Annotated in this window: 56 protein-coding genes, 1 other RNA gene and 1 pseudogene (2 of these 58 only partly in view); 34 read left to right on the forward strand and 24 right to left on the reverse strand. The window is 38.5% G+C overall.

What is annotated here, in order from left to right; translation table 11 throughout:
• From recF to JK629_RS15005, 3 genes are all read left to right on the forward strand, one after another.
• On the forward strand, positions 1–29 hold the 3' portion of the coding sequence (gene recF, locus JK629_RS14995; protein ID WP_202336409.1) for a DNA replication/repair protein RecF. Its footprint begins 1,057 nt before the window's first position; the window shows 29 of its 1,086 coding nt (coding positions 1,058–1,086); its start codon lies beyond the left edge, outside the window; its stop codon occupies positions 27–29.
• 79 nt (positions 30–108) lie between these two features.
• Positions 109–546, forward strand: coding sequence for a lipocalin-like domain-containing protein (locus JK629_RS15000; RefSeq protein WP_202336410.1), 438 nt, complete (start codon positions 109–111; stop codon positions 544–546).
• A 17-nt stretch (positions 547–563) separates the two neighbouring features.
• Positions 564–860, forward strand: a complete 297-nt coding sequence (locus JK629_RS15005; protein ID WP_202336411.1) for a DUF721 domain-containing protein — start codon at positions 564–566, stop codon at positions 858–860.
• Positions 861–934: 74 nt separating this feature from the next.
• Here the strand turns inward: JK629_RS15005 and JK629_RS15010 are convergent, their stop codons facing one another.
• Positions 935–1,354, reverse strand: coding sequence for a nucleoside-diphosphate kinase (locus JK629_RS15010; RefSeq protein WP_202336412.1), 420 nt, complete (start codon positions 1,352–1,354; stop codon positions 935–937).
• Positions 1,355–1,502: 148 nt separating this feature from the next.
• On the opposite strand from JK629_RS15010, the gene JK629_RS15015 reads away from it, so the two are divergent.
• From JK629_RS15015 to JK629_RS15025, 3 genes are read left to right on the forward strand one after another with little or no spacing between them, the layout of a single operon-like run.
• Positions 1,503–2,528, forward strand: a complete 1,026-nt coding sequence (locus JK629_RS15015; protein WP_202336413.1) for a DHH family phosphoesterase — start codon at positions 1,503–1,505, stop codon at positions 2,526–2,528.
• The gene (gldI, locus tag JK629_RS15020; RefSeq protein WP_202336414.1) at positions 2,518–3,072 is read left to right on the forward strand and encodes a gliding motility-associated peptidyl-prolyl isomerase GldI; all 555 of its coding nucleotides are present in this window, start codon (positions 2,518–2,520) and stop codon (positions 3,070–3,072) included. Before JK629_RS15015 ends, gldI begins: the two co-directional genes overlap by 11 nt.
• A 9-nt stretch (positions 3,073–3,081) precedes the next feature.
• Positions 3,082–4,188 carry a peptidylprolyl isomerase gene (locus tag JK629_RS15025; RefSeq protein WP_202336415.1) on the forward strand — a complete coding sequence of 369 codons (1,107 nt, stop codon included), beginning with the start codon at positions 3,082–3,084 and terminating at the stop codon, positions 4,186–4,188.
• Positions 4,189–4,300: 112 nt separating this feature from the next.
• On the opposite strand, the gene JK629_RS15030 is transcribed toward JK629_RS15025, so the two are convergent.
• On the reverse strand, positions 4,301–5,752 hold the full coding sequence (locus JK629_RS15030; RefSeq protein ID WP_202338076.1) for an aminoacyl-histidine dipeptidase: 1,452 nt from the start codon (positions 5,750–5,752) through the stop codon (positions 4,301–4,303).
• Between the two features lie 89 nt (positions 5,753–5,841).
• Between JK629_RS15030 and JK629_RS15035 the strand changes: the two genes are divergently transcribed.
• On the forward strand, positions 5,842–6,909 hold the full coding sequence (locus JK629_RS15035; RefSeq protein ID WP_202336416.1) for a DUF3810 domain-containing protein: 1,068 nt from the start codon (positions 5,842–5,844) through the stop codon (positions 6,907–6,909).
• Between the two features lie 27 nt (positions 6,910–6,936).
• On the opposite strand, the gene JK629_RS15040 is transcribed toward JK629_RS15035, so the two are convergent.
• The 3 genes from JK629_RS15040 to JK629_RS15050 all read right to left on the reverse strand — a co-directional run bounded on the left by JK629_RS15040 (position 6,937) and on the right by JK629_RS15050 (position 12,953).
• A complete protein-coding gene (locus tag JK629_RS15040; RefSeq protein ID WP_202336417.1) occupies positions 6,937–7,788 on the reverse strand; it encodes a DUF6503 family protein in 852 nt (283 codons plus the stop codon).
• Positions 7,789–7,898: 110 nt separating this feature from the next.
• Positions 7,899–10,805, reverse strand: a complete 2,907-nt coding sequence (locus JK629_RS15045) for a T9SS type A sorting domain-containing protein (RefSeq protein ID WP_202336418.1) — start codon at positions 10,803–10,805, stop codon at positions 7,899–7,901.
• A 102-nt stretch (positions 10,806–10,907) separates the two neighbouring features.
• Positions 10,908–12,953 (reverse strand): T9SS type A sorting domain-containing protein, encoded by a 2,046-nt coding sequence (locus JK629_RS15050; RefSeq protein WP_202336419.1) that lies wholly within the window; start codon positions 12,951–12,953, stop codon positions 10,908–10,910.
• A 119-nt stretch (positions 12,954–13,072) separates the two neighbouring features.
• Between JK629_RS15050 and JK629_RS15055 the strand changes: the two genes are divergently transcribed.
• The 8 genes from JK629_RS15055 (at position 13,073) to pheT (ending at position 24,051) form a co-directional block, all read left to right on the forward strand.
• Positions 13,073–13,756, forward strand: coding sequence for a carboxypeptidase-like regulatory domain-containing protein (locus tag JK629_RS15055; protein WP_202336420.1), 684 nt, complete (start codon positions 13,073–13,075; stop codon positions 13,754–13,756).
• A complete protein-coding gene (locus tag JK629_RS15060; protein ID WP_202336421.1) occupies positions 13,740–14,375 on the forward strand; it encodes a hypothetical protein in 636 nt (211 codons plus the stop codon). The genes JK629_RS15055 and JK629_RS15060 overlap by 17 nt, the downstream gene beginning before the upstream one ends.
• A gap of 14 nt (positions 14,376–14,389) precedes the next feature.
• Positions 14,390–15,193, forward strand: coding sequence for a TrmH family RNA methyltransferase (locus tag JK629_RS15065; protein ID WP_202336422.1), 804 nt, complete (start codon positions 14,390–14,392; stop codon positions 15,191–15,193).
• Between the two features lie 47 nt (positions 15,194–15,240).
• The gene (locus JK629_RS15070) at positions 15,241–16,473 is read left to right on the forward strand and encodes a M48 family metallopeptidase (protein WP_202336423.1); all 1,233 of its coding nucleotides are present in this window, start codon (positions 15,241–15,243) and stop codon (positions 16,471–16,473) included.
• 61 nt (positions 16,474–16,534) lie between these two features.
• Entirely contained in the window at positions 16,535–18,970 is a 2,436-nt protein-coding gene (locus JK629_RS15075) for a T9SS type A sorting domain-containing protein (protein WP_202336424.1), read from the forward strand.
• 11 nt (positions 18,971–18,981) lie between these two features.
• Complete coding sequence (locus JK629_RS15080; protein ID WP_202336425.1) at positions 18,982–20,352, forward strand: T9SS type A sorting domain-containing protein; 1,371 nt, start codon at positions 18,982–18,984, stop codon at positions 20,350–20,352.
• A 35-nt stretch (positions 20,353–20,387) separates the two neighbouring features.
• A complete protein-coding gene (locus tag JK629_RS15085) occupies positions 20,388–21,554 on the forward strand; it encodes an MFS transporter (RefSeq protein WP_202336426.1) in 1,167 nt (388 codons plus the stop codon).
• Positions 21,555–21,624: 70 nt separating this feature from the next.
• The gene (pheT, locus tag JK629_RS15090) at positions 21,625–24,051 is read left to right on the forward strand and encodes a phenylalanine--tRNA ligase subunit beta (protein ID WP_202336427.1); all 2,427 of its coding nucleotides are present in this window, start codon (positions 21,625–21,627) and stop codon (positions 24,049–24,051) included.
• Positions 24,052–24,128: 77 nt separating this feature from the next.
• Here the strand turns inward: pheT and JK629_RS15095 are convergent, their stop codons facing one another.
• A complete protein-coding gene (locus JK629_RS15095; RefSeq protein WP_202336428.1) occupies positions 24,129–24,707 on the reverse strand; it encodes a fasciclin domain-containing protein in 579 nt (192 codons plus the stop codon).
• Between the two features lie 97 nt (positions 24,708–24,804).
• Complete coding sequence (locus JK629_RS15100) at positions 24,805–25,383, reverse strand: fasciclin domain-containing protein (RefSeq protein WP_202336429.1); 579 nt, start codon at positions 25,381–25,383, stop codon at positions 24,805–24,807.
• A 157-nt stretch (positions 25,384–25,540) separates the two neighbouring features.
• Between JK629_RS15100 and JK629_RS15105 the strand changes: the two genes are divergently transcribed.
• The 3 genes from JK629_RS15105 to JK629_RS15115 all read left to right on the forward strand — a co-directional run bounded on the left by JK629_RS15105 (position 25,541) and on the right by JK629_RS15115 (position 26,802).
• Positions 25,541–26,257: a hypothetical protein gene (locus tag JK629_RS15105; RefSeq protein WP_202336430.1), complete on the forward strand. Its 717-nt coding sequence runs from the start codon at positions 25,541–25,543 to the stop codon at positions 26,255–26,257.
• A gap of 64 nt (positions 26,258–26,321) precedes the next feature.
• Positions 26,322–26,564, forward strand: a complete 243-nt coding sequence (locus JK629_RS15110) for a putative signal transducing protein (protein WP_202336431.1) — start codon at positions 26,322–26,324, stop codon at positions 26,562–26,564.
• Between the two features lie 4 nt (positions 26,565–26,568).
• Entirely contained in the window at positions 26,569–26,802 is a 234-nt protein-coding gene (locus tag JK629_RS15115) for a DUF2007 domain-containing protein (protein ID WP_202336432.1), read from the forward strand.
• A 16-nt stretch (positions 26,803–26,818) separates the two neighbouring features.
• On the opposite strand, the gene JK629_RS15120 is transcribed toward JK629_RS15115, so the two are convergent.
• The gene (locus tag JK629_RS15120) at positions 26,819–28,444 is read right to left on the reverse strand and encodes an ABC-F family ATP-binding cassette domain-containing protein (RefSeq protein WP_202336433.1); all 1,626 of its coding nucleotides are present in this window, start codon (positions 28,442–28,444) and stop codon (positions 26,819–26,821) included.
• A 143-nt stretch (positions 28,445–28,587) separates the two neighbouring features.
• On the opposite strand from JK629_RS15120, the gene JK629_RS15125 reads away from it, so the two are divergent.
• The gene (locus JK629_RS15125; protein WP_202336434.1) at positions 28,588–29,976 is read left to right on the forward strand and encodes a TlpA family protein disulfide reductase; all 1,389 of its coding nucleotides are present in this window, start codon (positions 28,588–28,590) and stop codon (positions 29,974–29,976) included.
• A 68-nt stretch (positions 29,977–30,044) separates the two neighbouring features.
• Here JK629_RS15125 and fsa read toward each other — a convergent pair whose 3' ends face one another.
• The 3 genes from fsa to ffs all read right to left on the reverse strand — a co-directional run bounded on the left by fsa (position 30,045) and on the right by ffs (position 31,764).
• Positions 30,045–30,698 carry a fructose-6-phosphate aldolase gene (gene fsa, locus JK629_RS15130; protein ID WP_202336435.1) on the reverse strand — a complete coding sequence of 218 codons (654 nt, stop codon included), beginning with the start codon at positions 30,696–30,698 and terminating at the stop codon, positions 30,045–30,047.
• A gap of 66 nt (positions 30,699–30,764) precedes the next feature.
• The gene (locus JK629_RS15135) at positions 30,765–31,571 is read right to left on the reverse strand and encodes an SDR family oxidoreductase (protein ID WP_202336436.1); all 807 of its coding nucleotides are present in this window, start codon (positions 31,569–31,571) and stop codon (positions 30,765–30,767) included.
• A 94-nt stretch (positions 31,572–31,665) separates the two neighbouring features.
• An RNA gene (gene ffs, locus JK629_RS15140) (signal recognition particle sRNA small type) lies at positions 31,666–31,764 on the reverse strand.
• An 87-nt stretch (positions 31,765–31,851) separates the two neighbouring features.
• Between ffs and JK629_RS15145 the strand changes: the two genes are divergently transcribed.
• From JK629_RS15145 to JK629_RS15155, 3 genes are all read left to right on the forward strand, one after another.
• Positions 31,852–32,898: a glutaminyl-peptide cyclotransferase gene (locus tag JK629_RS15145; RefSeq protein WP_202336437.1), complete on the forward strand. Its 1,047-nt coding sequence runs from the start codon at positions 31,852–31,854 to the stop codon at positions 32,896–32,898.
• A 111-nt stretch (positions 32,899–33,009) separates the two neighbouring features.
• Complete coding sequence (locus tag JK629_RS15635; RefSeq protein ID WP_317193648.1) at positions 33,010–34,095, forward strand: carboxypeptidase-like regulatory domain-containing protein; 1,086 nt, start codon at positions 33,010–33,012, stop codon at positions 34,093–34,095.
• Between the two features lie 113 nt (positions 34,096–34,208).
• On the forward strand, positions 34,209–35,750 hold the full coding sequence (locus JK629_RS15155) for a hypothetical protein (protein ID WP_202336438.1): 1,542 nt from the start codon (positions 34,209–34,211) through the stop codon (positions 35,748–35,750).
• A 50-nt stretch (positions 35,751–35,800) separates the two neighbouring features.
• Here the strand turns inward: JK629_RS15155 and JK629_RS15160 are convergent.
• The 4 genes and pseudogenes from JK629_RS15160 to glyA form a co-directional block, all read right to left on the reverse strand.
• Positions 35,801–36,091: pseudogene (locus tag JK629_RS15160) on the reverse strand (lipocalin-like domain-containing protein); the annotation flags it as partial.
• Between the two features lie 94 nt (positions 36,092–36,185).
• Positions 36,186–36,665 (reverse strand): nucleoside deaminase, encoded by a 480-nt coding sequence (locus JK629_RS15165; RefSeq protein WP_202336440.1) that lies wholly within the window; start codon positions 36,663–36,665, stop codon positions 36,186–36,188.
• 6 nt (positions 36,666–36,671) lie between these two features.
• Positions 36,672–37,166 carry a GNAT family N-acetyltransferase gene (locus tag JK629_RS15170; RefSeq protein WP_225626060.1) on the reverse strand — a complete coding sequence of 165 codons (495 nt, stop codon included), beginning with the start codon at positions 37,164–37,166 and terminating at the stop codon, positions 36,672–36,674.
• 4 nt (positions 37,167–37,170) lie between these two features.
• Positions 37,171–38,445, reverse strand: coding sequence for a serine hydroxymethyltransferase (glyA, locus tag JK629_RS15175; RefSeq protein ID WP_202336441.1), 1,275 nt, complete (start codon positions 38,443–38,445; stop codon positions 37,171–37,173).
• Positions 38,446–38,642: 197 nt separating this feature from the next.
• Here glyA and fahA point away from each other — a divergent pair, with 197 nt between their 5' ends.
• Positions 38,643–39,923, forward strand: a complete 1,281-nt coding sequence (gene fahA / locus JK629_RS15180) for a fumarylacetoacetase (protein WP_202336442.1) — start codon at positions 38,643–38,645, stop codon at positions 39,921–39,923.
• A gap of 51 nt (positions 39,924–39,974) precedes the next feature.
• The gene (locus JK629_RS15185; RefSeq protein WP_202336443.1) at positions 39,975–41,156 is read left to right on the forward strand and encodes a hypothetical protein; all 1,182 of its coding nucleotides are present in this window, start codon (positions 39,975–39,977) and stop codon (positions 41,154–41,156) included.
• Positions 41,157–41,159: 3 nt separating this feature from the next.
• Here the strand turns inward: JK629_RS15185 and ytxJ are convergent, their stop codons facing one another.
• Positions 41,160–41,552, reverse strand: coding sequence for a bacillithiol system redox-active protein YtxJ (gene ytxJ, locus JK629_RS15190; RefSeq protein ID WP_202336444.1), 393 nt, complete (start codon positions 41,550–41,552; stop codon positions 41,160–41,162).
• 191 nt (positions 41,553–41,743) lie between these two features.
• Between ytxJ and clpB the strand changes: the two genes are divergently transcribed.
• Positions 41,744–44,350, forward strand: a complete 2,607-nt coding sequence (gene clpB, locus JK629_RS15195) for an ATP-dependent chaperone ClpB (RefSeq protein ID WP_202336445.1) — start codon at positions 41,744–41,746, stop codon at positions 44,348–44,350.
• A gap of 128 nt (positions 44,351–44,478) precedes the next feature.
• On the opposite strand, the gene JK629_RS15200 is transcribed toward clpB, so the two are convergent.
• The 7 genes from JK629_RS15200 to JK629_RS15230 form a co-directional block, all read right to left on the reverse strand.
• A complete protein-coding gene (locus tag JK629_RS15200; RefSeq protein ID WP_202336446.1) occupies positions 44,479–44,937 on the reverse strand; it encodes an SRPBCC domain-containing protein in 459 nt (152 codons plus the stop codon).
• A 157-nt stretch (positions 44,938–45,094) separates the two neighbouring features.
• Positions 45,095–45,724, reverse strand: a complete 630-nt coding sequence (locus tag JK629_RS15205) for a T9SS type A sorting domain-containing protein (RefSeq protein ID WP_202336447.1) — start codon at positions 45,722–45,724, stop codon at positions 45,095–45,097.
• 164 nt (positions 45,725–45,888) lie between these two features.
• The gene (locus tag JK629_RS15210; RefSeq protein ID WP_202336448.1) at positions 45,889–46,470 is read right to left on the reverse strand and encodes a super-infection exclusion protein B; all 582 of its coding nucleotides are present in this window, start codon (positions 46,468–46,470) and stop codon (positions 45,889–45,891) included.
• Between the two features lie 33 nt (positions 46,471–46,503).
• Positions 46,504–47,055: a hypothetical protein gene (locus tag JK629_RS15215; protein WP_202336449.1), complete on the reverse strand. Its 552-nt coding sequence runs from the start codon at positions 47,053–47,055 to the stop codon at positions 46,504–46,506.
• Between the two features lie 171 nt (positions 47,056–47,226).
• On the reverse strand, positions 47,227–47,574 hold the full coding sequence (locus JK629_RS15220; protein WP_202336450.1) for a hypothetical protein: 348 nt from the start codon (positions 47,572–47,574) through the stop codon (positions 47,227–47,229).
• Positions 47,575–47,822: 248 nt separating this feature from the next.
• Positions 47,823–48,314 (reverse strand): hypothetical protein, encoded by a 492-nt coding sequence (locus JK629_RS15225; protein ID WP_202336451.1) that lies wholly within the window; start codon positions 48,312–48,314, stop codon positions 47,823–47,825.
• A gap of 209 nt (positions 48,315–48,523) precedes the next feature.
• Positions 48,524–48,709: a CsbD family protein gene (locus JK629_RS15230; RefSeq protein ID WP_202336452.1), complete on the reverse strand. Its 186-nt coding sequence runs from the start codon at positions 48,707–48,709 to the stop codon at positions 48,524–48,526.
• A gap of 156 nt (positions 48,710–48,865) precedes the next feature.
• Between JK629_RS15230 and JK629_RS15235 the strand changes: the two genes are divergently transcribed.
• From JK629_RS15235 to JK629_RS15260, 6 genes are all read left to right on the forward strand, one after another.
• Positions 48,866–49,408: a SixA phosphatase family protein gene (locus JK629_RS15235; RefSeq protein ID WP_202336453.1), complete on the forward strand. Its 543-nt coding sequence runs from the start codon at positions 48,866–48,868 to the stop codon at positions 49,406–49,408.
• Between the two features lie 207 nt (positions 49,409–49,615).
• Positions 49,616–50,080: an SsrA-binding protein SmpB gene (gene smpB / locus JK629_RS15240; RefSeq protein WP_202336454.1), complete on the forward strand. Its 465-nt coding sequence runs from the start codon at positions 49,616–49,618 to the stop codon at positions 50,078–50,080.
• A 77-nt stretch (positions 50,081–50,157) separates the two neighbouring features.
• Positions 50,158–52,638: a DUF5686 and carboxypeptidase regulatory-like domain-containing protein gene (locus JK629_RS15245; protein WP_202336455.1), complete on the forward strand. Its 2,481-nt coding sequence runs from the start codon at positions 50,158–50,160 to the stop codon at positions 52,636–52,638.
• Positions 52,639–52,706: 68 nt separating this feature from the next.
• The gene (locus tag JK629_RS15250; RefSeq protein WP_202336456.1) at positions 52,707–53,417 is read left to right on the forward strand and encodes a dienelactone hydrolase family protein; all 711 of its coding nucleotides are present in this window, start codon (positions 52,707–52,709) and stop codon (positions 53,415–53,417) included.
• A gap of 3 nt (positions 53,418–53,420) precedes the next feature.
• Positions 53,421–53,906 (forward strand): hypothetical protein, encoded by a 486-nt coding sequence (locus tag JK629_RS15255; protein WP_202336457.1) that lies wholly within the window; start codon positions 53,421–53,423, stop codon positions 53,904–53,906.
• Between the two features lie 3 nt (positions 53,907–53,909).
• Complete coding sequence (locus tag JK629_RS15260; protein WP_202336458.1) at positions 53,910–54,425, forward strand: GNAT family N-acetyltransferase; 516 nt, start codon at positions 53,910–53,912, stop codon at positions 54,423–54,425.
• Here JK629_RS15260 and JK629_RS15265 read toward each other — a convergent pair.
• The gene (locus JK629_RS15265; RefSeq protein WP_202336459.1) at positions 54,422–55,063 is read right to left on the reverse strand and encodes a protein-L-isoaspartate(D-aspartate) O-methyltransferase; all 642 of its coding nucleotides are present in this window, start codon (positions 55,061–55,063) and stop codon (positions 54,422–54,424) included. The two genes, JK629_RS15260 and JK629_RS15265, sit on opposite strands and share 4 nt — an antisense overlap.
• Before the next feature lie 152 nt (positions 55,064–55,215).
• On the opposite strand from JK629_RS15265, the gene JK629_RS15270 reads away from it, so the two are divergent.
• The 3 genes in view from JK629_RS15270 to JK629_RS15280 are tightly spaced (at most 46 nt apart) and all read left to right on the forward strand, a layout consistent with a single transcriptional unit that may run on beyond the window.
• Positions 55,216–56,184 carry a Gfo/Idh/MocA family protein gene (locus tag JK629_RS15270; RefSeq protein WP_202336460.1) on the forward strand — a complete coding sequence of 323 codons (969 nt, stop codon included), beginning with the start codon at positions 55,216–55,218 and terminating at the stop codon, positions 56,182–56,184.
• Positions 56,185–56,204: 20 nt separating this feature from the next.
• Positions 56,205–57,095, forward strand: a complete 891-nt coding sequence (locus JK629_RS15275) for a 3-hydroxybutyryl-CoA dehydrogenase (protein WP_202336461.1) — start codon at positions 56,205–56,207, stop codon at positions 57,093–57,095.
• Positions 57,096–57,141: 46 nt separating this feature from the next.
• Positions 57,142–57,671 carry the start of a DUF1015 domain-containing protein gene (locus tag JK629_RS15280; protein WP_202336462.1) on the forward strand. Its footprint extends 709 nt past the window's final position, so the window shows 530 of its 1,239 coding nt (coding positions 1–530); its start codon is at positions 57,142–57,144; its stop codon lies off the right edge, out of view.

A 57,671-nucleotide genomic window follows, 5' to 3' on the forward strand; every position in this document is an offset into this window, starting at 1 on the left:
CTTATAAAATGTTTCCGTTGTCCCCCTAACTCTGTGTCCTCTGCGCCTTTGCGGTAAAGTAGCACCGCAAAGGCGCAGAGAGCGCAAAGAACTCAAAAACCAAAACCCATGAATTCAAAAATTATAATTATTGTAGTTTCGCTTATCGCCCTTTCCTGCGAAAAACCCAATCCCGAGGCACAAAAACAAAACCTAAGCGGCTATTGGGAAATAAAAACGGTGGAAATGCCCGATGGTGAAAAAAAGAAATTTGATGTAAATACTGTTTTAGATTATATTGAAGTGAAAGGCGACAGCGGGTTACGCACTAAAGTTTCGCCAAAAATTGACGGTACCTTTGAAACCAATGGCATTTCGGAAGATTTCACTTTAAAAATTGAGGAAGACAGTTTGCGGATGTATTACAAAACCCCTTTTGACGAATGGAAAGAAACTGTAATTGAAGCAAAAGATAGCACGTTAAAAGTGAAAAACAGGGACAATAAAATTTACACCTATTCAAAATTCAAAAAGTTTGATTTTGAAAAACCGACAACTGACAACTGAAATCCCCCAACAGAGAAATGGCAAAAAGACACGCAGAAAACATATCAATTGGAGATGCTTTAAAAGAATTTATTGGCGCAAACCGCTTGGAAAAAGGTTTGGACAAAGTGAATGCCAAAGAAGCTTGGGATGTGGTAATGGGCGCCGCAATATCAAAATATACAACAGATATTAAATTGGACTGCGATACTTTATATGTTCAGCTTTCATCTTCCGTTTTGCGAGAGGAATTAAGTTATGGGAAAGAAAAAATCATTAAACTTTTAAATGAGGAATTGGGCAAGGAATTGATTGCTAAATTGATTCTACGCTAAAAACCTTAATTCACAAAAAACAAAAACGCCTCCCAAAATGGAAGACGTTTTCTGTTAAAATATGTTGTAAATGCTTAAAACATTTCGCGACCTGCAAAATGGAAAGCACCTTCAATAGCTGCGTTTTCATCGCTATCACTTCCGTGAACGGCGTTTTCACCAATAGAAGCTGCGTATAATTTACGGATGGTACCTTCGGCAGCATCGGCTGGGTTGGTTGCACCAATTAAAGTGCGGAAATCCTCCACCGCATTTTCTTTTTCAAGAATAGCCGCAACGATTGGACCGCGGGTCATATATTCTACCAATTCGCCGTAAAATGGGCGCTCACTGTGCACCGCGTAAAATTCTTTTGCGTCTGCAGTAGTCATTTGGGTAAGTTTCATCGCTACGATTCTAAAACCTGAAGCGTTAATTTTTTCAAGAATGGCGCCTATGTGTCCTTTTTCGACCGCATCTGGCTTTAACATTGTAAATGTTCTGTCTGTTCTCATTGTGTTTTTAAAATTTCGGCAAAAATAACCATTTGAAAATGAAAAGCAACTATTTACGGAATGTTTAATGATTTCTTAAGATTTCCACAGAAATATCTTCGCATAAGCCTTTCTTTCATAATTTGTATTTATTGTATCTTCGCCAACTATGAATAAAGACACTACTGAAGCAGTTAGAAAACTCTTGACTTCCCCACAAAAAGTTGTAATTGTGGGACATAAAAACCCTGATGGGGATGCGGTTGGCTCGTGTTTGGGACTTTCCTTTTTTCTGAAAAGTTTGGGCCACAGCACAACGGTAATAATGCCGAACGATTTTCCAGATTTTTTAAAATGGCTGCCAGGTTGTGATGAAATCATTATTTATGAAAAAGAAGTTCAGAAAATTGGCGGAATATTTGACAAGGCCGATTTAATTTTCACTTTGGACTTTAACAGTTTAGACAGAGTGGGCGGCGAATTACAAGCTGTTTTGGAAAACGCAACCGCAAAATTTGTGATGATAGACCATCACCAACAACCTGCAGATTATGCTATTGCAACTTATAGTGATGTAAAAATGAGTTCCACTTCCGAAATGGTCTATCATTTTATGGACGCATTGGGAGAGGCTGATAAACTTTCAAAGGAAATTGCCGTAAATCTCTACACAGGAATCATGACCGATACGGGTTCATTCCGCTTCTCGTCCACCAGCCCCACCACGCACAGAGTAGCTGCCAAATTGATTGAAGCCGGTGCCGAAAGTGCCATTATAAACCAAAATGTTTATGATACCAACAGTCCAGAAAGGATGAAGCTTTTAGGGGTAGCTTTAAACAATTTGACAATTCTGCCTGAATTACACACGGCTTATATAACTATGACCCAAAAAGAACTGGACGACCACAATTTTAAAAAAGGCGATACCGAAGGTTTTGTAAATTATGCGCTTTCTGTAAAAGGGGTTGTTTTTGCGGTTATTTTCATAGAAAATAAACAGGAAAATATTGTAAAAATTTCCTTTAGGAGTAAAGGAAATTTCTCTGTGAATGATTTTGCGCGTAACCATTACAACGGCGGCGGTCACATTAATGCTGCGGGCGGGAAAAGTTCACAGGACCTTAACAAAACAATATCTGAATTTATTAGTATCTTGCCCCGTTATAAAAACGCACTCAAAGATGCCTCTTAAGCTGTTTAATATTTTATTTTTTTTAGCAATAATTGTTTCCTGCAAAAGCCCCGAAGCCAGACGCCCCGTGCAAAGTAACTCTGGAACTTTCATTAAGGAATCTGCCGAACGCAATAAGAAAATCTATGACGAGGAGAAAATTTTTATTGAAAAATTAATGGCCAAAGACTCCACCAACAACTATATTTCTTCTGAGCAGGGATTTTGGTACTATTACAACACACGGGATACCACAAACACCGAAATGCCAGATATGGGCGATATTGTAAAATTCACTTATGATATAAAAGACCTTAATGGCAGCGTAATTGTTTCAGAAAAAGAAAATGGCCTTCAACAATATAAAGTGGACCAAAGCAACCAAGAGTTAATATCAGGAGTTCGTGAAGGCATAAAACTCATGAAGGAAGGTGAGACAGTAACCTTTCTTTTTCCATCCTACAAAGCTTTTGGCTATTATGGGATCGAAGAAAAACTCGGCACCAATATTCCGGTGCAGAGCACTATAACTTTACACTCAATTGAACAATCAAACGAAAATTAAATTAAAACCATGAAAAAATTAACATTTCTATTCTTATTTCTTACGCTTGCGTTTGCATCATGCCAGGAAAAATATCCTGAACTTAAAGATGGTGTTTATGCCGAATTCATTACAAACAAGGGAACTTTTGTTGCGAAGTTGAAAAATGAAAGCGCGCCCCTTACCGTTTCAAATTTTGTGGCTCTTGCCGAAGGTACCAACGGGATGGTAGATTCTATCTACAAAGGAAAACGTTTTTATGACGGCCTTACCTTTCACCGTGTCATCAAGGATTTTATGATTCAGGGAGGTGACCCAAAAGGTGACGGCACAGGCAGCCCGGGCTATGCATTTCCAGATGAAATTACCGACACCATTCGCTTCAACAAAAAAGGACTTTTGGCCATGGCAAATTCTGGCCCTGGCACCAACGGAAGCCAATTTTTCATAACATTGAAAGATACACCGTGGTTGGATGGGCGCCATACTGTTTTTGGCGAAATCGTAATTGGCCAGGAAGTGGTTGACTCCATCGGAAATGTTGAAACCGAAAAACCCGGTGACACACCAAAAGAACCAGTTACAATCCAGACTGTGAATATTATAAATAAGGGAAATGTAAAAGTTCCGTATTTCACTGAGGAAATGGCAAAACTTGAAAAAGAAAAGAAAGAGAAAGAGGAGCGAATTAACAAAGTAGCTGCAAAACAAGCTGAAGAGCTTAATGCAATAAAAGCTAAAGCAGATTCACTTCCCTCCGGAGTTAAAATTTATTTCAACGAAAAAGGAGAAGGCCCACAGCCTAAAGAAGGCGACAAAATATTGATGAACTATGCTGGTTATCTTGCCGATGGACATATGTTTGACTCAAACATTCTTGAAAATGCCGAAAAGTTTGAAATGGTTGATGATATGCGCAAAGCAGCGGGGCAATATGTACCGGTACCAACAGATTATAGCTCTGAGGCAAAATTAATCCCAGGTTTCCGTGAAGGACTTTTAAATATGAAAGTTGGCGACAAGGCAACCATTTTTATACCAGCCCATTTAGCATACGGCAAGAGAGGAATTCCAGGGGTAATTCCTCCAGACTCTGAATTGATCTTCAACCTTGAAATAGTTGATTTAGCACAATAAATCTAAAATATTATAAATGCAAAAAGAGGAACCAGGTTTAAAATTGGTTCCTCTTTTTTTTAATCAACGCACAGTTGACAATCAATCTTGATTCTTGGCTTTTGGCACTTTTTTATTTCTTCGGAATATTTCTCAAGATTTCAAGTACAAACTCCCAATATTTTTGCGCAGATGAGATGCTTGCGCGTTCATCAGGAGAATGCGCGCCTTTAATGGTTGGCCCAAAGGAAATCATATCCATGTCGGGATAATTCTGACCTAGAATACCACATTCCAAACCAGCGTGGCAAGCAGCCACATGTGCCTTTTCACCATTCATCTTTTGGTAAAGATCGTCCAAAACCTTTAAAATAGGACTTTCCATATTTGGCGCCCAGCCAGGGTAATCGCCAGCAAGTTTTACATTGTAGCCCGCAAGTTCAAAAACAGATGTCAAAGCGTTAGCTAATGCTTCTTTGGAAGATTCCACAGAGCTACGTGTTAAACATTCAATTTTAATAGTTCCATTTTCTGCTGAAACTTTCGCGATATTGTTTGAAGTTTCCACCAAATCGGCGATATCCGGGCTCATTCTATAAACACCGTTGTGGGCAGCATTCATAGCGTTTAAAAATATTTTTTGATCATTTTGGCTCATCGCTTGAGAGAAAGTCTCGTTGCTTTTTTCAACAGTTATGGAAAGATTGGGTTCCAAGCTTTTGTATTCTGAAATGATTGCTGCTTTTATTTTTTCAAAACCAGCAAAAAATTCTTTTTCAGAAGAAACCACGATCTGCGCCACACTTTCCCGAGGAATGGCGTTGCGAAGACTTCCGCCTTCAAGTTTTACCAATTGCATAAAATCTTTTGTTGCAAAAAGCAAGCGGTTCATCAGCTTGTTGGCGTTGCCCAAACCTTTTATAATGTCCATACCGCTATGGCCCCCATTCAATCCTTTCACTTTAATAGTAAAAGTGGTCGAATTTTCTGGCGCATCTGTTGAAGTGTAAGTTCCTGTTGCAGTAACATCAACGCCTCCGGCACAGCCCACGCCTATTTCGTCATCTTCTTCGGTATCAAGGTTCAAAAGAATGTCGCCTTTCAGCAAACCTCCTTTTAACCCTTTTGCACCAGTCATTCCGGTTTCTTCGTCTATTGTAAATAGCGCTTCAATTGCAGGATGCTCAATTTCACTACTTTCAAGAATCGCCATGATCGTGGCTACCCCCAAGCCGTTGTCGGCGCCAAGGGTAGTTCCCTTAGCACGAACCCAGTCTCCATCAACATACATTTCAATTCCTTGTGTGTCGAAATTAAAATCGGTATCGTTGTTTTTTTGGTGAACCATATCTAAGTGGCTTTGCAGGACGACCATTTTTCGGTCTTCCATTCCCTTGGTTGCGGGTTTGCGGATTATCACGTTGCCCACTTCGTCCTCTAGGGTTTTCAAGCCGAGACTTTTTCCGAAATCTTTCATAAACGCAATAACACGTTCCTCCTTTTTTGAAGGGCGCGGTACGGCGTTCAGATCGGCAAATTTGTTCCAAAGGGCTTTGGGTTTTAAATTTCTTATCGCTTCGTTCATCATTTTTAAAATTTTAGGAACACAAAATTACCTTTTTTCATCTGCTATAAAAATTATGCGGTGAAAGATTTCCTTCGTATGTTTGGATTATGGTAAAACGGACCTCAGCTTTCCTCACCATTTTCCTGTTTGTGCAGATAATAGCACTTCAGGTTTTAAAGTTTTTCCCAGAATTTGTTGAGAAATATTACAGTCTCGGGATATATCCATGGATTTCAAAAATTTCGCGTTACATTTTTGGTTGGATCCCCTTTTCTATAGGCGATTTGTTTTATCTGCTCATTGCCATTGTAGCCATCAGGTGGCTTTATAAAAATGTGAAACGCCTTAAGAATGATCAAGTGGGTTTTGCCGTAGAGATTTTGGGAGCAGTTTCAGTTGTATATTTTATGTTTCACGTGCTATGGGGATTCAACTACTATAGACTTCCCCTGCACAAGTCCCTGCAATTGGAAAGTGATTATACCCCAGAACAATTATTGGAAACCACCAATCGGTTTATAGAAAAAAGCAACACCATGCATCGCCAACTTGGTTTTGCCGATAGTCTAAAGATTGAATTGCCCTACACGCAAAAGGAAATGTTCAAGAAGACCTTAAACGGCTATAAAAACTTAGAAAAAGAGTTTCCGCAACTTGCCTATTCGCCTCGAAGCATCAAAAAAAGTGGTTGGAGTTTGGGGCTTACCTATATGGGCTATAGCGGTTATTTAAATCCTTTCTCGGGCGAAGCACAGGTTAACAATCTGATGAAAACCTATAAGTTTCCGGTAGTAGCCTGTCACGAGGAAGCCCACCAAATAGGCTATGCTGCAGAAAACGAAGCCAATTTTATAGCTACGCTTTCCACGCTGCATAATGATGACCCATATATACAATACGCGGGCTATATTTTTACACTTCGGTATTTGATAAATGAAGTGGCGCGGCGCGATGAAGCTAAATATGAAGAACTTTTAACTCAAATAAATCCAGGCATTTTGGAAAGCTATAAAGAAATGCGCGATTTTTGGGAAAGCTACCAAAACCCCTTTGAAAATTTCTCAAAAATGTTTTGGGATAACTTTCTAAAAGCAAACAACCAAAGCCGCGGAATCATGAGTTATGATTATATGGTGGCTTTGGTCGTTAATTATTTTGAGGATAAGCCGCTGTAATTTGAATTTAATAGCGAGATTCAATTTCTATTTTTTTACATATTCAGCTTCAGCAGGTTTTGCAAAAACCTCAGCGTCAAGCATGGTTTCAGTTGCTGTTACCTTATCAAATTTTATATCCATCTTTTCCCCTTTGGGTTTCCCGTTTTCTACGTTCCACCACGTAAGCTTTTCAGGTAATAACAACCCATTTACATCTTGCCATTTGTCATATTTAATATAATGATGCCAATCATCACTCTTCTTTTGGTCTTTAAAGGTTACGGTATATGCCAGCCAGACCATTTTATTGGTATCTGGCTCAAAATATAGTATGTACTCATCTTCAGGTGAATCGCCCACGCCCTTGTCATAGGAAACTTTTAAACCATTATACAATTTGCCATCAAGTTCGGTTGGAGCTACAGCTTCATAATTTGTACCTGGGTCTGAAATAATAAAAGGCATTGCATAGAAATAGAACATCAAATTGTGGTAAAAAACCGGATTGCCTTTATAGCCCAAATCGTGTTTCAGCAACCACACCCCTTTTCCGTCATAACCTATGGACCAATCTTTGGATTCAATTTTTGTTTTGCGGTTTGGCAAGGATACGGTGTGGGTTTCATCGCCATTTTTTCCTTTCATTTCAAAACAAAGGTTGTTCATCTTTTTCCAAAGATCCAGACCACCGTGGGCGGCAAATACGGTTTGCAATGTTGCGGGATAGGTTTTCTCGGTATTTGTTTGGGTATTCTTTGGATCGCCTCCTTGGGCTTCCACTCCCGTTGTGTCAAACTCGGTGCCTGCCACCCGCGGATCTTCGCCCGTATTTTTTTTATCGTTCTTACAAGCGGAAAGTGATGCTAAAAAGATAACCAAGAGAATTATTTTTTTCATAGTAATTGGTTTTTAGTTGTTTAAAAGTAAAAAAGCTTCCCGTGGCGGAGAAGCTTTTTAGAAAGGTTTATGATTTTTAAGCCTTCAGCAGTAGGCTCTATGCCGTAAGCTTAATTCTTCAAAAGCTTTTTTACAACTGAATTTCCTTCGGAAGAAATCTTAACGAAATAAACACCGTTTTCTAACGAAGAAACATTCATCGTCAACATTCCGTTCTGCGGAATTATTTTTTCCGTTAGCAATACTTTACCTTGAATGTCATACAATGAAATTGTTGTTTCCGAAACCATTTGTGATGATTGGACTGTAATCGTTTCAGACGTTGGGTTTGGATAAATATTTAAATCATCAAAGGCAAAAGAATTCATCGAAAGAAAAACCTCTTCATCTAGAAAATCAGGAATGCCATTTGTGTTTGTATCATCGTCAATTGGGTTTCCGTTGTTGTTGTAATCTTCATCAATTGTCAATGTTCCATCACCATCATCGTCATTGTCCAGATAATTTTCAATGGTGTCGCCATCGGTGTCTATATAAACATAGCTAGGTGCAACGCCAGCACCTATTCCGGTTGTTTCATCAATTGTTTGCACGGTGTCGCCATCGTCATCAGAATCGTAGTAATTAGGAATTCCATCTCCGTCAGTATCATCGTCTGCCAGATTACTATTGCCGTTCAAATCTTCTTCAAGATTAGTAATTCCATCTTGATCATAATCCAGAGTTATTATGTCCACATTAAAATTATTATTCAACCATGAAATATCCAAAGTACCGTTAATTATATAATCGTCAACACCATCGCCATCCATATCAGCAAAAATCATATCGAGTACATAATCGCGTTCTATATAACAAAATAGCTCGTCGTCAATTAATGTTTCTTCATTTCCAAATGTCCCATCTGAGTCTTGTAAAAAATAGGTAACAGCGCTATTGTAGGTTTGAAGTACCACATCGATATAGCCATTATAGTCAATATCCTTAAAATAGGTTTTAGGTAAATTGAAGTTAGAGTTTAACACAAAGATTTCTTGGGCTGGAGAGAAAGAATTAGTGCCAAGGTTATAACTTATCATTAAAACATTTCGGGATGGATATTGTAAGCGTGTAGTGAAGAGTATATCTTTAAGCCCATTCATATCATAATCTAAAAATTTCACGTAATATACATTTGGTCCTGAAATAATGGTTTGATTGATATAGTTATATATGTCAATACTTGAGTACACTTTTAGTTCATTATTGTTGAGGGTAAAATAATCCAAAATACCATCATTATTTAAATCTTCATAAACAAAGCCCTGTGAACTAAAATTACCAAAATAACCTTCATCTGTAAAATTTCCCGCACCATCATTTATAAGACCCAATGAAAGAATATCGATATCTCCATCTCCTTCATAATCCTGCACGGTGATATAATTTGACGGTTTATCCAGAATTTGAACTGTTTCACTGCCATCCGTAAATCGGTAATAAATTGCTGTTTGGGAGGAACTAATCGGTTTTATGAGATCCATAATTCCATTTCCATCAAAATCTGCCACTTGAAAATTTTGATTATATACAAATGTTTTCTTTGAAAATAACTTTGGGTTCAAAAAAGCACCATTTCCCATGTTTTGGTACAGTAAGTAGAAAGAACCGCTTCGCAACACCATATCATTATCGCCGTCACTATCAACATCTTTAATTAAAAAATAATACTCATCAATAACCATTGCATCCCTTCCCCAAGCTACAATTATATCACCTAGGATAATTTCTCCATTATCATCCAATGTACTCCATAATATATTGTTTGAATGCCAAGTTGAATGTTTACTTAAGATATCGATTTTACCATCTGTGTTTATATCAATGCATTCCATAATTTCATTTCCCAGAAATGGATTAAAAGACAGGAGATGTGCAACCAAACTTCCATTATCATTTTCAATCAGACTGCTCTCGCTGCCTATATGAATTATGTCATCATCACCATCGCCATCAAAGTCGCCGGTTTTAAATTTAACAGAACTTTGGATTGGAAGATTGGCAATAGGCAAAGGCTGCTTGGCATCAAAGTGATCTGTCATTCCTAAAGAACCATTATTGTGATAGTATTCATAACCTATTTGGGGATCGGGATTAGCGCCATAGGTAATTATATCAGGCCTATCATCCCCATCAACATCTATTACCGAATATAGTACGCTTTGTGAAACTGAAGTAAATTTATATGAGTTTGCAGAATAATCTATAATACCATTATCATTGGGAATCACGAGAATTTTAACTTCTCCGGTGCTAATATTGCGATTGGAGACCGCAAAAAAATCTTTAAAACCATCACTATTTATATCAACTGCTTTTAAATCACTATAATTCACTTGAGAACTTATGACACTAAATGTCGGCGCAGAAAAATTACCATTATAAATATGTTTTAATTGATATATCCTTCCCAAATACATAAAGGCTATATCTATATCCCCATCATTTTCAAAATCGAACGACAACATATCAATTGCAACAGTTCCATTTACAATGGTATTCGAACGGAAAATTTCAGTACTCATTTGAAACGTTCCATCCCCATTGTTACGAAAGAACTCAATAACATATCGTTGCAAGATAAATGAGGGAGCATTAGGATCTGGAGTGTCGTATTCAATTGAAACAGTAATATCTACATCTCCATCATTGTCATAATCAGCTGTATTAATTTGGAATATTTTTGAATTTACATATTCGCTAGTGTTTACATATTCCTTAATTAAATGATCGGTTTCAAAAGCACCTTTACCATCATTATTTGCCCATACTAACTTTTTATTGCCAAAAAAACAGTCTAAATCATTATCTGAAGTAATTTTGACTACATCATTAAACCCGTCATTATTAAAATCCGAGAATGCTACTACATCCTCTGGTCGCAAATCTTCCAAAATATTACGATCGGAATGAGTTAATTGAGCAAACAGTAAATTGTTTATAAAGACAAATACTATAATAAGTAATAAATTTTTCATTTGTTATTATTTGAATTAAAAAAATAATTTTTGAAATTTTAAGATAATATTAAAACTAAATTTATAAAGATCGAAGCTCTCCTAAGTATGTTTTAACTCTGTTTAATTTTTTATCAATTTCTTTATAACATTATTCTCTTCCGAAGAAATCTTAACGAAATAAACACCGTTTTCTAACGAAGAAACATTCATCGTCAACATTCCGTTCTGCGGAATTATTTTTTCCGTTAGCAATACTTTACCTTGAATGTCATACAATGAAATTGTTGTTTCCGAAACCATTTGCGATGATTGAACGGTAATGGTTTTATACGTTGGGTTGGGGTAAATATTTAAATCATCAAAGGCAAAAGAATTCATCGAAAGGATTTCATCTGTTTCAATTTCAAAAGAAGTTTCAGTAAAGCAATTTGTCTCTACATTTTCCACTTTCACAAAAATAGTTTGCGGATTTATAAAGTTTATATAGTTTGAGGGATCGAGAATTAGAATATTATTCTGCAAATCCAGTTCAGTTGAGAAATAAGAAACAATATGTTCTGAAGGGTCTAACCCCGCAAGCATTACGGCGTTATTTAGTGTAAGGTTAAAAATTGCAAAACCATCGCCATCACCTTCATCTATGAAAATATCATTGGGCTGGGCTATTTCCGGATAGTTATTTATTACCAAAGGAAGTGTTACAACTGCAAAACTGCTTTCATCAGAATTCACGACTCTGGCGAAAACCTCATCAAAAAAAGGACTATCATTAATATAAGGATCGGAAAGCACATTCAGGTTGTTTTCGGCATCTGTAGCTGACGAATGGTATGTAATGGTTAGGCTTGGATCGCCCAATGCTATATCTGAATCTGCTTGATGTAATTGAAAACTTGTAAAACCATCATTGTCGGTATCGCAAACTACTAAGGCATCGGGGTTTTGGTTAACAACAATTGGAGATACTGAGATTAAAATTTCAAAATCATTGTTAGTGCCGTCTGTTTCAGAAATAGATCCATCGGCATTAATAGTAGCCTTTAAAGAAAAATTTGATGGTGTTCCAATTGGAAGTGCTATGGTCGCAACTTCACTAATTGTTCCACCTATTGGTACAATTTGATTGGTTTGTACTGTTCCAAACTCAACACCATCTGCATAAAAAGTGATGGGCACGCCAGAAGGTAAGATAGCTGTGCTGTTTACGTTACTTACCGTGTAGGTTATCTGTATCTGGTCTTGTTGTGGAAAAGCTGTGGCGCCATCTATTACAATGGTTGGGTCGGGCAATTCAGAATTTACAACGGTTATTATATTGTTTATCATTATAAAATCCTGTTGCGAGCTAAGTTGTATAGCCATACTGGTATCGCCAGGCTGAACAATTCCAATTAAATCATAATAATCCATATCCATATTAAACAGTTGGTTGGAATTTGTGTAACTGTTCGTGCTATTAAAAGCATTTATTCCTGGATTTAGTGGAGGATTATCAATTAGCACATTATTGATAAACAAACTTTCACCATTTGCTATTGCCGCATCGCCTTCCCACGCTAAAAAGCCAATTTTTGCCAATAGATCACTTGATATATCTATATTGTTAAGAATTATATTTAGCGTAGTGTTGTTGATTGAAACAGATTCCAAACCGTCAAAAACAGCAATTTGATTCAACAATAATGCGGGATCTTCAAACACAACAATAATAGACCACCCGCCGTAATTGGTGCCGCAATAAGTGGGTAAAGTGCCAGAAATATCCATATCAGAAAATGTATAAGTTCCATTGCCATGAGCCTCTACAATAGATGTAACATCAGCATAAGCTGCGAAGTAAGGCAAACCGTTATTCACATGCGAAAATGTTCTCTGTGCAGAAACATCAATTCCATTCAATTTTACATCAAAATCGCCCGCTGCAGAACCAGACCAATATAACATTGCGGAAACCAAGGTTTGGCTAGGCAATAAAGTTAAATTTGCACTGCTTTCGGTTAGAATTGTGCAAAATCCTCCACCATTATTATTCTCACCTTCATTGAGCGTATTTCCAACAGCAATATAATCGTACCGACCGTTTAATTGACGGAATTGCTGAATCTGTTGTGCAAAAAACGAAAAGGAAAAAAGACCAAAGACCAATGGTAGAAGTAAGTTTTTCATCAATAATTTTTTTTCCGCAAGATATAAAAACATTCCAAAGCATTAAGAAAAATTTAACTTTTGCGCTTACTATTTGATTCATTGTCAATTTTTCCCTAATCTTGTCTTTAAAAAAACAAATGAAACAGACCCTATTCAAACTTTTGCTTTTAGCAATTATGGTTTTATTTACGGCATGCCTGGGAGATGATGTGGACATTGATAACAACCGCCGCATTTTGGTAAAAGGGAAAATTGTGGACAAAGAAGGCAATCCGTTGCCCGATATTATTATTGTAACGAGTGCTAATAGCGATCCATTGGGGCAAACCCAAAGTGATGCATCCGGAAATTTTCGACTTATTTCTTTAGATGAGGAATTTGACCCTTTGGATGTTTTCATTAATATAGATCCCTACTTTTCCTTAAATGTGGATTACGATTATTCTAGCCTTGCATATCGGTCATCGGTTCACAACGATAGACTTTTATATGATTTGGGGACAATAATTCTTGGGGATAAGGCAGAACTTAATCTCACTTTCAATAATTTGTTAGGTGATGAAAATACTCTGAGTTATACAATAAAGTATACCCCTGCCAACTGCGAGCTTCCTTTAAATGTAGCCAATTCGCCTGACAATTGTGATCTTGCCGCTATACGTGAAGGAAACCTGAGCCCAATTTCAGAAAACACAACAGTCTCCATTGAAAGTATTTTAAGAACTACAGTCCTTTTGGAATATTCCCTAAACTTTGAACCTGTGCAAACCATTGAAATTCCCTTAACCAACTTAGATACAAATTATGTATTCGAATATTAGATTCTTTCTTATAGTCCTATTTATTTCAACTACCACTTTTGCACAGGAAACCCATTCGGAAGAAACCGAAATTGAGGAAAACGGGCATAAAGTGGGCAATGTAATTATCGGGGCATATTTTCCTATTGCTTTTGGAGACAACTTTGTTAATAACGGAATGGACCTGAAAGGTGGCGGAAAAATTGCTTTAAAAGTAAATACCTATAAAACCTTTTTTGTAGGGCCCTACCTCAGCTTTTTTAAAGGCTCTGTTACCGACCAAGTTTCGTTGGGCAATTATGAAAGTACTACAAACATACTAATTGGCGGGGTAGTTGGTTATGATTTCTATATCAGCAATTTTGATGTTTCAATTGGTGCGGGAGTTGGCTATTCTGTGTATGCAAACAGAGGTCTGGGCGACAAGTTCAACGATACAGCTACCGCTCTTTGGTTTAGCCCAGAAGTAAGTTATAGATTAAATACCTATTTGGGTATTTTTATGGCACCCGAATTGCGCCATGATTTTATGAATATTGATGTTCCTTCCGAACTCGAAGATTCCTTTGGCGGGGTAAATTACTTCAACATTAGTTTCGGGCTTCGCATTAATTTGGGCAGCGGATATAAGTTTCAGTAACGTATCTTTGTAGGATGTACAAAAGCATCACAAGTTTTCATAACCCGCTGATAAAACAGATTGCGCTATTACAAGAAAAATCGCGCGAACGCCGCAAAACGCAACTTTTTGTAATTGAAGGGCTGCGCGAAATTTCATTAGCAATAAAAGGGGGCTATCTTTTGAAAACCGTACTTTTTTGTCCTGATATTATTTCAGAGGAAGAAGTTTTTATACTGAAAGAAACTTCAAACAGTGAAGCCGAATTCATTGAAATCGCTTCTGATATTTACGAAAAGCTCGCATACCGAAGTTCAACGGAAGGCGTTTTGGCTATAGCACATTCTAAAGCCTTAGAACTTGCCGACCTACATCTAGCAACCAAAAACCCTTTAATTTTAGTAGCCGAAGCCTTTGAAAAGCCTGGTAATATTGGCGCGCTACTTCGTACGGCAGATGCAGCAAAAGTAAATGCCGTAATCATTGCCAATCCAAAGACCGATATGTTTAACCCAAACATTATCCGCAGTAGTGTGGGGTGTTTGTTTACCAATAAAATTGCAGTGGGAAGCACTTCGGAAATCATTTCATTTTTAAAAGAAAATAATATTAATATTTACTGTGCCGCATTGCAAGCTTCCGTTTCGTACGACACTTGTGATTTTACAAGAAGCACTGCAATAGTAGTTGGCACCGAAGCCACGGGACTTTCCGAGGAATGGTTACAAAACAGCACCCAAAACATCATCATCCCCATGCAGGGCGAAATAGACAGTATGAATGTTTCCGTAGCCGGGGGAATCCTTATATTTGAGGCAAAGCGCCAGCGTGGATTTTAGTATTCAGTTGCAGTCGCAGTTTGCAGTAGTAACTTGAAACCAGAAACTTGAAACCGGAAACTCTTTTCTTTATAATTATAGCAATCTTGGTCATCAGCTTTGTGATTGACCAAATATTAGATTTCCTCAATGCAAAACACTTTAACGACCCACTTCCCGCAGAATTACAGGATGTTTTTGATGAGGAAGAATACAAGAAATCGCAACGCTACAAAAAGGAACGTTACAAATTCGGAATACTTACTTCAGCAATTTCGCTCATCGCTACCCTCCTATTCTTCTTTTTTGATGGCTTTGCCTTTGTAGATAGTTTTGCGCGTTCCGTATCAAGCAATGAAATTATAATCGCCTTAGTTTTCTTCGGAACCATAATGATTGCAAGCGACATCCTGAGCACGCCCTTCAGCTATTACAGCACTTTTGTTATTGAAGAGAAATACGGTTTTAATAAAACCACACGTAAAACTTTTTTCCTTGACAAACTAAAAGGATGGGCAATGGGAGCCGTAATTGGCGGAATTCTTTTGGGTGCCATTATTTGGTTTTACCAAAGCACGGGCAAAGACTTTTGGCTCTACGCGTGGGGAATAATCACGGTTTTCACCATATTAATGAACCTGTTTTACGCGAGATTGATTGTTCCGCTTTTCAACAAACAAACCCCGTTGGAGGAAGGGTCGCTTCGTTCACAAATAGAAACTTATGCTTCAAAAGTAGGTTTCACACTAGATAAAATTTTTATAATCGACGGAAGCAAACGCAGTACAAAGGCCAATGCGTATTTCTCTGGTTTTGGCAGTGAAAAGCGCGTCACGTTGTATGATACGCTAATAAAAGATTTAAACGAAGAAGAAATAGTGGCCGTCCTTGCTCACGAGGTAGGCCATTACAAACGGAACCATATTATCATCAACCTTTTCGCAGCTGTCGTTACCACAGGTTTTACGCTTTGGCTGTTATCGCTTTTTATAGGAAATCCGCTGCTTTCTGAAGCATTAAATATTTCGCAACCCTCATTCCATATTGGATTGATAGCCTTCGGCGTACTTTATAGCCCAATTTCGGGCATCACAAGTTTGTTGATGAATTACTTAAGTAGAAAATTTGAATACCAAGCAGATAATTTTGCCAAACATACTTACGCTGCACTTCCCTTAATTTCAGGCCTTAAAAAACTCTCGAAAAACAACCTTAGCAACCTCACCCCACATCCGTTGTATGTGTTTGCACATTACTCACACCCTACACTTTTACAGCGCTTTCGGAATTTGAAGAAATGATTTTTATCATTTTAATATATTGTAGGAAAAAGCTACTTTGCGCACTGTTAAAAAAATTCCAATGAAAACAAAACTACTATTCCTATCAACACTATTCTTATCTTTTTCAATTAACGCCCAAATAGATTTTGAAGCGCATATTACTGTGGACGATACAGGCGGAACAAACAATCCGACATCAGTCTATGCCGCCGACCTTGATGGTGATGGCGATATGGATATGATATCTTCTTCCATAAACGACTCTAAATTAGCTTGGTATAAAAATACAAATGGAAGTTTCGGAGCACAACAAATAATTACAGAAAACGCAATTAGAACCAACCAAGTAATTGCTATAGATATTGATAATGATGGTGATATAGATTTAGTTAATGCTACCTATTATGGTATCTTTTGGTATGAAAACGTAGACGGTCAAGGAAATTTTGGAACTCCGCAAACTGTTAGCGCTCCAGATACACAAGCCAGAGAAATTCAAGCAGCAGATATGGACGGCGACGGCGATTTGGATATAACTGCAAATTCTAGCTCAACCAATTCAATTGCATGGTTTGAAAATATGGATGGGCAAGGTACTTTTTCTGTTGAGCACATTATCGCAAACAATTCAGCTAGCTATAATAATATTTATGTGGAAGATCTTGATAGCGATGGCGATATGGATATTTTGGTCTCAGACTATACAAATGATAATGTTTCTTGGTTCAAGAATATCAATGGTCAAGGAGATTTTGGCTCAATACAAGTTATCTCAACAAATGTGCAACGTCCAAGAGGGGTTTCGGCGGCAGATATTGATGGCGATGGAGATAAAGACGTTCTTGCCACTTCCCTATTATTCGACCAAAAATTAGTTTGGTATGAAAATTTAAACGGACAGGGCAATTTTGGTCCACAGCGTTTTGTAAGTGCTGATGTACAAGGTCAATTTTTGGTCACTTCTGCAGATGTGGATAATGATGGCTATTTAGACGTAATATCAGGATCCGATGCCCAAGGAATAATTTATTGGTACAAAAATCTGGATGGCCTTGGTAATTTCGGACCAAAACAACAAATAACAAACCAAACAGAATATCTTAGGGAAATGAACTTGGCAGATTTGGATAGCGATGGCGATTTAGATTTAATTTCCGCCTCTGCTACAGATGACAAAATAGCCTATTACATAAATACTGATGGACAAGGAAATTTTGGTACTCAAAATGTTGTGGTGGAAATTAACGGTACCAACAGACCATATACAGTTATGTCTATTGATATGGATGGTGATGGCGATAAGGATGTAATTTGTGCATCCAGTGGTGATGACAAAATATCTTGGTTAGAAAATATGGATGGTATAGGAAACTTTTCTTCACCAAAAACCATTTCTTTACAATTGAATTATCCAATCTCTATTGACGCGGCAGACATTGATGGCGATGGAGACATGGATGTAGTTTCTCAATCATATTATAATAACACAGTAGCGTGGTTTGAAAATATGGATGGGCAGGGCACCTCTTTCACAGCTCATATTTTTAGTCCGCTTATTTCATCTCCTTACGTAACCTATCCTATGGATGTAGATAATGATGGTGATATTGATATTGTTTCAGGTGGTGATTTTGGACTCTTATGGTATGAAAACGTTGATAGCCAAGGAAATTTTAGCCCAACCCAAGTTATTAATACCACAGGCATGTGTATAGAATCTGTTAGAGCTGCAGATATTGACAGTGATGGACTTTTAGATTTAGTTGCAGCAGACTGGTGTAATGATGTCCTATTTTGGCATAAAAATAACGGGGGAGGTAACTTTGGAGCACAACAAACAATTTCAACAGAAATAAGTGGTTCATTTTCCGTGGATATAAAAGATATGGATAATGACGGCGATCAGGACGTCCTTGCTTCCTCATTCGGCGACCATTCCGTAATTTGGTTTGAAAATTTAGATAACCAAGGTACTTTTGGCCCATTGAGAGTTATAAATAATAATACAGAGGGCGCCTATGAAGTCTATGCTAAAGATTTAGATGCAGATGGAGATATGGATGTACTTACAGCTTCTTTTTCTAGCAATACGGTCTTTTGGCATGAAAATCTTGGTAGTGGGAATTTTGGTTCAGAACAAATAGTCTCCTCCCAAGTTGACAATACAACTTGTGTATTTGCAGATGATTTTAACGACGACGGAAAAATGGACGTACTAGCATCGTCATATTCCTTAGACGAAATAATCTGGTTCGAAAACCGCGGCCCACTCGGCACCGAAGAAAACACAACTAACCTTTTCAGCATCTACCCAAACCCAACAAACGGTTTTTTAAATATTAAATCCGCTACACCGCTTTCCGAAATAACCGTTTATAACAACCTCGGGCAACTGCTTTTCATTTCACAAAAGAAGAATCAAGTAGATATTTCAATTTTAAGCAAGGGAATTTATTTCGTAAAAATAAAAGGTGAAAACGGACAAACAGAAACTAAAAAAGTGATTAAAAATTAGATCTTTAAAAGATGAAACAAATATTACTCCTTCTCGCATTATTCTCTATAAACACATATGCCCAAATAGATGTAGAACCGCATATCATTGTAGATTCAAATCCTGAAGTAGATGGCCCGTATGCTTTAACTTCCGCAGACATTGATAGTGATGGAGACAAAGATTTGTTCGCTACATCCACAAAAGGCGACAGAGTTGTTTGGTTCAAAAATCTGGACGGCCAGGGCAATTTTTCCGAACCAATTTTTATCTCCGCTACAATGGACTATCCAATGGGTCTATCCATCGCCGATATAGATAACGATAATGATCTGGATCTCATTGCAATTTCAAACAACGATCATAAAATTGCGTGGTTCGAAAATTTGGACGGGCTGGGGAATTTCGGCCCCCTAAGACTTGCAGGTAGTTTTACCTATGTGCAAACAGTGGATGTAAAAGATATGGATGGAGACGGCGATATCGACATTGTTGCGGGTGGAAATTTCAAGATCAGTTGGTTGGAAAACTTGGATGGGTTAGGCACCTTCGCCCCAGAAAAAATAATTTCGGAGGAAGCATATACAGAATCCCTCCAAGTGGGTGATATTGACGGAGATGGCGATATGGATGTAATTATGGCAGACTGGCCAAGAAATATGGTTGCTTGGTATGAAAATATAGACGGGCAAGGTACTTTTGGACCCGAGCTGGTAATAACTGTTGAAGCTTTTTGGACCAATACTGTGGTTTTAGCAGACTTTGACAATGATGGCGATTTAGATGCTGCTTCCATTTCAGATAGCGAATACATAGCGTGGTATGAAAATACCGATGGGCAAGGCAATTTCGGTCAACCTATTATCATTGTTGAAGATATATCTCTAGCATACAAAATGCATGCTGCAGATATCGACAGTGATGGGGACATAGATCTTTTTGCTTCACTCTATTTTGATGGTGATCTTATATTACTGGAGAATGATGGCGCAGGAAATTTCAACGCCCCTCAAGTTTTTTATTCAGATGAATTTAGCCCTGTATCCATTATAGTTGATGATTTTAACGGAGATAACAAAATGGATGTTGCGGCCGGAATTTATGTAAATATTGTTTTTGAAGACGATCAAATAATCTGGTTCGAAAACCGCGGCCCACTCGGCACCGAAGAAAACACAACTAACCTTTTCACCATCTACCCCAACCCAACAAACGGTTTGCTATACATAAAATCTACAACCTCAATTACTGAAATAACCGTTTACAACAACCTAGGCCAACTACTTTTCACTTCGGAAGAAAAAAATCAAGTGGATATTTCAACCTTATGCGAAGGAATCTACTTCATTAAAATCAATGATAAAAACGGACAAACAGAAACTAAAAAAGTGGTAAAAAAATAAATTGAAGTATCTTTCAAGGTAATTTGTCCAAGCCCTTGAAACCAATTACCCGCACCGTCTGGATCCTATCCCTTGTCAGTCTGTTTACAGACATGGCAAGCGAAATACTCTATCCAATAATGCCCATCTATTTAAAAAGCATTGGGTTTTCAATACTCTTAATAGGTATTTTGGAAGGTTTAGTTGAAGCTGTGGCAGGATTGAGCAAAGGATATTTTGGCCAACTTTCCGATAGTAAAGTAAAGCGAGCGCCCTTCGTGCAATTAGGTTATTCGCTCAGCGCCATTTCAAAACCGATGATGGCATTCTTCGTTTATCCGTTGTGGATTTTCTTTGCAAGAACCACAGATCGTCTCGGCAAAGGAATAAGAACCGGCGCACGCGATGCCATGCTTTCCGCAGAAACGAATAAAACCAACAAAGGAAAAGTTTTTGGTTTCCATCGGTCCATGGATACGTTTGGTGCCGTCCTCGGCCCAGCCTTAGCTTTGGTGTATCTCTATTTCTATCCCGAAGATTATATCAATTTATTTTACATCGCCTTCATCCCGGGGGTTTTAGCTGTTGTTGCTTCATTTCTTTTGAAAGACAAAAAAATAGAAACTACTTCTCAAAAAAAGAAAATAAATTTCTTCTCCTTCATAAAATACTGGAAGCAAAGTTCTGCAGAATACCGAAAAGTAGTTCGTGGACTTCTGTTTTTTGCCCTCTTCAACAGCAGTGATGTTTTTCTGCTTTTAAAAGCGAAAGATGCAGGACTGGACGATACTTGGGTAATCGGCATCTACATTTTCTACAATTTAATTTACGCCCTCACAGCCTATCCGCTGGGAAGCTTTGCAGATAAAATCGGTTTGAAAAAAATGTTCCTATTCGGATTAATAATATTCAGTTTGGTTTACTTCGGAATGGGTTTAACCACTAACCTATACACCATCATAGCCCTCTTCTTCGGCTACGGAATCTATGCCGCCGCTACTGAGGGCATTTCAAAAGCTTGGATTACAAACATTTGCAAAGATGAAAACACCGCAACGGCCGTGGGAACCTACACCGCTTTCCAAAGCATACTGGCAATGGCGGCAAGTGTAATGGCGGGACTGTTGTGGTTCTATTTTGGTGCAAACGTTACTTTTTTTATAACAGCCATAGCAACTATTTTCGTGGTTTTTTATTTTCTTCAACTAAAACTTTCAGCTTAAAACTTTAAACTTTCAACTTTCAACTTTAAAGGAAATAGTATCTTTGCCCACTGTTAAGATTTTTACACTTATGACAATTTCATACAACTGGCTAAAACAATTTATAAACCTTCCTTGGGACGCAGAAAAAACTGGCGAATTATTGACAGACCTAGGTCTTGAAGTAGAAGGAATAGAAGATTTTTGTTCCGTAAAGGGCGGTTTGGAAGGTGTTGTGGTTGGCCACGTGTTAGAATGCACCCAACATACCAATGCAGATAGATTGAAAGTAACCAAAGTTGACATTGGTACTGGCGAACCTATACAAATAGTTTGCGGCGCACCCAATGTTGCTGTTGGTCAAAAAGTTCCGGTAGCCACAGTAGGCACTACACTTTATGACGCTGAAGATAAAACTTGGCAAATAAACAAAGGTAAAATCCGTGGTGAGGTTAGTGAAGGAATGATATGTGCCGAAGACGAACTGGGGCTGGGAAAATCACACGACGGAATTATGATTTTGGACGCAAAAATAAAAGCCGGGACATCTTTAGCCAAAGTGTTGGAAATTGAAAACGACAAAGTTTTTGAAATTGGCCTCACCCCAAACCGTGCCGATGCCATGAGTCATTGGGGTGTAGCGCGCGACTTAAAGGCCGGCTTGCTTCACAAGGATATTTCCACAAAATTAAATACCCCTTCTACAAGTAGTTTTAGAATAGACAATCGTACTTTAAAAATTGATGTAAGGGTTAAAGACAACGCTTTAGCACCCCGGTACTGTGGAATTACCATCAGCAATTTAAAGGTTGGGGCTTCCCCTGCCTGGGTTCAAAATAGATTGAAAGCTATCGGGCTTTCACCTATTAATAATATTGTGGATATCACCAATTACGTACTCCACGAACTTGGCCAACCGCTCCATGCCTTTGATGCCTCAAAAATTGCGGGAAATGTTGTAAATGTGACAACACTTCCTTCGGGCACAAAATTCACCACGCTTGACGGCATTGAGCGTGAGCTTCACGAGGAAGATTTAATGATTTGCGATGCCGAAAAACCCATGTGTATCGCTGGTGTTTTTGGCGGAATTAATAGCGGGGTCACAGAAAACACAACCAGTATTTTCTTGGAAAGTGCTTACTTTAACCCTGTCAGCATCCGCAAAACCGCGAAGCGCCATAACTTGAGCACTGATGCTTCCTTCCGCTTTGAAAGAGGAATAGACCCAAACATAGCTGATTATGCTCTACGCCACGCGGCCATTTTGATTGTGCAGATCGCTGGCGGACAAATAACCAGTGATTTGATTGATGTGTATCCAAAAAAGATAGAGGACCATCAGGTATTTTTAAATTTTGAAAAAGCTAATAAATTGATTGGGGAAGAAATTCCGAAAGAAACCATTAAGGAAATTCTTACTTCGCTTGAGATGAAAGTGAACAATGTAACCGAAACTGGCATCGGGATGACCATTCCCGCTTACCGAAACGACGTTACTCGCGATGTGGATGTAATTGAGGAAATACTGCGGGTGTATGGTTACAACAACGTAAAATTTACACAAAAACTGAATGCTTCCATTTCAACCATTTTGCCGGGGGAAGATTATTCCGTTCAAAATAAAATTGCCTCACGGCTTACGGCCATCGGTTTCCACGAAATGTTGAACAATTCCCTTACCTCCTCAAAATATTCAACGCTGAGTGAAACTATAAAGAAAAATTACAACGTTGCCATGCTCAATCCGTTGAGTCAGGATTTATCCGTTATGCGGCAATCTATGCTTTTTTCTGGTCTAGAAGCTATTGAATACAACAGCAATCGTAAAAATAACAATTTAAAGTTTTTTGAATTCGGGAAAACCTACCACAACTTTCCGGGCGGTCGAACCGAAACCAAGCATTTGTCGCTCTTTGTAACAGGTTTAAAAAACGAGAGCAACTGGGCAACTCCGGATGCGAAAAGTAATTTTTTCTTCGGAAAAGGTGTCATTACGACAATCATGGAAGGGTTGGGACTTGATAATTACACGGAAGAAACCCCAGAGAATGATGTTTTTTCGGAAGCTATCGCCTTTAAAAGAAATAAAGATATACTTGTGGAATTTGGAATTGTAAAGACCAAAATCACCAAAGAACTTGATGTTGAGGCCGAAGTTTTTTACGCAGATTTCAATTGGGATTTGGTTTTGAAACAAATACCGGCAGGCAACTTCAAGTTAAAACCGATTGCTAAATTTCCTGCTGCCCAGCGGGATTTCGCACTTCTTTTGGACGATTCAGTAAAGTTTGGAGATTTGCGCAACGCAGCATTTCAATCAGAAAAAAAATTATTGAAAGGTGTTACACTTTTTGATGTGTATAAAGGTAAAAACCTGCCCGAGGGCAAAAAGAGTTATGCCATAAGCTTTACCATTCAAGATGAAGAAAAAACATTAACGGATAAGCAAATTGATAAGATAATGGGCAAACTACAGCAAAAATTTGAAAATGATTTTGGGGCTGTCCTTCGCTAAAAACATATACTACAAAAAAACAGCGACTTTTGGGTCGCTGTTTTCTTTTTAAATAATTGGGATTTGGAGACAAATTTTTATTTAGGCAAAACAACACTGTCAATAACGTGAATTACACCATTTGATTGGTTTACATCTGCTATTGTTACAGTAGCCATTCCGCCGTTTTCGTCCATTAGCATTATATTTTTGCCTTTCATAGTTGCACTTAAAGTTCCACCACTCACAGTCTTATAGGTTGCTTTTCCATTAGCTTTTGTTATGTCCTTTTTAATATCTGAGGCGCTGTGCTTTCCTGAAACTACGTGATACGTTAGGATGGTCTGCAATTTCATTTTATTTTCAGGTTTAAGTAAAGATTCAACTGTTCCCTTGGGTAGTTTTTCAAATGCTGAATTGGTTGGGGCAAAAACAGTAAATGGCCCATCACTCTGTAGCGTTTCAACCAAATCTGCTGTTTTTACCGCTGCAACCAGTGTTGTATGGTCTTTTGAGTTTACGGCGTTTGCCACAATGGTTTTGGAGGGGTACATTTCGGCACCCCCCACCATTACTGTTTTTTCATTTTTCATCATTTTGTCCTGTGCAATAATTGATGTTGTTCCGGCCACCAGGGCAATAGAAAATAATGCTGTTGTAATAAGTTTTGATTTCATAATGTGTTTTTAGTTTATGTTATGTACCTATAAACGAAAGTCTGGAAACTGCGGTTTTGCAATTTCCAGACTTTAAGGTTTATTTAACTTTTATAAACTAATCTTCCTTAGGTGGAAAAATCACTTTATCTATAATATGGAAAAAACCATTTTTATGGTAAAAATCTGAGGCGATAACCGTTGCTGTTCCTTTTTCAGAATCTACCAGTTGCAACTGCCCATTTACTTCTCGAACCCCTAAACTTTGACCATCTAGTGTTTTCAGATAAATGGTTCCGGCATTTTTGGCTATTTCATTTTTTAATGCATAACTATCTACCCTGCCTGGCACTGCCAAGTACTTAACTACCGAATTTATTACCAATGTATTGTCTAAAATGGAATCCCGATTTTTTTTTGATAAATTCAAAAAGGCTTCATCCGAAATAGCAAAAATTGTTACCATTTCTTGATTTTCCAGTTTCTTTCTTAAGGATTCGTTTTTTAACACCTTAGCCAAAACTGTAAAATTTGGGGCCTTTTCGATATTTTCATAAAAAGTTTTATTTGATGTAAAGTTACTTTCACCAAATATTTTGGAAACTTCATCACTTTTAGTGGATTTGTATTTTTGTGCAGAAACATTTGCTCCACAACTAATTGTAAAAAGTATCAGAAATATAGTGTTGATTTTCATATAAAAAAATTAAGATTGTAAATATAACAAATACAAAGCCAATATTGAGAGAAAGCCAAATAGGTTCTACATATTTAAAATTTCAACCAAACTGTGTTAAATTGTTGTTTTGGTGAATTGTACTATGTAAATTTAGTTTTTAAAAAAAATGCAGCCCATGTTTTCGCGAACAAATATTGAAAAGCAGTTACTCAAATACCGCTCCATACGGATTGGTGAAGCGTCTGTTATGACTGAGGTAAAGAGGATTTTTTCTGAAAATGAAACCCAGCGCGAAGCTATCCTTTCTAATTTAAACGAAAAATCTGAAGAAATTGAAAACAATTTCAATTTTGATCTGCTAGAAAGTTCGCAAATTTTTCATCTTGCTGATATTAAAAATCTTTGCGTGAACTACCGTTTACGCTTTTTGGATTCACGTTACTTTAAGGCAGGTTTTCCCGAAGAGGCCATTTCAGAAATAAGAAACTTAGAAAAAAAGCACGGTATTGCCCTTAAAAATTTCAAAATTTTGGCTCCAGCAAAACTACTGAAGCTTGAAAACGCAGACGATCCGTTACTTTTTGCGCCCATGGGAAATGATTATTTTTACCTTATTCACAAATGGGGAAATGATCTGCATCCCTTTAGAAAATTGTTGATGTGGCCATACAAAAGTTTTGAGAATCTAGTATTTATGGTTGCCGTGCTCAGTTTAATAATAACAGCGTTAATGCCCATGCAATGGTTTACTCCTATGGGGAGTTTTCAGGAGTATTTGTTTTTGTTTCTTATTATTTTTAAGGGTGTGGGTGGAATGGTCATTTTTTATGGCTTCTCCAAGGGAAAAAATTTCAATGGCGCCATTTGGAACAGTAAATATTACAATGCTTGAGTTTCCCAAGTCAGTATTAAAAAAAATCTTTTAAATAAATTAAGCAATAACAAACTATAAAAAGATGTCAGAAAACACAGAAGAAACAATTAGAATATATACTGGATCCGATATTATGGCCGAGGCGCTCGTAGGAAGATTGGAAGAAGCAAATATTACCCCAATCCTCAGGGATGACCAGCAGAGTGGCGTTATGTTTGGTTACGGAAATAAATTTGATGATCAAGTGCGGGTATTTGTGCGCAAGGACGAGCTTGCCATAGCCCAGCCAATTGTCGATTCATTTTTAAAAGAGACAGAAGAATAAGTGTATGTCTGAAACAAAACGAATTTACACGGGCCCAACATTAATAGCCAAAGGTCTTGTAGCCAGATTGAATGAAATTGGCATTAACCCTATTGAAAGAAACGATCATGACAGTAGTGTACGTGCGGGTTTTACAATGAGCATTGCCAACCAAACAATGATTTTTATACGAAAGGACGAATTTGAAAAGGCAAAAGAAACCATTGAAGAATTCTTAAAAGAAATTGGCGACCACTAAATTGGTCGCCAATTTTTTAAGCTTCAACTGCGTACATTTTATCGCGCAGTTCCTTAATTTTTTTATCACCCATATATTCGTCAAAACTCATATAGCGATCAATCGCACCGTTGGGGGTAAGTTCAATAATGCGGTTACCTACCGTTTGGGCAAACTCATGATCATGCGTGGTCAATAAAACCGTTCCCTTGAAATTTTTTAATGAATTGTTAAAAGCTGTAATGGATTCCAAATCTAAGTGGTTTGTAGGCTCATCAAGCATCAAAACATTAGCGCGTAGCATCATCATCCGGCTTAGCATACAGCGCACTTTTTCGCCTCCAGAAAGCACACTGCTTTTCTTTAAGGCCTCTTCACCACTGAAGAGCATTTTTCCCAAGAAGCCCCGAAGAAAAACTTCTTCGCGCTCCTCCTCTGTTTTAGCGTATTGACGCAACCAGTCTACCAACGAAAGATTGTTTTGAAAAAACTCTTCATTGTCTAAAGGCAAATAACTTTGGTTTGTGGTAATTCCCCATTGAAAGGAACCCGTATCCGGTTTTGCGTGCCCATTCAATATTTCATAAAATGCCGTGGCAGCTCGGGAATCTCGTGAATAAATAACCACTTTATCGCCCTTCGCCAAGTTGATGTCCACATTTTTAAAAAGTACTTCGCCGTCAATAGAAGCAGAAAGGTTTTCTACATTTAAAATCTGGTCGCCTGCTTCACGCTCGCGTTCAAAAATAATTGCCGGATAACGGCGGCTGGAAGGCTTTATTTCTTCAACATTTAGCTTTTCGAGCATTTTTTTTCGGGATGTTGCTTGCTTGCTCTTTGCTACGTTTGCACTGAAACGCATAATAAATTCCTGTAGCTCTTTGCGCTTTTCCTCGGCCTTTTTATTTTGCTGAGCGCGCTGACGGGCCGCAAGTTGGCTACTTTCATACCAAAAAGTATAGTTACCGCTGTAATGGTTAATTTTTCCGAAGTCAATATCACTAATGTGTGTGCAAACGGAGTCTAAAAAGTGACGGTCATGTGAAACCACAATTACGCAGTTATCATAATTTGCTAAAAAGTTTTCCAGCCAACTGATCGTTTCATAGTCAAGATCGTTGGTAGGCTCATCCATAATAAGCACGTCTGGATTTCCAAACAGTGCCTGTGCCAAAAGCACACGTACTTTTTGTTTTCCGTCCAAATCCTTCATCATGGTATAATGCAAGCTTTCGTCAATGCCTAAATTTGAAAGCATTGCCGCGGCATCACTATCAGCGTTCCATCCGTTCATTTCTTCAAAAGCTACTTGAAGTTCGCCAATTTTTTCAGCGTTTTCATCTGTATAATCTTCGTAAAGTTTATCTATTTGGGTTTTTATGGAGAATAATTCCTTATTGCCACGAACCACTGTTTCCAAAACATTATAATCATCATATGCGTTGTGGTTTTGCTCCAGAACAGACATGCGCTTGCCCTTCTCTAAATGAACGTGGCCGGAAGTAGGATCCTGCTTGCCTGAAATGATTTTCAAAAAGGTAGATTTTCCGGCTCCATTGGCACCAATAATGCCATAAATATTGCCACTTGTGAACTGTGTGCTCACTTCGTCAAACAAGACTCTTTTACCAAATTGTACCGAAAGATTTGAAACTGAAAGCATAAATTTTTAAATTTTGCGCAAAAGTAGGTATTTAAGCGACACTCTGAAAACATTAACGTTTTTATAATCCTTTTAACTACCATTTAACAAATTGCCATATACGGGTCGGCTACATTTGTTCATAAATCTTCAACTAAGTGCTATTGTTTAAAAAATTACTCCCATTTTTAATATTTATTCTAGTACTATCCTGCAAAGACAAGGAAGAAAACGCTGTACAGACTACCTGGATAGGAGGTCAAATAGTAAATCCAACGCTAGATTATATTATTTTTTCAAGAGGAAAGGACATTCTGGACACCGTAAAATTGGACTCCAACAACTTCTTTTTATACAAGACGGATAAAATATCTCCAGGACTCTATAATTTAAAGCACAGTGAATCGCAGGTGTTCTACATAGAACCTGGCGATAGTTTGTTGATGCACATAAACACAAGGGATTTTGATGAGTCTTTGGCATATTCCGGAAGGGGCGGAGAACAAAACAATTTATTGATGTATCTGTATTTGAGGAATGAGTCTGAAAACAATAATCTGACCAAGTGGTACACACTACCTTCAGAGGAATTTACCCGCAAAATAGATTCACTTAAACAAATAAAGCTTCAGGAATATAATGATTTCATTGAAAAGAATGAGGTTTCAGAAAATTTTAAAAATGCTGCACTGGCTAACATTACCTATGATTATTTCATTAAAAAAGAAAAATACGCCGCGGCCAATAGAAACAATGTAGAAAAATTTGACAAAAACTTTTTTGATTATAGAAAAGATATAGATTTTGAAAGGGATGAACTGAAATTTTATTATCCCTATTATCGTTTTATGAACCGTTATTTTGAAAACATGGTTTTTTCAGAATATGGCATCAATTCAAATGTTGATCGCAATTCATTCGATTTTAATTTCAGAAAAATCCAGCTAATTGACAGCATGATAACTTCTGATACTTTAAAAAACAGCTTGTTGCGTTATAACGCGTTGTGGTACTTGATAAACGCGACCGATGCTAAGGAAGAAAGTAAGTTTTTTGAGGAATTCTCTAAAATGAATACCGACAAAAAACATGTTGAAGAAGTGGGAAAAATGTATGAAGCGACCATTAAACTTACCCCGGGAAATACAATTCCAAATGTGGCGCTAGTAAATACCGAAAATGTGGTGAAGGATTTATTGAGCCTAATCAAAGCGCCCACGGTAATTTATTTCTGGTCTGGGCAATCACCTGCGCATTATAAAAATATTCACAATCGTTCCGCCGAGTTAAAATCAAAATATCCCGAATATGATTTTTTGGGCATAAATACCGACACTCATTATAAAAAATGGCGCCAGACCATTATTAACTCAAGCTATAACCCGACACAAGAATTCCAGATAGAAAACTTGAACGATGCCGAAAAGAAACTCTTACTGAAATACATAAACGGCGCAATAATTCTGGATAAAAATGGAGTAATTCTTGAGGGAAAAACAAATATGTTCAATGCAAATTTTGAAGAACTGCTTTTAGGTTTTCTTAATAAATAATCCCTCCCGAACACTCCAATAAAAAAAACCAACTTTTTATTCCGTTACAAATAGCGCTTCCGTTCCATTTAATTGCCCTTGTTATAATCTTCTAAAAACTGTTTCAAACCACTATCAGTTAAAGGATGTTTTAACAAACCTTCAATTGACGATAGAGGCCCGGTCATTACATCAGCACCTATTTTTGCGCAATTTATAACGTGCATGGTATGGCGTACGGAGGCTGCAAGAATCTGGGTTTCGAAACCGTAATTGTCATAAATCAAGCGGATGTCTGCAATCAGTTCCAGTCCATCTGTTGAAATATCGTCTAATCTTCCAATAAAAGGGGAAACGTAAGTTGCTCCCGCTTTAGCAGCCAATAAGGCTTGGCCTGCCGAAAAAACCAAGGTACAATTGGTACGGATTCCGTGGTCTGTGAAGTATTTAATTGCCTTTACCCCTTCTTTTATCATTGGTACTTTTACCACAATTTGTGGATGAAGCTCTGCAAGCTCCTCGCCTTCTTTTATCATTCCCTTTAAATCGGTTGCAATTACCTCTGCTGAAACATCGCCGTCCACAATATTGCAAATGTCCACATAATGTTTCAAGATATTGTTGCGCCCGGTAATGCCTTCCTTTGCCATTAACGAAGGATTTGTGGTTACACCGTCGAGTACACCCAAGTCTTGGGCTTCTTTTATTTGGTCAAGGTTTGCGGTATCGATAAAGAATTTCATATTGGCACTTTCAAATTAGATTACAAAAATAAGTAAGTTTTCACAGATAATACTTAAATATCATAATCACTTCAACCCATAATGCCGTAAAAGCATACGTTCATAAACCTTATCGGGCAGAATTCTTTTTAGCACAATAGAAATTTTCTGCAATGAAGAGCCCACCTTATAATGAATTCGGGGGTTTTCGGTTTCAATTATTTTATGGACCGCTTTTGCCATTTGCAAGGGATTTCCGCCATTATCTACATGCGTGTTCATCATTTTCAGTGTATTTCCGTAGTCATTTTTATATGGAGAATTTTCCAGAATTGGTGCGTGATAGCGACTAGCGGCAATATTGGTGGCAAAATCTCCCGGAGCGATGTTGGTCATTTTTATGCCAAACTGAAGCGTCTCCATTCGCATTGCCTCAATGGTAATTTCCAGCGCAGCTTTGCTAGCTGAATAAATACCCCGGTACGGAAGCCCCATATATCCTGCGATTGAAGTAATATTCAAAATATACCCAAAACCCTGCTTGCGCATTTGGGGCAATACGGCTTTTATTACGTTTATAGGGCCGTATAAATTGGTTTCGAAGGCTTTTTTAATTTCTGTTTCCGGCGTTTCTTCGATGGGTCCGGTAATACCTACCCCAGCATTGTTGATTACAACGTCAATTTTTTCTACATTCTTCAATACTTCAGCAATAGCAGCGTTAATAGAGTCTATATTGTTGACGTCCATTTTTAGAAGCGTAAACACAGAATTTGTAATTTTTTCTGGATTTCGGCTGGTTCCAAAAACTTGGTAGCCTTTTTCAGTAAGATAGTCGCCAATGGCTTTACCAATTCCTGAAGAACCGCCTGTGATGAGTACTGTTGTTGGCATAAAAGGTTGTTGAGAAGCAAAGGACGAGAAAAAAGAAAAGAGAAAAAAGAAAAGAGAGGAAATTTTGGAGCTCAACGAAAGTTTAGCGCACAAAAAATGGCAAGCTACCTACATCACACCGCTACGACCGTATACCCTTGCTGCGTTCCCGCCCTGGGGGATTCAACAGGAGCTGGTTGTGTAGGACTTGCCGCTGCAAAGATAAGGCTTTTTAAGGTTTTCGCAAGCATTTTTATAGTTCAATTTTAATAAATACCTTGCAGAAAAATTATAGTTCATAATGAAAATCCATAACATTTTAGTTGCTACCTTATTAGGGCTTTTAGTGGGCAGCTGCGGTAGTAATTCGGAGGAAAAAAAAGATATTTTTTCTCTGAAAATCAACAACCCCAAAAAAACGTACACCACAGAAGATGTGCTAAGTATTTCCTTAAACAACAAAAAGAATATTGAAATTGATTCCGTTCTTTATTTTTTAAACAATGATAGGATTGGGATTTCTGGCGATAAAATTTCCCTTTCGGGAAAAAAGCTCGGTGAAAAAACATTAAAAGCTCAAATATTTAGTGATGGCGAAGCATATGAGGCTTCTCAAAAAATTATGCTCCTTGCTTCCATAAAACCAAAACTATACACTTATAAAGTAATTGAAACCTACCCGCACGATATAAAAGCCTACACCCAAGGTTTGGAATTTGAAAATGACACATTATACGAAAGCACTGGGCAGTACAAACAATCATCGCTTCGGAAAACGGATTACACAACAGGCAAAGTACTTAAAAAAGTAAGCCTGCCCGATCCATATTTTGGAGAAGGACTCACCATTCTAAACAATAAAATTTACCAACTTACGTGGCGTGAAAAAACGGGCTTCATTTACAATCTGGAAACGATGGAACAAACCGGAACTTTTGTCTATGGTAAAAGTAAAGAAGGATGGGGGCTTTGCCACGATGCGGAAAAGAATATTTATAAAAGTGACGGTACCGATAGAATTTGGACATTAAATTCAAATACACTTGCTGAAAAGGATTATATTGAAATTTTCACCAATACCAGCAAAATAAATAGCGTAAACGAGCTGGAATGGGTTGAAGGAAAAATATACGCAAACGTTTACCAGCAAGGTTCCATCGCCATCATTGACCCTTCAAACGGTGCCGTGGAAGGGGTAATAGACTTAACCGATCTAAAAGACAAAGTGACCCAGCACCCAGAATTGGATGTACTCAACGGCATAGCCTATAAGGGTGAGCCCAACATTCTCTATATAACCGGAAAAAACTGGGACAAGCTTTTCAAGATCGAGATCTTAGAGAAATAATACAAAAAATTTCAAATAAACATTTCCCTCATTGAAACGACCGCTTTACTCAAAAGCGGTTTTTTTATGGTTTTATGTTTGGTTCCTTTGAATCAACAAAAACCAATTATTATGAAAAAATCCATCGTAATCAAAATTCCAGAGCCCTGCCACGAAGACTGGGCAAAAATGACCGCTACCGAAAAGGGGAAATTTTGTAATATCTGCACAAAGGAAGTTATCGATTTAACATCTAAAAACGATGAGGAATTGGTTAAAATTCTCACTAAAAGCAAAGATACCTGCGGAAGGGTAAAAACATCACAACTCAATCGCGAGGTGAATTTGGAGCGTAAAAGTAGGCAAAGCCTTGCCCCACTCGCAGCCTCTATGCTGCTCCCGTTGACGCTTTTTTCAAACAATCCCAATTCCGAAAAAATTTCAAGGTCAGAAAAACCAATGGTTTCTATGGGTATTGGCCGTTTCAGCAATAATGCAGATAGAATGCATGTAAAGACTACAGGAGTGGTAAGGGATGAAAATGGAAATCCGCTACAAAATGTTGAAATAACCTCTAATGAAACGGAAGCGCGTGCTTGGACCAACAAAAAAGGGGAATATGAAATTTATACACTGGACAAGGAAATTCTTACTTTCAGCAAAGAGAATTTTCCAAATCAAATAATTAGGTTGCGGAAAGAAGCTGTTGTAAATGTTTTTATGGACTCTGGGAGTCGTATCTATACAAGTGTTATGCGCAAGATTGTTGCGCAGCCGGAAAAGGAAATGGAAAAAGAAAAAGCGACAGTATTTACCCAAGGAACGGTAACCGACGATACCGGGCTGCCGCTCCCCGGAACAAACATAATTATAAAAGGAACCTCTACTGGCACCCAAACCGATTTTGACGGCAATTATAAAATTGAAACCAAAGCGGGCGATGTTTTGGTGTTTAGCTACGTGGGCTTTGAGACAAAAGAAGTAACGGTTTCAAATACTTCAAATAATATTGATGTAAATCTGGATATGGGAGATTTTCTTCTGGGCGAAGTGGTTGTGGGCGGTATTTATTGGGAAACTCCAGCAGATTACCAGCCTCCAAAAGATCCTGATTGGTATGAAAAAGCAAAAAAAGCCTATAAAAATTCAGTCGAGTTTATGAAAATAAAACGTGAACGAAGAAAAGCGGAACGAAAAGCCAAACGAAAAAACAAATAGGTGCCAGCCAATTGCTTCCCGTAAACTTCATACTATAAAGGCTCCCCAAAACTTCTTCACAATACAATAATTAGCTTCATAAAAAGTTATATTTTTACCAAAATTATAATTGAATGAGGTATTTATACGGTTTGGCGATTTTGTGTTGCCTAGTATTGTGGAGTTCTTGCCGCAACGATTTTGAAACAGTAGCCAGCACCGGAAACTTAGAGTTTTCAAAAGATACGGTTTATCTGGACACTATTTTTTCAAACATTGGATCCAGTACCTACAATTTAAAAGTTTACAACCGTAGCGATGAAGATATAAACATTCCAAGCGTGCGTTTGGCCCAGGGTGAAGGCTCCAATTATCGTTTAAACGTAGATGGTGTGCCCGGAAAGGTTTTTGAAAACGTACAGGTTCTAGCTAAGGACAGTATCTTCATTTTTATTGAAACCACTTTTAATATCAACAACCTGCCCACAAACCCGAAAGATTTTCTTTATACCGACCAATTGCTTTTTGACAGTGGCGGAAACGAACAAAAAGTTGAATTGGTTACCCTTGTGAAAGATGCCGTATTCTTGTTTCCAGAGAAATTTGCCGACGGTACTTACGAAACATTGAACTTAGGACAAGACGAAAACGGCGAGGATATCCTTGTAAAAGGGTTTTTTCTGGAAGATGACGAACTTACATTTACCAATGAAAAACCGTATGTAATCTATGGTTATGCAGCTGTACCCAGCAATAAAACCCTCACGGTTGAAGCGGGTGCTCGAGTACATTTTCACAATGGAAGCGGAATAATTGTAGCTGAAAATGGAAGCATGAAATCCTTGGGCGAAAAAAGCTTGGATAGGGAAGCGATGGAAAACGAAGTGATTTTTGAAGGCGACCGACTTGAACCCGGCTTTGCAGATGTTCCCGGCCAATGGCTAACCATTTGGCTCACCCAGGGAAGCGTAAACAATGAATTTAATTTTACCACGATAAAAAATAGCACGGTAGGTTTATTGATAGAAAATTGTGAAGTTGAACTTAAAAACGTACAAATTTATAATTCCACCAATGTTGGTTTGCTTGCACGAACAGGGTTTGTGGACGCTGAAAATATAGTAATCAACAACAGTGGCCAATCCTCATTGGCTATCCAATTGGGTGGAAGCTACGAGTTTAGACATTCCACTTTGGCAAACTACTGGACAGAGGGTTTCCGTTCTTTTCCTGCTGTTTCCATAGACAATAGTTTAGAAACGGAAGAAGCGATATTTGTGGCAGACTTGATAAAAGCAGACTTTAAGAATTGTATCATTTACGGCAACGAGCGCCGTGAGTTTTCACTTTTCCAAAATACAGAGGCCGCTTTCAATTTCAACTTTGAGAATTGTTTACTGCGTTTTGAAGACCCAACGGGGGAATTTGGCGATGACCCTTTATATGATTTTAGCGATAGTAATTTATACTCCGCCACTGTATTTAATGCAGACCCTGTTTTCCAAGATACCGAAATGAATAATTTTAATATTGAAAAAGACGCTTCTGGCGCCGAAGGAATTGGTAAAATAGGGGTTGGACCCGCAGAAGATTTGAATGGTAATCCTAGACCATCCCCTCCAGACACCAACCCAGATGCTGGAGCTTACGAAGCTACTGAATTTCCTGCCGAATAGTCAATCATACCTATTCCAAAACACATTCTTTTGAAAGGTTTTGTATGAAATTATTTTGTCATCAACCATTTCAACATTAGCTTGGAGTTTTTGCGCTCCACGGCTTGCATTACCCAGGTATCTCCGCTGAAATAAAACCTTCGCTCTGCGGTCAACCCAAATTTCGAAGGATTTGAGTGGGAAAGCTTGAAATGCGAAACAATGCTATCTTTTTCAGAAACTTTATAATTCCCCGTATAACAGTATGATTTTGTGATATATTTTAAAGTTTCCACAGGAATGGAATCGTTGAAATTCGGCAAATCCATTCCCGCTTTTTCATATCCCCTTTCATAAAGATGAAGTGCTACGTGTGCGTTTGCATTTTAAAGTAGATAGCCTTGCTAAAAATACCAATCGAAATAATAATCTTCAGCTTTTTCTTGAATTTCAAATTTAGTAATCAATTCTTCCCTCCTTCGCTTCCCACTTTTTAAAAACCTCTCGGCCTTCTTCCCGCTCTAGATTTATAAAATTTATATTTCGATGTTCAATATTCTTATCTATTTCATCATAAATAAAATTATCTTCAAAGCCTATTTCTGCCGCGTCTTCTTTTGTGCACGCATAATAAACAGCCTTTGGCCTCGCCCAATAAATGGCCCCCAAACACATGGGGCAGGGCTCGCAGGACGTGTAAATTATACAATCGTCTAATTGGAACGAACCAAGCTCATCACAAGCTTTGCGAATGGCAACAACCTCAGCGTGGGCAGTTGGGTCGTTGCTGGAAGTAACTTTATTGAAACCTTCAGCTATAATTTTGCCATTCTTTACAACAATTGCCCCAAAGGGGCCACCGGCATTATTGTCCATACCTTTTTCGGAAAGTTCGATGGCGCGTTTTATAAATTGTTTGTCTTTTTGGGTAATCATTTTTTTTTAATTTGAAAATAATAAAAGTTCTTCTCCATCTTCATAGGTATAAGTTCCCACTTCCAAAAGACCGAGTTTTTTTAAAAGTTTTATCGAAGAATTATTTTGTGGAATAGTGATGCCCACTATGGTTTCAATTTTTAGTTTTTCAGCAGCAAACTGCATCACGGCTTTTGAAGCTTCAAAGGCATAGCCTTTATTGCCAAATTCAGGCAAAAAAGCAAAACCCACATCTGGGTGCTCAAGATTGTCGCGCTTGTAAAGACCTGCCGAGCCAATTGGCGTGCAATCTTCCTTTAATACAACCAAATAAGGCCCAAACCCATGCTTTTCATAACTACTTAAATAATGCTTCTGAATATAGATTTCGGCGTCTTCAATGGTTATAATGTTTCTGTCACCAATGTTTTTAAGCCAGCCCTCGCTGTTCATCAACTTATAAATAAAGGGAGCATCGTTTAAAGTATATTCCCTTAATTCAAGTCTTTCCGTCCGAATCATTATTTTAATTTTTAAAAAGCGGTAGTCCAGCCATCATTTCGTTCACTTTTTCAGCTATACTTTCCAGCTTGTCTTCATCTTGGTGATTAGTGATAACCTCATCGATCAAATCCACAATTTTCTCCATATCCTTTTCAACCAAACCGCGGGTAGTAACCGCAGCTGTCCCAATACGAATTCCGCTGGTTACAAAAGGCGATTTATCATCAAATGGAACCATGTTTTTATTAACCGTAATATCTGCTTTGCCCAAAGCTTCTTCAGCTTCTTTTCCAGATATATTTTTGTTCCGAAGGTCGATAAGCATCATATGGTTATCGGTTCCGCCAGAAATAATATCATATCCTTTTTCTACAAATTTTTGCGCCATTACCGCAGCGTTCTTTTTCACTTGCACCATATAATGAAGAAAATCATCCGTCAAAGCTTCGCCAAAAGCAATTGCTTTTGCGGCAATTATATGTTCCAACGGCCCACCTTGATTGCCGGGGAAAATAGCGCTGTCTAAAAGGCTGCTCATTTTTTTAAGGTTTCCGTTTTTCAGTTTATGACCGAAGGGATTGTCAAAGTCCTTGCCCATCAAAATCATTCCGCCACGCGGACCGCGTAAGGTTTTGTGGGTGGTGGTTGTTACCACGTGGCAGTGCGGAAGTGGGTCGCCAATAATTCCCTTTGCAATCAGCCCGGCGGGATGGGCAATATCTGCAAACAGAATAGCGCCAACTTTATCGGCAATCTCTCGGAAACGCTTATAATCTATTTCCCTTGAATAGGCCGAGGCGCCGGCAATAATCATTTTCGGTTTTTCGGCAACGGCTATTTCCTCAACTTTATCATAATCAATTCTTCCACTTCCTTTGTCAACCCCATAAAAAACTGGTTTATAGAGTCTTCCCGAAAAATTTACGGGAGAACCGTGGGTTAAATGCCCGCCGTGCGAAAGGTCAAACCCTAAATATTTATCACCAGGATTTAAACACGCAGCGAAAACAGCGGTGTTTGCCTGCGAACCGCTGTGTGGTTGAACGTTTGCATATTCGGCCCCAAATAAAGCTTTGGCGCGATCAATAGCTATTTGTTCTGCTTCGTCTACCACTTCACAACCGCCGTAATAGCGCTTGCCGGGATAGCCTTCGGCATATTTATTGGTTAAAACGGAACCTGCGGCTTCCATAACTTGGTCACTCACAAAATTCTCTGAGGCAATCAGCTCCAGACCGTTCAATTGGCGTTGTTTTTCGGCTTCTATTAGTTCAAAAATTTGTTCGTCGCGTTGCATAATATCAGTAAAAGTTAATTAAATCCAAAAATAGTAATTACATTCGGTAACTATCATGAAATATATATATTTGATGAAGAAATTTACTAACAAAACCTTGGTTGTAACTAAATTGCACTAACGAATTAATTCTCTGATTTTGAAACTTTTGAATTTTTTTCCTTAGTTTTATTTGCAACTACAAAAGATTTTAAAAAATGCCCATAACAGCGAACGACCCCAAACGAAAAACCTGGCTGGATACTACGCCAGACACTGATTTTCCAATACAAAATATACCCTTTGGCGTATTTTTAACGCGCGACGATATTATTACCATAGGAACCCGGATTGGCGATTATGCCATTGATCTTGGCGCGTTGCACCAACTTGGATATTTTAATGGAATTGAACTTACTGATGATATCTTTCTGCAAGACACCTTAAATGATTTTATAAGTGACGGAAGAAAAACATGGCGTTTGGTACGAAATAGAATTGCGGATATTTTTGATGCGGAAAATCCTAAGCTTCGTGATAACAAAGATCACAGACAGCATATCCTTTTCACGATGGATGAAGTGGAGATGCAACTTCCCGTGCAAGTAGGTGATTATACAGACTTTTATTCCAGTAAGGAACACGCCACTAACGTGGGAACTATGTTTCGTGGAAAGGACAACGCGTTAATGCCCAACTGGCTCCACATTCCAGTAGGGTATCATGGAAGGAGTTCCTCCATAATCCCAAGCGGAATTAATGCACGGCGACCCTGGGGACAAACCATGCCCGACGGTGCGACGGAACCAGTTTTTGGCCCTTCAAAGTTGGTGGATTTTGAACTGGAGATGGCCTTTATAACCACAGATGCAAATGCTTTGGGAGAACCTATTCCGGTAAATGAAGCTGAGGAATATATCTTCGGCTTGGTACTCTTCAATGACTGGAGCGCACGTGATATTCAAAAGTGGGAATATGTACCGCTCGGCCCATTTTTGGCGAAGAATTTTGCCTCCTCAATTTCACCATGGATTGTAACACTGGATGCGCTGCAGCCCTTCAAAGTAGAAAGTCCGAAACCTGAAATGGAACAACTGCCCTATCTTCAATATAAAGGAAAGAAAAGCTACGATATAAACCTTGAAGTATATATTGCTCCTGAAAATGGAGCTGAAACAAAAGTTTCTACTTCAAACTTTAAATATATGTATTGGAACATGAGCCAGCAATTAGCGCACCATACTATCAACGGCTGCAACGTGAACAGTGGCGATATGATGGGAAGCGGAACAATTTCAGGACCAACACCAGATTCTTACGGTTCCATGCTTGAGCTAACCTGGCGCGGGGAAAAACCCATTACACTTTCAGATGGTACGGAGCGGAAATTTATAAATGACAACGATACCGTTATTTTGAAAGGTTTTTGTAAAAACGAAAATGTACGGATTGGTTTTGGTGAATGCAGGACAAAACTTTTACCGGCCATCAAACAATAATATTTGGCACTACTATTGTAATTTAGCCTTCATAACCAAATCAATTTCGGTATGAAGGCTTTTTATATTCTTCTATTTACGGCGCTTTTCAGCATTTCATGCAATAGCGTGAAGCGCACCCAAAAGTTCGTTGCACAAGGTAATTATAACCAAGCCATTGAACTTGCGGTAAAAAAACTTCAAAAAGATAAAGACGCAAAAGAATACGATGCACACATTCGTTTATTAGAAGAAGCTTTCTTGAAAGCTAAGGATGAAGATTCGCGCCACATTGCTTTTCTCAAAAAAGTAAATAGTCCAAGAGGCGCAAAAGAAATTTATTACACTTATTTGGATCTTCGAGCTCGCCAAGATTTAATCCGTCCGTTGCTTCCTCTTTACAGCAATGAAATGGGAAGGAAGGCAAATTTTGTATTTACAGATTATACAAATGATATTTTGGACGCAAAAGAGGCATACACTCAAGCTCTGTATCAGGAAGCCATTGTTTATATGCAGCACAATACCAAAAAAGACTACAGAAGCGCTTTCAATGTTTTGTGTGAATTGGATGAAGTGCAGCCCAATTATCGCGACGTGCATCAGCTTAGGGAAGATGCCCACTTTCGCGGAACAGATTTCGTTTTCGTTACTTTAAACAATCACACTGGCCAATTTATTCCTTTTAGGTTGGAGCGGGATCTGTTAGATTTCCATACGTACGGCCTGGATGATTTTTGGACCGAATATCATGGACAACGGGAAAACGGAATAAATTATGATTTGGGAATTGATTTAAATTTTCAAACCATTCAAATTTCACCTGAACGCATTTCCGATAGGCAATATACCCGTACACAGCGTATAAAAGACGGATACGAATATGGGCGTGACCGCAAAGGAAATATTGTAAGAGATAGTTTGGGCAACCCCATTAAAATTGATAAGTTTATTAACGTCTCAGCCCAAATTACCATAACCACTCAGCAAAAAAGTGTGTTCGTGGGCGGTACTGTTGTTTATAAAGATTTAAACAAACGGCGCCAAATAAACAGTTTTCCACTTTCTTCCGAATTTGTTTTTGAAAATACATTTGCAAATTTCCGCGGCGATGAACGCGCATTAACCGCTGAAGACCGTAGACTTTTGAATAATCATTTTATACCCTTTCCCAACAACGAACAAATGGTGTTTGATGCCGGAACAGATATAAAGGAACGGTTTAAGGAGATTTTAAGGGACAATTCTTTTTAAATCTTAAATATATCGCTCCAAGTGCGAAGCCTCAATAGAATGATGCGAATCATGGTGTACCACTGCCCCATTTTTAATAACAATCATTTGCGGGCTTTCGTGCTGCACTTTAAAACGAGCCGCTATTTCGTTTGAAATATCACGGTTTTGCAATAAATCCAAGAAATAAAGTTTTAACTGGTCATCAGTAAGTTTGTAGTTTTTCTCAAACAATTTTAAAACCCCTCGGCTAATGCCACAACGGGTAGAATGCTTGAAAATAGCAACAGGCTTGCTTTTAGACTGTTCTATAATTTCATCCAATTGATCCATTGTGCCCAACACATGCCAAGGCACTTCTACTATATCTTCCTTTACAATGTCTCTCGACGTTTTAAATATATCTAATAATCCCATGGTTTTCTTTTTTACAAAACTACAAGTTATAGCCGCGCTATTATCTAAAAGAAATTATAAAAAGTAAAAAACTTAAAATCAGTCATAATGTCTGTTAAATCAAAGGATTTAGCAGCCATTTTGTCTTACTTTTATAATGGCTTTAAATTTGAGATCACACAATCGCAAACAAGAAACAAAAACCTTAATATATGAACTTTAACAACTTTACAATAAAAAGCCAGGAGGCCATTCAGCAAGCACATCAGATTGCGCAAGGCTATGGCCACCAACAGATTGAAAACGAACACATCCTCAAAGCTATTTTTGAGGTGGACGAAAACGTAACACCTTTTATTCTTAAGAAACTTAACGTAAACCTCGCTACTTTACAACAGATTCTTGACAAACAACTGGAAAGCTTTCCAAAGGTTTCCGGCGGCGATATCATGTTATCCCGTGAAGCCAATAAAACTGTAATCGAAGCTAGCAATATTGCCAAAAAAATGGGCGATGAATATGTTTCCATAGAACATTTATTGTTGGCTATTCTAAATTCAAAAAGCGGTATTGCACAAAGCTTAAAAGATCAGGGAGTTACCGAAAAAGGAATGAAAACCGCGATTGATGAATTACGCGGCGGTGAAAAAGTAACCTCACAAAGTGCCGAGGAAACTTACAACTCTTTGAATAAGTACGCCAAAAACCTCAACCAACTTGCCCGCGACGGCAAGCTGGACCCTGTAATTGGCCGTGATGAGGAGATACGAAGAATTCTTCAAATACTCTCAAGAAGGACCAAAAACAACCCCATGCTGGTTGGTGAACCCGGAACAGGTAAAACCGCAATCGCAGAAGGACTTGCCCACCGAATTGTGGACGGAGATGTGCCTGAAAATCTCAAGTCGAAAGAAATCTATTCGCTGGATATGGGCGCACTGATTGCCGGTGCGAAGTATAAAGGTGAATTTGAAGAGCGACTAAAGGCAGTTATCAAGGAAGTAACTTCCAGTGAGGGAGATATTGTTCTCTTCATTGATGAAATACACACTTTAGTAGGCGCCGGTGGCGGACAAGGCGCAATGGATGCGGCGAATATTTTAAAGCCCGCACTCGCCCGTGGAGAACTTCGTGCCATAGGCGCAACTACTTTGGATGAATATCAAAAATATTTCGAAAAAGATAAAGCCCTGGAACGCCGTTTCCAAAAAGTAGTTGTGGACGAACCCGATACCGAGAGCGCTATTTCAATTCTTCGTGGAATTAAGGAAAAATATGAAACCCACCACAAAGTGCGCATTAAGGACGAAGCAATTATTGCGGCTGTAGAGCTTTCAGAACGATACATTACAAACCGCTTTCTTCCCGATAAGGCCATTGACCTTATGGACGAAGCAGCCAGTAAACTTAGGATGGAAATTAATTCCAAACCAGAGGAACTGGACGTTTTGGACAGAAAGATTATGCAGCTTGAAATTGAAATTGAAGCCATAAAACGTGAAAAAGATGAAACCAAACTGAAATCCCTTCACTCAGAATTGGCAAATTTAAAAGAAGAACGCAACGAACTCAATGCAAAATGGCAAAGTGAAAAAGAGGTGGTGGACAATGTACAAAACCTTAAAACCCAAATTGAGGAATACAAACTGGAAGCTGAACGTGCCGAACGTGAGGGCGATTTTGGAAAAGTAGCCGAATTGCGTTACGGTAAAATTAAAGAGGCACAGGAAGAGCTTAACAAACTTGAAACCCAGCTTGCCGAAAATCAAGACGGTTCTTCTATGATTAAAGAAGAGGTAACCCGTGAGGATATTGCCGAAGTAGTTGCAAAATGGACCGGAATACCCGTAACCAAAATGCTTCAGAGCGACCGTGAAAAACTTTTAACGTTGGAAGACCACTTGCACAAACGCGTAGTGGGCCAGGACGAAGCCATTCAGGCAGTGAGTGATGCCATACGCCGTAGCAGAGCAGGATTACAGGATGAAAAGAAACCCATAGGTAGTTTCCTTTTCCTGGGAACCACGGGTGTGGGTAAAACCGAGCTTGCAAAAGCCCTAGCAGAATATCTGTTTGACGATGAAAACGCAATGACCCGTATCGATATGAGCGAATACCAAGAGCGGCACAGTGTGAGCCGTTTGGTTGGTGCACCTCCCGGGTATGTGGGTTATGACGAAGGCGGGCAGCTAACCGAAGCCGTACGCCGCAAACCGTATAGCGTGGTATTGCTGGACGAGATTGAAAAAGCCCATCCAGATACTTTCAATATTTTGTTGCAGGTTTTGGATGAAGGGCGTTTGACCGACAACAAAGGGCGCTTGGCAGATTTCAAGAATACGATTATTATTATGACCAGCAATATGGGAAGCCAGATAATCCAAGAGCGTTTTGAGAGCGTGAAAGACCCTGAGACCGCTATGGAAGGTGCCAAGGTAGAAGTACTCGCCTTACTGAAACAAACCGTGCGCCCAGAGTTCTTGAACCGCATTGACGACATTATTATGTTTACGCCACTTTCAAAAACTGACATACAGAAAATTGTTGGCCTGCAATTGAAAGGCGTTTCCAAAATGTTATTAAAACAAAACATTGTGCTGGATGCAACTCCTGAGGCCATTGCCTATTTATCACAAAAAGGTTTTGATCCGCAGTTTGGCGCAAGACCTGTAAAAAGGGTGATACAGCGCGAAGTACTTAACCAGCTTAGTAAAGAAATACTTGCCGGAAAAATTACTACCGAGAGTGTTATCTTGCTGGATAGCTTTGATGACGGACTGGTTTTTAGAAACCAAGATGCCGTTATCGATGAAAAATAAGCAACAAATAAAGTGAAACTATAAACCCCTGGGCGTTTGCCTAGGGGTTTTGCTTTATTGGATTGAACAGAATAAAGTGGTTTTAAATAGTTCTTTTGTATGTTTCAGAGCTATAAATAGCGTGTGGTTTATTTTTCTGAGATTTCTTTCAGTTTGTTTAATGCGTTTGGGTAGGTCTTATCAAAGTAATCCAAGTATTCATCAACAACATCTACTTCTACGGTTACAGTAGTAACGCCATTGTTTTCGTTAAACTTGTAGTTTTCGTGTCCACCTGCCCATTTTTCTACCATTTCACCAGAGGTTATCTCTGTATCGCCATCTAAAATTCCATAGTGTCTGATTGAAACAAAACTTGCGGGATTATTTTCTACTATTTCTGCAACCATGCCCCCTCTTTTGCCATTTTCATCCTGCCCCACAAAAAGTATTTTGCTTCCTTCATTCCAGCTGCCCTCAAAAGTGGAGGTAGGATTGAAAGCTGCTGTCCACGACTCATAAGTAGCTTTATCTTTTAAGCCAAGCATCGTTTCATAGACCTTTTGAGACGATGCATTTATCTTTTTTTGGTATTGTATCTTTTTCATCGGTAGTTGTTTTAGAGGCCTAAATTTAGCTAATATTCTGAATTTAATAATGTTAGCTTTTAAATTTATTAATTCTTAAAAAATGCACTTCTTTCTTGGCCAGCCAAGGGTTGCGGATAGCGAGAAACAAATTGTTATAGGGTGTGCTTCAATGTATTTATTTGAGTACAATTTTGTCTACTAATATCCCCTCATCGGAAATCAACTTTATCACGTAAATACCTTTGGAAATATCGGATAGATCAATTTGAGGGTTAGCCGGCAATTCTCTAACTTTTTTTCCTGAAATGTGGTAAACTAAAATTTTGTTCAAGTTTTTATTTCCAATATTTATGATGCCATTTGAAGGATTAGGATAAATTATAGCTTTTTGATAATTAAAATCTTCAACATTTATGACTGCCCCTCCAACATACACAGTTTCAATATAGTCCGATTCCACTGGTCCAGGATTGTAAACGGCTGTTACGTGGGCATTAAATCCACCCCCACCATTATATAATAAAAAATCTACACCTCCGCAATTGCTTTCAATTCCATTAATGGTTTCAATATTATAAATAGAAGTTTCGTCACTTATAAATATATAAAAGTCGTCTTCTCTATAAATATTATAGCCCACGATTTCATCGTGGGGTTGTTCTGGTTCATCCCAATCGAGAATAAAAAAATTGTTGGGAAACTCATACCATTGTTCCCAGGTTAGGTTTTGAACTGGATTAATTTGTCCGAATGATTGAAAGGCGAAAACCAAAGAAATTGCAAATGTCAATGTAATTGTTTTCATAATGTCTCTTTTTTATATGTTGGGTAACGGTCTCTGGCTCTATGAACAGTTGCATGGGTTAGCACGGACTTTTGCAAGAATACTACAAGCTAAAAATTCTGCAGGAATTTTCAGGATAAGCCTGTAATAGCAATTGTTTACAGCCAATGTTGTACACCGTTTTTTTAGTAATTCCATTTATTAACCCACTTCGGTCTATTATTATTTACTTCATTAATTTCCTCTTCAGTTGGTTTTTCGCTTAAACCAATGTCCGATAAATTCAGATACTTTTCAGCGTATTCGTTTATGGAAACTGAAGTATATGAACCTGTCATCATAAATCCATTTCCAAGCTGTTTATTAATGACAAGAATCCGTTTTTTTAAAAGTCCACTCACTACAGGGTCATCGATTGGCATTTCGATAGAAGTCTGTTGATTTATAAGAAATTCTCTGATGACAGATTGTTCGTGTAAATCAAGATTTTTCAATCTTTCCTTAAAGCTGTTTTTAATTTTTTGGATTTTAAATTGAGTACGGATATATTTGAATAACCAGATAATGAAATTTACAATTACAAGTCCAGATGATGTAATAAAAACAAGTCCAACAATCCAATCGTAGGTTTCATTTAGTTTGTCAAGCTGAACTTTTTCTAAAATTGTATTGTCAGCGAAAAGTATAAAACCAGAAATAACCGCAAAAAGAAAGAAGAATTTTGCGGGCAATTTTGTTAAATCAAATAAGTTTTTTAAATGTTCCAAGGTTTGTTTTTAAAATGATTTAAGCTGTTGTAATTATTTTCCACTTTTTTTAAGTCGATGCGATACTGTATATTCTTTTCCTTTCGAATTTTCATACTTAATATCCACAATCGATTCCTTTTTTCTAAAGTCTTTTGTTATGTCAATATCTTTAAAAAATTCAGGTCTTTTTATATTCTTAAATTTTCCGAAAACCCTTTTGGCATATTCGAGTTCAATTGTAGCTTCTCCATCAGGCTCAATAGAATAGTCCTCTGGAAGATTTTTTCTAACTCGAATTCCATTACGCATTTTTTTAATCCGAACGTTAAATGCTCTTTTTTTTGAAGTGTTTCTTAATGATAAGGTGATAGTCGTTAGCATTTCTCTTGAGGCATTTGTTTCGTCTCCTACCATTCTATCGGAAGGGTCATCATTTCCGCGTATTTCTGTCGCATTTACTCCAGCCCACCTTGAATATCCTGTTATTTTTAATTTCGGTCTTTTCGGAAATAATTTCGCTAAAGTGATTATTAGAGTTAATAAACCAACGCAAAGAATGAAAATTCCGGTGTTGTTTTTTATAAAGTCAAATATTTCGTTCATTCAATAACTTAAATTGGTTGTTAGCTGGCTGTTCTTAAATGTTGCCCAACTGATTATATAGTAACATTTATCACTGATACCCCGTAAATAAGTCAGGATATGCCAAGTTTTTGTTACTGTTATCCTATAAAGATAAAATAATTTTTCGCTAGCTATGCAAAAAGTATTTTCTTACTTCCCCATCACCTCTTTCAACAGCTCCAACTGCCCGGCAAGTATCTTGTTTTCCTCCTCCAGTTGTGCAATGCGTTGTGCCTGGGTGGTGTCTTCGGGTACATGTGTGGTGTAGGTTTGCGGCAATTGCGCGGCCAGGTCTGCAAAAAAATTGTGCTCTACTGCCACACATATATCCCAAAGCACATTGCACTGCAAACTCTTGCGCTCCTCATAATCTTGAACGGTCGCCCTGTTCCGGTTCATGGCCCGCGCAAGTCCAGATTTGTTAATGCGGTTTGTTTTATAATAGGTTTTCAGTAAATTCCCTACATGTGGAGGTATTAATTTCTTCTGTGTTTTCATTTTTAGTAGTCTTTATAGTTAATTAGTGCTTTTTGTAAGATAAAATCCAACAGCTGTATGTTTTAGCCTAACACGTGTAAGGTATTTACTAACAGAAGTATGTTTTAACCTTACATTTGTTAGGTGTTTTCTAACAAGTGTATGTTTTATACTTACTTGTTTTAGGTTGTTTCTAACAGCTGTATGTTTTAACCTTACGGGTGTTAGGCAATTTCTAACAGCTGTATGTTTAAGGCTAACAAAATTCATCATTCTTTTGGCCCGCCCTTCTTTTTCTCCCTCTTTCCCTGCTTCTCAAACCGCCACGCCAACTCATCCATCGCGCTTTGTGCGTTGGCAACGCCCGCCTTTGCAGTAATCTTGTACATTCCATAGTGCGCTAGCCCCGTGCCGTAGGCCTCGTGCCCCACGATGCGCTCCACATCTTTCAGCAGATAGTTTAGCCCATCTATGCGGCTGCGCAGGGTTTGCAGTTGTTTAAATAGTTTTAGGTCTGTATCTGTGTTATCGTTGAGCAGTACTGGGGGCAAGATGCCCGCGCCAATGCCGTTCTTGAGCCGCACCACATCTTCCACAAAGGCCAGGTTGCGCACGTCTAGCGCGCGGTAGCGTTTGCGTTCGGCATCAGTGAGAGTGCCTTTGGGAAGCAGCTCCCTTATTTCCTGAATTTTTTGAAGTATAAGCGCCATGGTGGCCTCATCCAGCGTTTCATGGATCTGGTTGTAGCTTATGTTTGCCATACGTAATCAGTAAAAAAATTATACAATATACTATAAGCGGCAGGAGCCGCAACTGGGGAGAGTGCTAAATGTAATAAAAAAACAGAAAGACTGAAGCGGAATTTTTTTCAAAAATTGAAAACCAAAAAAAGACCCCTTAAAATCTCAATAACTTGAAATTTTAAGGGGTCCGGCTTCAAATAAAGCGGTAATTAAAGTTTAGGTGAAAATTACCACTTGTCAATCTTCTCTTTCAATTTTTCTTTAGATTCACCTGTCTTTTCTTGAAGGCGACCAAGCAATTCGTCAGATTTTCCTTCGGCATACTTTAAATCATCATCGGTAAGGTCTGCATATTCTTGTTTGAATTTACCTTTTACTTGGTTCCATTTTCCTTTAAACTGATCTTCGTTCATAGCTTTTTTGTTTTAAGTTAAATTAATTTTTCTTTTTCGTTTTATAAAATTACAACAGACGCCCCCCTATTTATAATAATGAAATATTAAAGATTCAGCCGTTTTAGTTATAACTTTGCCAATGAGTCTTAAAAAATGTTATTTAAAAAAATTTTTATGAAACATTTCGTCATCCTATTAACACTATTGCCACTTTTCACCTTTTGTGGAAAACAAAAAGAAAAAGAAGAAACTCCCAAAGCCCAGCAAAGCATCTCTGGCGACTATCATGCCACCTATTACCTAATACGCCACGCCGAAAAGTTACGCACAGACCCCAAAGACCCAGACCCTGCCCTAAATATAGACGGCATGGTGCGCGCCAAGCGTTGGGCCACCTATTTTGAACCCATCAAGATTGATGAAATTTACATTACCAAATACATGCGCACCAAGCAGACCATCTCGCTCATAGCACAGCAAAAACAGATTTCCCCAAAGCGCTATGATCCCAATACCCTTTATTCAGGAGATTTTTTAAAACACACAAACGGCAAGACGGTGCTTATTGCGGGCCACAGCAACACCACCCCGCAATTGGTGAACCAACTAATAGGCGAAGATAAATTTGATGATATGGATGATAGCGACAACGCTACACTCTTTAAAGTGACCATAAACGGAAAGGACAAAAATGTAGAGACCATTACGGTTGAGTAGTGAGTGGTGAGTGGTGAGCGGTGAGCGGTGAGCGGTGAGTGGTGAGCGGTGAGCGGTGAGTGGTGAGTGGTGAGTGGTGAGTGAAATTATTCTTTCTTCTTTATTCTCTATTCTCTATTCTCTATTCTCTATTCTATAATCTATATTCTATCATAATTATTCACTAAACATTATAAATTCTACATTAATCATTCTACTTTTGCACCTATGGCAATTCAGAAAAACGTAAAAATAAAAAACCGGAAAGCTAAGTTTGAGTATGAAATTCTTGATACTTATACAGCTGGAATTGTTTTGCGCGGTACTGAAATAAAAGCCATCCGCGAAGGAAAGGCCTCCATAGCCGAAAGTTTTTGCGAATTCAGCAACGGGGAGCTGTTTGTGATAAACATGACCGTTCAGGAATATAGCCACGCCACGCACTACAGCCACGCCCCAAAAAGCGAGCGCAAACTTTTACTGAACCGCAGTGAACTAAAAAAACTTGAAAAAGAGGTAAAAAACAGCGGGCTTACCATCATTCCCTTAGTGCTCTTCACCAACGATAGAGGTTTGGCAAAGGTAGACATTGCCCTTTGCCGCGGTAAAAAGGAATATGATAAACGTGAAGTCATCAAAGAACGCGACTCCAAAAAGCAACTCAGCCGGATTAAAAAAGCGTTTAATAATTAATTCATAAAAATTTTACAGGCACCCAAGCTTTTGGTATTTTGGTTGTTGAATAATTACAACAGCCATCGTTTTCTTTTATGAAAAAAATTCTCTTTGCCCTGCTTTTACTTTCAGCTTATGTAACGCAAGCCCAAATAGTGGGAAAAGTAACCGATACCAAGGGCCAGCCCCTGCCCTACGTAAACATCTATCTTCAAAATAGCTACATAGGCACCACCACCAATGACGATGGCAATTATGCATTGAGCGTTTCACAAAAGACGGAATACAAAATTATTTTTCAGTTCTTGGGGTATAAAACGCTTACCAAGACCATTGCCCCCAGTGCCTTTCCTTATATTCTGAATGTTTCCCTTGAAGAAGAAACCACTAGCCTAGACGAAGTGGTGGTAAACACCTCCGAAGACCCCGCATACCGCATCATCCGCAAGACCATTGCCCAACGAAAGGAAAACCTAGAAAAACTTAGTGAGTACACTGCCGATTTTTACTCGCGCGGCCTGTGGAAAGTAAAAAACGTACCCGAAAAAATTATGGGACAGGAAGTTGGTGATTTTGATGGGATGCTGGACTCTACACGTACGGGCATCATTTACCTTTCGGAAACCATTTCAGAAATAGCGTACCAAAAACCGGATAAGTTCACCGAAAAAATCATTGCCAGTAAAGTAAGCGGGAATGATAATGGCTTCAGTTTCAACAGTGCGCAGAGCGCCAACATTTCTTTTTATGAAAATACCATAGAGCTAAATGCAGCGCTCGTTTCGCCCATAGCAAACAATGCGTTGAGCTACTATAATTACAAACTGGACGGGGTTTTTTACGAAGGGCCAAAACTCATCAATAAAATAAAAGTTATCCCCAAACGCCCCAATGACAGGGTGTGGCAAGGATACGTGTATATTGTGGAAGATGATTGGCAGCTCTATGGGGTTGAACTTAATACCACGGGGGCCGCCATACAGGTGCCTTTTGTAAGCAATTTAATGGTAAAGCAGAATTACAAGTACGACACCACAAACGACTTCTGGGTAAAAATATCGCAGACTGTTGATTTTGGTTTTGGCTTTTTGGGAATGGAAGGCGATGGCCGTTTTATAGCCGTTTACAGCAATTATGACTTTAAGCCACAGTTCACCAAAAAATCCTTTACCAACGAGGTGCTATCATTTAAACCGGAGGCTAACAAAAAAGATAGCCTCTATTGGAAGGGCAGCCGCCCCGTGCCATTAACAGATGAAGAACTTAAGGATTACATTAAAAAAGACAGCATCCAGATTTTAAGACGCTCAAAACCCTATTTAGACTCCCTCGATGCGAAGTCAAACAAACCGGGCGTTTTGAGCATATTGACCGGCTATACCTATAAAAATTCCTTCGAGAAATGGTCGGTTGGGTATGAGGGTCCGTTGCCCAATATAAATTTCAACACCGTACAGGGTTGGAACAGCACGGCTGGATTTACCTTTAACAAATGGTATGACGACAACCAGACCAATACGCTTTCTGCAGCTATTCGGGCAGATTATGGCATTGCAGAAGACAGGCTTCGGTTTACCGCAAATATCCTTCGGAATTTCAATTGGACCAATAAATTGCGTATTTCACTTTCCGGCGGAAGCAAAGTGGCCCAATTTAACGATTCTGAGCCTATTTCACCCCTCCTCAATACCATTGCCACCCTTTTCTTTGAAAGAAACTATATGAAGCTATACGAGCTTAATTTTGGACAGCTGGGTTACAGTCAGGAAGTTTTTAATGGGCTTCATCTGTATGCAAAGGTCGCTTATGAGAACAGGAAACCACTTTTTAACAATACCGATTATGTTACCATTCCGTTTGACGATGTGAGCTATACCAGCAACAATCCTTTGGCTCCAAACAATTTCAACAATGCTGCAATTGCCGAGCATAACATTGTGAAAAGCAAACTTCGGGCGCGTATCAACTTCGCCCAAAAGTATTTTTCAAATCCCGATATGAAATTTAATATCGGCGACAACAAATATCCCGAATTGAACCTTTCGGTAGAAAATGGTGCCGCAATTACGGAGAGTCGTTACGATTACACCCAATTTGAAGCCAGCCTCAACCAGTCCATTTCCTTGGGAAATAAAGGTCAGTTTTATTACAATTTGAAAGGTGGGACTTTTGCGAACGGTGAGGGAATATCGTTTGTAGATTATAAACATTTCAACGGAAACCAAACACGGGTAGGCACTTCGCCGAATTATACCAATGTTTTTAACTTGATGCCTTATTATAATTTTAGTACCAACAAAAGCTACTTTGAAGGCCACGTAGAGCATGATTTCCGTGGGTGGATTTTGGGGAAAATCCCCGGAATCAATCAACTGAACCTCAACTTAGTAGCGGGCGCACATTTTTTAAGCACCGAAGAAAGAAAACCATATTCCGAAATTTCCGTAGGTATAGATAACCTTGGCTTCGGAAAATTCAGGTTGCTGCGCATAGATTACGTGCGTTCCTATTACAACGGCGGCAGTGACGGTGCTTTTATTTTCGGGCTGAAGTTTCTTGACCTTTTGGGTCTTTAATTAAAATTACTATGAAAAATATATTTAAAATTTTACTTGTCTGCTTGCTATTCACAAGCTGTATCCCAATGCAGAAAGTGCCTAAAGATGCAGTAATGACCGACTTTTTCCATTTTCAAAAAGCACAGGATTACGACGCTTCCAAATGGGCCGTATTTCTACCCGGAACTGGAGGCTTAAGGATTTTTAAGGATACCACCCATTATTATGATGTTGCGAAAAAGCTAAATGCTGAGGGCATTTCGGTTTTATTGGTTGATAATGTTGCAGCCTACAAAGCATCCAAAAGAGATGTGGATGAAGAAGAGCCCGCCCAAATTCTGTGGACGTTGGAAGAAGCCTTGAAATGGGCAAAACAGAAAGGAAAAATTGATCCAAATTCTGAAGGAAGTATTGTGGGCTGGTCGCGCGCGGGCCTCGGTTTAATTCCGCTTGCAAATAATGCTTCAGAACTTGAACGGCTTAATATTAAAAAAATAGCAATGTTTTATCCCGCAAATGGTTATGAAATACAGCTAAAGCCAAAAGTTCCAGTGCTTGTAATGACCGGCGGAAAGGATAAAATCGTTAAGGTTGACGATATTTTGAAGCATATGGTGGCCGAAAACGCAACTATTCAAGTGTACGATGATGCTTACCACGGTTATGATGTGGAAAGCCTAGAAAAAGGAAAGTATTATCGCTACATACCCTTCATCAGCAAAAAACATTATCTTTTGAAATACAATGAAGAAGCCGCAGCCGAATCCTTTGAGGAATTGATTAAATTTTTAAATTGACGGATGAAATATAATCAAGCTGAAATCAATTACAACCAATTACTCATCAAAGCAAATAAAAGCCCGCTTCTCATAAGGGCCACCCTAACTGTAATTTTGCTTATCTGCATATTGATACCTATAGCGGCGACCTATTTTTTAATTTCCGAAAGGAAGGGCCCACACATTGGAATTGTTCTTTCTTTCTTTTTATTCTGGGGAATAGGATTTTATTTATTGCGTATTATCCTATGGAACACCTTCGGACGCGAAATAATAATATTTGAAAAGGATAAAATCCTCTATGAAGCTGACTACCGTTTCTTTAAAGATGGTAAACAAACCATATCAACAGAAAATATTGAAGTTGTTGCAGTTCCTACTGAAGATAAAACAGATAACTTAGCTTTACTCAATTTTTCAAATGGACAGCAACACATAGACACCGTTCTGAAAGTTTCCCTAGATAAAATGAGGAACATCGCACAAGAAATAAACAGCAGATATTAAAAAATGGCAATCCCCTTCCCGATTATACTAACTGAAAGATTAAACCTGCGAAAAGTAGTCCCTAGCGATTTGGATAGGGTTCACTTTTTGCGTTCCGACCAAACAATAAACAAATACATAAAACGGGAGCCCCAAACTTTGGAAACCGCAAAAGCACACATTGAAAGATTGGACTCAAATCTAAAAACAGACAAAGCCATCGCTTGGGGAATAACCACCAAAGAATCTGATATCTTGATTGGCTCAATTTGCCTCTGGAATTTTTCAGAAGACAAGAAAAAGGCAGAGGTAGGTTACGACCTCGATCCAAAATTTCAAGGCAAAGGAATTATGAGCGAAGCCCTAAAAGCCGTTTTGGATTTCGCTTTCAACCAAAGAAGTTTTGAAACCATCGAAGCCTACACGGATTATAGGAATATTCCTTCAAAAAAGCTGCTAAAAATACATGGATTTATTCCAAGACAAGGTATTAAAGATCCTGAAAACCAAAACAATGAAGTGTATTATCTAAACCGTTAGTTTTTATCTTCCAAAAGCGGTACAAAACGGAACTCTCCGTAAGTTTCCTTCTGAAATTCAGTATCCGATTTACGTAAAAACACGGTCATTATTTGCACATTTTCACCTACGGGAATCACCAATCTTCCACCAACTTTTAATTGAGCCAACAACGGATTTGGAACAAATGGCGCGCCGGCTGTTACAATAATTCCATCAAAAGGAGCTTCTTCCTCCAGCCCAATATAACCATCTCCAAAAATCATGCGTTTGGGTTTGTATCCAAGTTTTGGAAGAAACAATTTCGTCTTTTTGAAAAGTTCGTTTTGCCGTTCAATAGTATAAAGGGTTGCGCCTATTTCCAAAAGCACTGCAGCTTGATAGCCGCTTCCTGTTCCTATTTCCAGAATTTTATCGCCTTTCTTCACATTCAAAAGCTCTGTTTGGCGGGCTACGGTATATGGTTGTGAAATGGTTTGGTCAGCAGCAATCGGGAATGCCTTGTCCACATACGCATGGTCCACAAACCCCGAATCCATAAAAAGATGCCGTGGAATCTTGCCAATAGCTTGTAAAACATTTTTATCGACAATCCCTTTTCTTTTAAGGGTTTCGACCAATCTTTTACGCATTCCTTGGTGTGTAAATGTATCTTTCACGGCTTATTTCTTTTAAACCACAAAGTAACCAAATTTGATAAATAAGCACAATTTACAATTGTATAAATATGAATTAATAACTTACAAACTCTAAACCCATAAACTTTTAAACTTTCCCCCGAAACCCTTACATTTGTGAAAAACACACGCCAATGCTAAAAGCGGGAGTTCTGGGTGCCGGGCACTTAGGAAAAATACATTTGAAATTGCTGCAACAATCCACAAAATATGAGCTTGTGGGTTTCTACGATGCCAGCAAAGAAGCTTCGGAACAAATAGAAACTGAATTTGGTTACAAGAGCTTTCCATCTATGGAAAGTCTTATAAATGCTTGTGACATGGTGGTTGTAGTAACACCCACTAGCACCCATTTTGAGTGTGCCGAAAAAGTATTGAAGGCCGGAAAGCATCTTTTTATTGAAAAACCCATAACACAGACCGTTGCCGAAGCGGAACAAATACGCGATTTGGCCAAGGAGATGAAAGTACGCGGGCAAGTGGGCCAGGTAGAGAGATTCAACCCAGCATTTCAGGCTATAAAAGATAAAATAAACAACCCCATGTTTATTGAAACGCACCGTTTGGCAGAGTTCAATCCTCGAGGAACAGATGTATCGGTAGTTTTGGATTTGATGATTCACGACATTGACGCCATTTTGAGCGTTGTGAAAAGCCCTGTAAAAGCAGTAAGCGCAAGTGGAGTTTCGGTAATAAGCGAAACGCCGGATATTGCCAACGCACGTATTGAATTTGAAAACGGCTGTGTAGCAAACCTTACCGCGAGTCGTATTTCCTTAAAGAAAATGCGCAAGGCACGTTTCTTTCAGCGCGATGCCTATATTTCCGTAGACTTTCTGGAGAAGAAATGCGAGGTGGTGAAAATGAAGGATGCTCCAAAAGAAATAGACGATTTCGCAATGGTTTTGACCAATGCCGAAGGAATCAAAAAACAAATCTATTTCGAAAACCCAAAAATCGAAGCCAACAATGCCATTCTAGACGAGCTGGAAAGCTTTTATGAAGCCATAAAAGCCGATAGAACTCCAGAGGTTTCGCTTAAACAGGGTACTGAGGCGCTTCGGGTTGCCATGTTGATAATTGAAAATTTCAAAAAAATATAAATAATATAAAGTTCATTTTAATGAAAAACGTAGCAGTAATAGGAGCAGGAACCATGGGCAATGGAATAGCCCACACCTTCGCACAGTTTGATTATAAAGTACAATTAATTGATCTTCACCAAGCATCACTTGATAAAGGAATAGCGACCATCACCAAAAATTTGGACAGAATGGTTGCAAAGGAAACCATTACTGAAGCCGATAAGCAACGAACCCTTAAAAACATAACCACCTACACCAATCTTGAGGAAGGCGTGGAATATGCAAGTCTTGTGGTGGAAGCCGCAACGGAAAATGTGGACCTGAAGTTGAAAATTTTTCGCGATTTGGACAAGTTCTGTCCAGATGATACCATTCTTGCTAGCAATACTTCGTCTATTTCAATTACGCAGATTGCCTCAGTAACGTCGCGCCCCGAAATGGTTATAGGAATGCACTTTATGAACCCGGTGCCGATTATGAAATTGGTTGAGATTATTAAAGGTTACAGCACCAGCGAAGAAACTTTCAAAATGGTGGAAGAGCTTTCAAAAAAATTAAACAAAGTTCCCGTTGAAGTTAATGATTACCCTGGCTTTGTGGCAAACCGTATTTTGATGCCCATGATAAATGAAGCTGTTGAAACACTTTATAACGGCGTGGCTGGCGTGAAAGAAATTGATACAGTAATGATGCTAGGGATGGCGCACCCAATGGGCCCTCTGGCTTTAGCAGATTTTATTGGCTTGGATGTTTGTCTTTCTATTTTAAAAGTAATGTACGAAGGATTTAAGAATCCTAAATACGCCCCTTGCCCATTGTTGGTCAATATGGTAATGGCAGGAAAATTGGGTGCCAAAAGCGGCGAAGGGTTTTATGATTACAGCCAAAACAGAAAGGCAGAGGATGTTGCAAAAATGTTTACAAAGTAATTATTGATGGCTGTACCCAGCAACTTCCACTGAACACGAAATAGAAATGGCAAAAATTATCCCCTTTAAAGCCGTCCGCCCTACGCGTGACAAAGTGAGCCTGCTTGCTGCACGATCGTATGACAGTTACACGGCAGCACAGGTGGAGTCGCGTTTGCGGGATAATCCTTTTTCATTTTTACACATTGTAAACCCGGGTTATAAATATCAAAAGGAAATCTCGGGGGAAGAGCGCTACGGCTTGGTTCGCAACCGCTATCAGGAATTTAAGGAAGATGAAATTTTTATTCAGGACAAAAATCCCTCATTCTACATTTATAAAATTGTTAACCGCGATGGACTTGAATTCAATGGAATTGTAGGTGCAGCAAGTGTACAGGATTATGAGGATGATGTTATCAAAAAACACGAGGACACGCTGGAATTTCGTGAAATAATCTTTAAGGAATACCTTAAAACAGTAGGCTTCAACGCCGAAGCGGTACTTCTTACCTATCCCGATAATTTAAAGCTGGAAGCTATAATTGAAGAGGTAATGCAAAGCCGGGCAGAGTATGAATTTACCACTACCTATCG

The sequence above is a fragment of the Aequorivita iocasae genome (assembly GCF_016757735.1).
GTDB classification, from domain to species: Bacteria; Bacteroidota; Bacteroidia; order Flavobacteriales; family Flavobacteriaceae; genus Aequorivita; species Aequorivita iocasae.

Bases quoted from the DNA above. Each gene is read 5' to 3' on its own strand.
- JK629_RS15000 (WP_202336410.1), top strand. From the start codon at position 109: ATGAATTCAAAAATTATAATTATTGTAGTTTCGCTTATCGCCCTTTCC.
- JK629_RS15005 (WP_202336411.1), top strand. From the start codon at position 564: ATGGCAAAAAGACACGCAGAAAACATATCAATTGGAGATGCTTTAAAA.
- JK629_RS15010 (WP_202336412.1), bottom strand. From the start codon at position 1,354: ATGAGAACAGACAGAACATTTACAATGTTAAAGCCAGATGCGGTCGAA.
- JK629_RS15015 (WP_202336413.1), top strand. From the start codon at position 1,503: ATGAATAAAGACACTACTGAAGCAGTTAGAAAACTCTTGACTTCCCCA.
- gldI (WP_202336414.1), top strand. From the start codon at position 2,518: ATGCCTCTTAAGCTGTTTAATATTTTATTTTTTTTAGCAATAATTGTT.
- JK629_RS15025 (WP_202336415.1), top strand. From the start codon at position 3,082: ATGAAAAAATTAACATTTCTATTCTTATTTCTTACGCTTGCGTTTGCA.
- JK629_RS15030 (WP_202338076.1), bottom strand. From the start codon at position 5,752: ATGAACGAAGCGATAAGAAATTTAAAACCCAAAGCCCTTTGGAACAAA.
- JK629_RS15035 (WP_202336416.1), top strand. From the start codon at position 5,842: ATGGTAAAACGGACCTCAGCTTTCCTCACCATTTTCCTGTTTGTGCAG.
- JK629_RS15040 (WP_202336417.1), bottom strand. From the start codon at position 7,788: ATGAAAAAAATAATTCTCTTGGTTATCTTTTTAGCATCACTTTCCGCT.
- JK629_RS15045 (WP_202336418.1), bottom strand. From the start codon at position 10,805: ATGAAAAATTTATTACTTATTATAGTATTTGTCTTTATAAACAATTTA.
- JK629_RS15050 (WP_202336419.1), bottom strand. From the start codon at position 12,953: ATGAAAAACTTACTTCTACCATTGGTCTTTGGTCTTTTTTCCTTTTCG.
- JK629_RS15055 (WP_202336420.1), top strand. From the start codon at position 13,073: ATGAAACAGACCCTATTCAAACTTTTGCTTTTAGCAATTATGGTTTTA.
- JK629_RS15060 (WP_202336421.1), top strand. From the start codon at position 13,740: ATGTATTCGAATATTAGATTCTTTCTTATAGTCCTATTTATTTCAACT.
- JK629_RS15065 (WP_202336422.1), top strand. From the start codon at position 14,390: ATGTACAAAAGCATCACAAGTTTTCATAACCCGCTGATAAAACAGATT.
- JK629_RS15075 (WP_202336424.1), top strand. From the start codon at position 16,535: ATGAAAACAAAACTACTATTCCTATCAACACTATTCTTATCTTTTTCA.
- JK629_RS15080 (WP_202336425.1), top strand. From the start codon at position 18,982: ATGAAACAAATATTACTCCTTCTCGCATTATTCTCTATAAACACATAT.
- pheT (WP_202336427.1), top strand. From the start codon at position 21,625: ATGACAATTTCATACAACTGGCTAAAACAATTTATAAACCTTCCTTGG.
- JK629_RS15095 (WP_202336428.1), bottom strand. From the start codon at position 24,707: ATGAAATCAAAACTTATTACAACAGCATTATTTTCTATTGCCCTGGTG.
- JK629_RS15100 (WP_202336429.1), bottom strand. From the start codon at position 25,383: ATGAAAATCAACACTATATTTCTGATACTTTTTACAATTAGTTGTGGA.
- JK629_RS15105 (WP_202336430.1), top strand. From the start codon at position 25,541: ATGTTTTCGCGAACAAATATTGAAAAGCAGTTACTCAAATACCGCTCC.
- JK629_RS15110 (WP_202336431.1), top strand. From the start codon at position 26,322: ATGTCAGAAAACACAGAAGAAACAATTAGAATATATACTGGATCCGAT.
- JK629_RS15115 (WP_202336432.1), top strand. From the start codon at position 26,569: ATGTCTGAAACAAAACGAATTTACACGGGCCCAACATTAATAGCCAAA.
- JK629_RS15120 (WP_202336433.1), bottom strand. From the start codon at position 28,444: ATGCTTTCAGTTTCAAATCTTTCGGTACAATTTGGTAAAAGAGTCTTG.
- fsa (WP_202336435.1), bottom strand. From the start codon at position 30,698: ATGAAATTCTTTATCGATACCGCAAACCTTGACCAAATAAAAGAAGCC.
- JK629_RS15135 (WP_202336436.1), bottom strand. From the start codon at position 31,571: ATGCCAACAACAGTACTCATCACAGGCGGTTCTTCAGGAATTGGTAAA.
- JK629_RS15145 (WP_202336437.1), top strand. From the start codon at position 31,852: ATGAAAATCCATAACATTTTAGTTGCTACCTTATTAGGGCTTTTAGTG.
- JK629_RS15635 (WP_317193648.1), top strand. From the start codon at position 33,010: ATGAAAAAATCCATCGTAATCAAAATTCCAGAGCCCTGCCACGAAGAC.
- JK629_RS15155 (WP_202336438.1), top strand. From the start codon at position 34,209: ATGAGGTATTTATACGGTTTGGCGATTTTGTGTTGCCTAGTATTGTGG.
- JK629_RS15165 (WP_202336440.1), bottom strand. From the start codon at position 36,665: ATGATTACCCAAAAAGACAAACAATTTATAAAACGCGCCATCGAACTT.
- JK629_RS15170 (WP_225626060.1), bottom strand. From the start codon at position 37,166: ATGATTCGGACGGAAAGACTTGAATTAAGGGAATATACTTTAAACGAT.
- glyA (WP_202336441.1), bottom strand. From the start codon at position 38,445: ATGCAACGCGACGAACAAATTTTTGAACTAATAGAAGCCGAAAAACAA.
- fahA (WP_202336442.1), top strand. From the start codon at position 38,643: ATGCCCATAACAGCGAACGACCCCAAACGAAAAACCTGGCTGGATACT.
- JK629_RS15185 (WP_202336443.1), top strand. From the start codon at position 39,975: ATGAAGGCTTTTTATATTCTTCTATTTACGGCGCTTTTCAGCATTTCA.
- ytxJ (WP_202336444.1), bottom strand. From the start codon at position 41,552: ATGGGATTATTAGATATATTTAAAACGTCGAGAGACATTGTAAAGGAA.
- clpB (WP_202336445.1), top strand. From the start codon at position 41,744: ATGAACTTTAACAACTTTACAATAAAAAGCCAGGAGGCCATTCAGCAA.
- JK629_RS15200 (WP_202336446.1), bottom strand. From the start codon at position 44,937: ATGAAAAAGATACAATACCAAAAAAAGATAAATGCATCGTCTCAAAAG.
- JK629_RS15205 (WP_202336447.1), bottom strand. From the start codon at position 45,724: ATGAAAACAATTACATTGACATTTGCAATTTCTTTGGTTTTCGCCTTT.
- JK629_RS15215 (WP_202336449.1), bottom strand. From the start codon at position 47,055: ATGAACGAAATATTTGACTTTATAAAAAACAACACCGGAATTTTCATT.
- JK629_RS15220 (WP_202336450.1), bottom strand. From the start codon at position 47,574: ATGAAAACACAGAAGAAATTAATACCTCCACATGTAGGGAATTTACTG.
- JK629_RS15225 (WP_202336451.1), bottom strand. From the start codon at position 48,314: ATGGCAAACATAAGCTACAACCAGATCCATGAAACGCTGGATGAGGCC.
- JK629_RS15230 (WP_202336452.1), bottom strand. From the start codon at position 48,709: ATGAACGAAGATCAGTTTAAAGGAAAATGGAACCAAGTAAAAGGTAAA.
- JK629_RS15235 (WP_202336453.1), top strand. From the start codon at position 48,866: ATGAAACATTTCGTCATCCTATTAACACTATTGCCACTTTTCACCTTT.
- smpB (WP_202336454.1), top strand. From the start codon at position 49,616: ATGGCAATTCAGAAAAACGTAAAAATAAAAAACCGGAAAGCTAAGTTT.
- JK629_RS15245 (WP_202336455.1), top strand. From the start codon at position 50,158: ATGAAAAAAATTCTCTTTGCCCTGCTTTTACTTTCAGCTTATGTAACG.
- JK629_RS15250 (WP_202336456.1), top strand. From the start codon at position 52,707: ATGCAGAAAGTGCCTAAAGATGCAGTAATGACCGACTTTTTCCATTTT.
- JK629_RS15255 (WP_202336457.1), top strand. From the start codon at position 53,421: ATGAAATATAATCAAGCTGAAATCAATTACAACCAATTACTCATCAAA.
- JK629_RS15260 (WP_202336458.1), top strand. From the start codon at position 53,910: ATGGCAATCCCCTTCCCGATTATACTAACTGAAAGATTAAACCTGCGA.
- JK629_RS15270 (WP_202336460.1), top strand. From the start codon at position 55,216: ATGCTAAAAGCGGGAGTTCTGGGTGCCGGGCACTTAGGAAAAATACAT.
- JK629_RS15275 (WP_202336461.1), top strand. From the start codon at position 56,205: ATGAAAAACGTAGCAGTAATAGGAGCAGGAACCATGGGCAATGGAATA.